The sequence below is a fragment of the Kribbella sp. CA-294648 genome (genome assembly GCF_050943845.1).
Classification (GTDB): Bacteria; Actinomycetota; Actinomycetes; order Propionibacteriales; family Kribbellaceae; genus Kribbella.
The window spans coordinates 5,436,272-5,493,302 of the sequence record NZ_CP191981.1 but is presented as its reverse complement, the minus strand read 5'-3'; the positions used below and the strand labels follow the sequence as shown (position 1 = coordinate 5,493,302).

The window sequence follows — 57,031 nt, the reverse complement described above, 5'->3', positions numbered from 1 at the left end:
CGGCGTGCGGCGCGCGGGGCATCCCGGTGATGCCCCCGCGCGCCCAGTAACGCAAAGGTTGAATCTGACGTGGCAACGACGACGACATCCCGTCCCGGGAGGAAACTGATCGTCCTGGGCGTCGTCCTGGTCCTGCTGTTCGGGATCATGGCGCTGGGCAAGACCTGGGGACCGAAGCTCGGCCTGGACCTGCGCGGTGGCACCACCATCACGCTGACGGCCAAGTCCCTGGCCGGCGGCGGCAACGTCACTGCGGAGCAGTTGTCCGAGGCGAAGAACATCATCTCGCAGCGGGTGAACGGCGCCGGTGTCGGTGAGGCGGAGATCGCCACGTCCGGTTCCGACCACATCACCGTGGCCGTGCCGGGTGCCAACCAGGACAGCCTGGTCAAGCAGGTCGGCCAGACCGCGTTGCTGTACTTCCGGGTGGTGTACGACATGCAGGCCGGCGCTCCGGTGCCGACCACGCCGCCGTCCGCGACGCCGACCGGCAAGCCGTCGACCACGCCGAAGCCGAGTACGACGCCCAAGCCCAGCACCACCGTCAAGCCCAGCACCACGGCCAAGCCGACCCCGTCTGCCACGCCGAACGGCCGGGCCTGGTCCAGCGTTCTTGGTAACGCGACGCCCACCCCGACGCCGAAGCCGACCCCGTCGGCCAAGCCGAGCACTCCGGTGCCGTCGACCCCGGCCGCGACGCCGTCGACCCCGCCGGCCAACAACGGCGACCCGTTGAGCTACCAGCCGGACGCGGCCATCCAGGCGGCCTTCGCGGCCTTCACCTGCAACAAGGACGCTCCGACCGACGACCCGAACAAGCCGCTGTTCTCCTGCAGCCGCGACAAGGCCACGAAGTACCTGCTCGGTCCCGCGATCCTGCTGGGCACCGACCTGTCCGACGCCACCGCGCAGATCCCGCAGGGCGGCTTCCAGTGGCAGGTCAACCTCAAGTTCACCGGCGAGGGCGGCGAGAAGTTCCTCAAGGCCACCACGACGATCTCGCAGCGTCCGCAGGGCTCGAACCTGTTCGCGATCGTGCTGGACGGCGAGACCATCTCGAGCCCGAGCGTGAGCGCCCCGATTCCGGGCGGTCAGGCCGAGATCACCGGTTCGTTCAGCGAGAGCGAGGCGCGCGACCTGGCCAACGTGCTGAAGTACGGCGCGCTGCCGGTCTCGTTCGACGTCTCCGAGGTCAACACGATCTCCCCGCAGCTCGGTGGCGACCAGCTGTCGGCCGGGATCACCGCGGGCCTGATCGGGCTCGGCCTGGTCATCATCTTCTCGTTCCTGTACTACCGCGGCCTCGGCCTGGTCGTGGTGCTGTCACTGGCGGTCGCCGCGGCGCTCACGTACGCCGCCGTCGTCCTGCTCGGCAAGACGATGGGCTTCACCCTGACGCTGGCCGGTATCGCCGGTCTGATCGTCGCCATCGGTATCACCGCGGACTCGTTCGTCATCTACTTCGAGCGACTGCGGGACGAGGTCAGGGAGGGCCGCAGCCTGCGCTCCTCGGTGGAGACCGGCTGGGCCCGCGCCAAGCACACCATCATCGCGGCCGACTCGATCTCGCTGCTCGCCGCGCTGGTGCTGTACGTGCTCGCGGTCGGCAGCGTGAAGGGCTTCGCGTTCACCCTCGGCCTGACCACGCTGATCGACCTGCTGGTCGTCTTCGTCTTCACCAAGCCGCTGGTGAGCCTGCTGGCCCGCACCGACTTCTTCGGTCACGGCCACAAGCTGTCCGGCCTCGACCCGGAGCACCTCGGCGTCGAGCGGCTGCCCGGCCAGCAGAAACCGTCCGTCCGCCCCGCGAAGCCGACGCGCAAGCCCGTGGGAGGCGAGGCCTGATGTCGAAGCTCGGAACCATCGGTGCCCAGCTGCACCGCGGTGAGGTCTCCTACAACTTCATCGGCAAGCGCAAGATCTGGTTCGCCGTCTCGATCGTGCTGGTGGTCGTCTCGCTCGGCGCGCTGTTCGTCAAGGGACTGGCGCTCGGCATCGAGTTCAAGGGCGGCGTCGAGTACCAGGCGAAGGTCAGGGTCACCGACAACACGGTCACCGACGTCAGCGATGCGGTCAAGGCGACCAACGCGAAGGATCTCGGCGACCCGGTCGTCACCACCATCGGCCAGGACCAGGTCCGGGTCCAGACCAAGCCGCTGAGCCAGGACGACATCACCAAGGTACGGACCGCGATCGCCCAGGAGGTGGGCGTCACGCCGGACCAGGTGAGCAACTCGCAGATCGGCGCCTCCTGGGGATCACAGATCGCGAACAAGGCGATCCTCGCGCTGATCGTCTTCCTGGTCGCCGTGTTCGGCGTGATCTGGGCCTACTTCCGCGAACCCAAAGCGTCGATGGCCGCGATCATCGCGCTGATCCACGACGTCCTGATCACGGTCGGCATCTACGCGCTGATCGGCTTCGACGTCACGCCCGCCACCGTGATCGGCGTCCTGACCATCCTCGGTTACTCGCTCTACGACACGGTCGTGGTGTTCGACAAGATCCGCGAGAACACCCGCGGCATCACCGGCTCGAACCGCTACACCTACAGCGACGCGACGAACCTGGCCGTGAACCAGACCGTCGTCCGGTCGGTCAACACCACGCTGATCGCCCTGATGCCGGTCGGCTCGATCCTGGTCGTCGGCACCGTCGTACTGGGCACCGGTCCGCTGAAGGACCTGTCGCTCGCGCTGTTCGTCGGTATCGCCGTCGGTGCGTACTCGTCGGTCTTCGTCGCACCAGCCCTGCTGGCCATGTTCAAGGAGCGCGAGCCGGGCATGCAGGCGCTCAGCCGCCGGGTCCTGGCCAAGCGCGCCCAGGCAGCCACGGCCGGCAAGCTGGTTCCGGCCGCCGCGACCGCTGGTGTTGCTGCTGGAGGTGGCGGGTCCGAGCCGGCTCGCAAGCAGGAGCGCCCCAAGGCAGGCAAAGCCACAGCCGGTACGCCGGTGGCCTCCAACCGGCCGGTCAAGTCGACCAGCGGGGCCGGACGGCCGCAGCCGAAGCGCAAGCCGCGCTCCAAGCGCGGTAAGTGAGAGCGTGCTGATGCGTTCGCTGGACGAGGTACTGAAAGACGGCATCCGCGACATCCCGGACTACCCGCAGGCGGGGGTGGTGTTCAAGGACATCACCCCGCTGCTGGCCGACCACGCCGGCTTCAGCCAGGTGGTGGAGGCGCTGGCCGCCTCCGGCCGGGATGCCGACGGCAACGTCGTGGTCGACAAGGTGGTCGGGATCGAGGCACGTGGCTTCATCCTGGCCGCTCCGGTCGCGCTGGCGCTGGGCGCGGGATTCGTCCCGGTCCGCAAGAAGGGCAAGCTGCCCTCGGCGACGTACGAGGAGTCCTACGCGCTCGAGTACGGCGAGGCGACCATCGAGGTGCACCAGGACGCGTTCGAGCCGGGTGACCGGGTGCTGGTGATCGACGACGTGCTCGCCACCGGCGGCACCGTCGAGGCCTGCCTGCGCCTGGTACGCCGCTGCGGTGCCGAAGTCACCGGTACTACGGTGCTGCTCGAGTTGTCGTTCCTGCCGGGCCGGGAGCGGCTTGCGGGGGAGCGCGTCGACGCTCTCGTCACTGTCTGAAGTCATCCGGCCACGCCCTTTCGGCGTGTTGTCCACAGGCCGTGTCCGCCGCGTTGACTGCTTCCCCCTAGACTGGTGGTCTGTCAGCGGAGGGATACGACGTGGGCGAAGACCCGGCGATGACTTCAGCGGTTCCTGACGTGGTACCGCACGAGCCTCCACGCGCGCCCGCGGGCCGCCCGGTGGCCAGTCCTTCGCCGTCTCCAGCCGCCGCACCGCCTTCGGCGCAGCCGCCAAGGATCGCGCCGGCCCGGGTTCGCGCCCGGCTGGCCCGCCTCGGTGGCACCCGCCACCCAAACCGGGCGCCGATGCTCGAGCCGCTCTTCCGGGTGGTCCGGGCGACCCACCCCAAGGCCGACCTGGCGATCATCGAGCGCGCCTACCGGACGGCCGAGAAGCACCACACCGGCCAGCTGCGCAAGAGCGGTGACGCCTACATCACCCACCCGCTCGCGGTGGCGACGATCCTGGCCGAGCTCGGTATGACCGCCCCGACGCTGTGTGCGGCGCTGCTGCACGACACCGTCGAGGACACCGACTACACGATCGAAGAGCTGACCAAGGACTTCAGCGAAGAGATCGCCATGCTGGTCGACGGCGTCACCAAGCTGGACAAGGTCAAGTACGGCGAGTCCGCGCAGGCCGAGACGATCCGCAAGATGGTCGTCGCGATGGCCAAGGACATCCGGGTGCTGGTGATCAAGCTCGCCGACCGGCTGCACAACATGCGCACGCTGGGCTTCCTGCGGCAGGAGAAGCAGGAGCGGATCGCCCGCGAGACGCTGGAGATCTACGCTCCGCTGGCGCACCGGCTCGGTATGAACACGATCAAGTGGGAGCTCGAGGACCTGTCCTTCTCGACCCTGCACCCGAAGGTGTACGACGAGATCGTCCGGCTGGTCGCCGAGCGCGCGCCGTCCCGCGACGAGTACCTCGCCTCGGTGATCGACCAGGTGCACGAGGACCTGCGCGCCGCCAAGGTGAAGGCGACCGTCACCGGCCGGCCGAAGCACTACTACTCGATCTACCAGAAGATGATCGTCCGCGGCCGCGAGTTCGGCGACATCTACGACCTGGTCGGCATCCGGGTCCTGGTCGAGTCGGTCCGCGACTGTTACGCCGCGCTGGGCGTCCTGCACGCGCGGTGGAACCCGGTGCCCGGCCGGTTCAAGGACTACATCGCGATGCCGAAGTTCAACATGTACCAGTCGCTGCACACCACCGTGATCGGCCCGCAGGGCAAGCCGGTGGAGCTGCAGATCCGGTCCTTCTCGATGCACCGGCGCGCGGAGTACGGCATCGCCGCGCACTGGAAGTACAAGGAGGACCCGAACGCGCCGGCTCCGGAGGTGGGCGCGCCGCCGACCACCGAGATCGGCGCCCCGAACGACATGCCCTGGGTCCGGCAGCTGGTCGACTGGCAGCGGGAGACCTCCGACCCGTCGGAGTTCCTCGACTCGCTGCGATTCGAGATCAACAACTCCGAGGTCTACGTCTTCACTCCGCGCGGTGACGTGATGTCGCTGCCGACCGGTTCGTCGCCGGTCGACTTCGCCTACGCGATCCACACCGAGGTCGGGCATCGCTGTATCGGCGCCCGGGTCAACGGGCGGCTGGTGCCGTTGGAGAGCACGCTCGAGAACGGCGACGTGGTCGAGGTGTTCACCTCGAAGGCGCAGGGTGCCGGGCCGTCGCGCGACTGGCTGATGTTCGTCAAGAGCCCGCGCGCACGGAACAAGATCAAGCACTGGTTCTCCAAGGAGCGCCGCGACGAGGCGATCGAGCACGGCAAGGACGCGATCGCCAAGCAGCTGCGCAAGGAGGGCCTGCCGCTGCAGCGCCTGCTCTCGCACGAAACGCTGACCGCGGTCGCCAACTCGCTGCGCTACCCCGACGTGACCGGCCTGTACGCCGCGGTCGGGGAGAGCCACGTGAGCGCGCAAGCCGTCGTACGGCGGCTGATCGAGACGTATGGCGGCGAAGAGGGTGCGGCGGAGGATCTCGCCGAGGGCCTGCGGTTGCCGGCCACGCGGGAGCGCCGCAAGCGGACCGCTCGTGGTGACGCCGGTGTCATCGTGAAGGGCGCGACGGACGTGCTCTCGAAGCTGGCCCGGTGCTGTACGCCGGTGCCGGGCGACGAGATCATCGGCTGGGTCACCCGCGGTGCGGGCGTCTCGGTGCACCGCGCCGACTGCGCCAACGTGGAGAACCTGCAGACCCAACCGGAACGCATCGTCGAGGTCGAGTGGGCGCCCACCGCGCAGTCCGTCTTCTTGGTCGCCATCCAAGTCGAGGCGCTCGACCGGGCTCGCCTGCTCTCGGACATCACGCGAGTCCTCTCGGACTACCACGTGAACATCCTGTCGGCGGCGCTGACGACGACACGCGACCGGATCGCCAAGTCCCGCTTCACCTTCGAGATGGGCGACCCGACCCACCTGGGTCACGTCCTGAAGGCCGTCCGCTCAGTAGAAGGCGTCTTCGACGTCTACCGAGTCACCCAGTAACGGGTCCCACAACAACAGGCCGCAGCTAACCCGCCGCGGCCTGCTACTACTCGGCGCAGGAGCCCTAACAGCCTGCAGCTCACCCGAGAGCACGTCGCCCACTACCCCAGGCTCTCCCGGCAGCCTGGGCACACCCGGTGGGCCCGGCGGCTCCGGCACGCCAGGCGGCCCCAGCACTCCGGGCGGGCCCGGCACCGCCACCCCGGGTGGTCCGGCGTCGGTGGGGCCGACGCCGGGGGCTTCGCCGCCAACCTCGGCGTCGCCGGCTCCGGTTCTACCGGCGGTCCGGCCGTGGCGGCCTGGCCGTGGTCAGATCCAGCCGCAGGCGAAGCTCGTGGCTGTCCTAGCGGTCGAGAAGCTGCTGAGTCGGCCCAACTCGGTCGTTGAGGTGATCGACGCGCAGTACGGCGGACTGCTGGCTTCAACCGCGAGTGTGCTCGTGCCGTGCCGTCAGCACACCGTTGCCAACGGCAAGCTAATCACCGGCGGCACCACCGTCGACGTACGACTCGCCAGATCAGCCAACACCTGGCGAGTGACGGCCATGTATCCCGCGAAGCCAGGCAAGGCGACGACTCAGCTTTCCGCCGCCGCGCGGCAGGTGCTGGCCAGCGAGCGCATCATTCTCCCGCCCGCCTCAGCTGCCGACATCCGCTCGGGAACCATCGAAGACACCGTCCTGACCGCGATGCTCACCCTCTCCGAGACCTACCGCCTGGGCATCAGCGTGATCCGCTCCGGTCACCCGCTGAACGTCTTCGGTACCAACCGCCCCAGCGACCACCCCCGCGGCCGCGCGTTCGACACCTGGCAGATCAACGGCCGCGCCGTCGTCGACCCGTCCACCCCTCGCACCCTCATTACCAACTACATGCGAGCCACCGCCGCCACCGGCTCCCACAACGTAGGCGGCCCGTACCAACTCCCCGGAGCCACCTACTTCTCCGACCAAACCCACCACGACCACATCCACGCCGGCTACCGCCCTTAGGGGCGAGGGAATGGACCGACCTGACCAGCCAACCACCGTTGTCCTGGACGCGATGGGAGTGCTGTACCGCCACGGCAACGTCGTGAAGAACCTCCTCGCGCCATACCTGAGAAGCAAAGGCTGCCAAGAGTCTCCAGCCACCATCCTCGCGACGTACCACGCCTGCACCCGCGGCGAGATCAAGACCGCCGAGCTGTGGGACATCCTCGGAGTACCGGACACCGCGAGCGACGCGGAGTACTGCACAGCGCACGAAACCACCCCCGGCCTCATCCCGCTCCTCGACCACCTCACGTCAGCCGGCCTGACGCTGGCCTGCCTCACCAACGACACCGCAGAGTGGTCCGCCATCCTCCGCCGCCGCTTCGGCCTCGACCGCTACATCAAGCACTGGTACGTCAGCGCAGACCTAGGTGTCCGCAAACCCGATCCCCAGGCGTACAACGCCGTTCTCCACGACCTGAACGCCGACCCATCGACAATCCTTTTCATCGACGACCGCGGCCCCAACCTCCTCCCAGCGCAAGCCTTAGGCCTCCAAACCGCCCTCTTCACCAGCGACGACACCGACAAACACCCCATCCCACCCAACACCCCAGTCCTCCACACCATGCCCGACCTAGCCCGCCTAGCCACCCCACCCTCACCACCGCCGAGGTAACCGAGGCCACTGACACAAGAACTCACCCACCGCGAGCTCCAACGCCGGGTAGGACCCCCAGACGTCGGTGCGCTGTACCGAGATGATGTGCCAACCGGCGTCCGCCAAGTCGGCGCGGCGCTCTCCGTCTCGTGCTTTCTGGCGATCCCGTGAATGCCAGCGATCGGAGTCGTACTCCAACCCAAGCCGCCGCCCGTCCACCGGCTCCGGATAGCCCAGATCGACCCGGCACTCCCGCTTCGCCGTCTTGATCCGTACTTGCAACTCCGGTCGCCCGAAGCCGGCATCGATCAACCGCAAACGTAGCCAGGACTCGCCAGGGGACTCGGCGCGGCCGTCGGCGTACTTGAAGATCTGGCGGGCCTGCAGTTCACCCCGGTGGCCCGCGTAGTCGTCCAGGACGGCTTCCAGAGCGGCGCGGTCGGCTCGGCCGGAGCGGAGGAGCGCGTCGACCGCCGACAGCGCGAACGGTCGGGGCAAATGCAGGGCCAGTTCGACGCCCGTCGCGATCGGACTGACGACCTTCACCCCAGCGAGCTCCACGACATCGGTCGGCGTGTTCTTCCAGCGGAGAGGGACGGTGTCGGCCGGACTGAGCGCCGTGGTGGGGATGCCGTGGAGCCAGGCGGCCGTCTCACCGCAGGCGACTGCATTTGGCGGAATCACCAGAGCGGCCGCGGCGGCCCGGAGTTCGCTCGTGTCGGGCATGTCGACGGCGACGTACACGCCGGTCAGCAACTGGCGGATCTCACCGGCGGCGAGCAGCCAGTTCAGCTTCTTCCCGGCCTGGCGCCCAGTGAAAGGCAACCCGCCGAAGAACGGTGGGAAAGACATCGGCACAGGATGTCCGATGAGGGACACCCTGTGCTTTCAGTTGTCCACAGGACTGGGTCAGCTGAAATCGTTCAGCGCGTCTGGGCCTGGGTCAGCTGAAGTCGTTCAGGGCGTTTTGGGCTTGGGTTAGCCATTCTCGGCGGGCGGCTATGGCCTCGCGGGCTTCGGTTGCTTTGCGGGTGTTGCCCTGGGCCTCGTGTTTGGCGGCTTGTTTTTCCAGGTCGGAGATCAGGGACTGGAGTTGCTTGACGGTGGCTTCGGCGCGGGCTCGGGCCTCGGGGTTGCTGCGGTTCCAGACCTCGTCCTCGGCTGACTTGACCGCCTGCTCGACCGCGCGCAGGCGGGCGTCGATGGAGCGCATCGAGTCGCGCGGGACCTTGCCGATCGCGTCCCAGCGGTCCAGCAGGACGCGTAGCTGCTCGCGGGCGGCCTTCGGGTCCTCGACCGGGAGGATGCCTTCGATCTCGACCAGCAGCGCTTCCTTGGCGGCCAGGTTCGCGACCTGCTCCTCGTTCTCCTCGGCCTGTACTGCGTCGCGCGCGCCGAAGAACGCGTCCTGGGCGCTGCGGAACCGCGCCCACAGCTTGTCGTCGACCTCGCGCGGAGCCGGCCCGGCGGCCTTCCACTGCCGCATCAAGTCGCGGAAGCGGCCCGAGGTCGGGCCCCAGTCGGTCGACGTCGACAGCGCCTCGGCCTCGGCGGCCAGACGCTCCTTCACCACGGCGGCCTCGTCCCGCTTGGAGGACAGCTCGGCGAAGTGCTGCTTGCGGTGCCGCGTGTACGTAGTACGGGCGGACGAGAAACGATGCCACAACTCGTCGTCGCTCGACTTGTCCAGCCGGGGGAGGGCCTTCCACTCGTCCAGCAGTTCGCGCAGCCGGGTGACGCCGTGCCGCCAGTCGGTGCCGGCGGCGATCGTCTCGGCCTCGGTGGCGATCTTGGTCTTGGCCTCGCGGGCCTCCTCGACCTTCGCCGCGCGTTCGGCCTTCTTCTTCTCGCGCTGCTGGGCGACCAGCGGGGTGAGCGCCTCCAGCCGGGTCCGCAGGCCGTCCAGGTCGCCGACGGCCTGGGCCTCGTCGATCGCGGTGGACACCTTCTTCACCGCGGCCCGCGCGTCGTCGGGCGAGACGGTGCCCGCCTGGACCCGCTTCTCCAGCAGGTCCACCTCGAACGCCAGGGCGTCGTACCGGCGGGTGTAGAAGGCGAGTGCCTCCTCAGGGTTCGCGTCCGGCCACTGGCCGACCGCTCTCTCCCCGTCCTTGGTCCGAACGAAGACCGTTCCGTCCTCGGCTACCCGGCCCCAGCTTTCCTCGGCCACAACTCGCCCCTTCCGGCGGTATGTACTGCGCTCGTGCCCATTCTGGTCAGTTCCCGGTTCATCCGGGCGAACAGGGTCCGTCTGGGCGCGTCGGGAACTGTCCCCACGCGTATCACTGAACAATCACAAACTCCCGGCCACTACGCAACGGGGTTGCCATCACAATCGGGCAGAGAAAGAGCAACCGGCGATCGGCGGGTTCATCCGGTTCGTACTCCGTACACCGTCACCGGTAGCCTTGACTGGTCCCTAACCGCTCCAGGAAGGTCTGCCGTGCTCATCGCCGGGTTCCCCGCGGGTCCGTGGGGTACGAACTGCTACGTCGTCGCCACCGGCCAGGGCGCGGAATGCATCGTCATCGACCCCGGAATGGACGCCACCGGCGGAGTCGAGCAGGTGGTCGCGGAAAACAAGCTGAAGCCGGTCGCCGTGCTGCTCACGCACGGGCACATCGACCACATGTTCTCCGTACTCCCGGTCTGCGGAGCCTACGACAGCACCGCCTGGATCCACCCCGACGACCGGCACCTGCTGGCCGACCCGATGGCCGGGATCAGCCCGGAGAGCGCGCGGATGCTGCTCGGCGGTGACCACTCCTTCGCCGAGCCGGACGACGTCCAGGAGCTCAAGGACGGTCAGCAGCTCGAGCTCGCGGGGCTGAAGTTCACGGTCGACCACACGCCGGGTCACACCCGCGGCTCGGTCACCTTCACCACGCCGTACCTGGGTCCTGAAGAGGTGCCCGCGGTGCTGTTCTCCGGTGACGTCCTGTTCGCCGGGTCGATCGGCCGGACGGATCTGCCCGGCGGCGACCATCCCACCATGCTGCATACGTTGGCCACCAAGATCCTGCCGATGCGCGACGAGATCGTCGTCCTGCCGGGTCATGGCGGCCAGACCACGATCGGCCGGGAAAAGGCGACCAACCCTTACTTGCAGGACCTGGAGACATAAGAAAATGAGCAAGGTAACCCCTATCAGTGGGTTTCCCGAGTTCCTCCCGTCGGACCGGATCGTCGAGCAGCAGTTTCTCGACGTGATCCGGGAGACGTTCGAGCTGCACGGCTTCGCCTCGATCGAGACGCGCGCCGTCGAGCCGGTCGAGCGGCTGTCGAACCAGGGGGAGGACGCGGACAAGGAGATCTACGCCGTACGCCGGCTCGGTGCTCCGGCCGAGGAGAAGTCGGATCTCGGCCTGCACTTCGACCTGACGGTGCCGTTCGCCCGGTACGTGCTGGAGAACTCGGGCAAGCTGGCGTTCCCGTTCCGGCGCTACCAGATCCAGAAGGTCTGGCGGGGCGAGCGCCCGCAGGAGGGCCGGTACCGCGAGTTCACCCAGGCCGACATCGACATCGTCGGCGACGGCACGCTGCCGTTCCACTACGAGGTGGAGTTGCCGCTCGTCATCGCGGACGCGTTCAGCAAACTGCCGATCCCGCCGTTCCGGATCCAGGTCAACAACCGGCAGATCCCGGAGGGCTTCTACCGCGGCCTGGGCATCGAGGACGTCGCCGCCGTACTGCGGATCGTCGACAAGCTGGACAAGATCGGCCCGGACAAGGTGACCCAGCTGCTGACCGCTGAGAGTGGCCCGGCGCTGTCGGCCGAGACCGCGAAGCAGGTGCTCCGGCTGGCCGAGATCTCCGCCACCGACGCGTCGTTCGTCGAGCAGGTGCGTGCGCTCGGCGTCCAGCACGAGATCCTCGACGAGGGCCTCGAGCGGCTGGCCGCCATCATGACCGCCGCCAACGAGCACGCCCCGGGTCTGCTGGTCGCGGATCTGAAGATCGCCCGCGGCCTCGACTACTACACCGGCACCGTCTACGAGACCCAGTTGATCGGTCACGAGTCGTACGGATCGATCTGCTCGGGCGGCCGCTACGACTCGCTGGCCAGCGACGGCAAGACGACGTACCCCGGTGTCGGCATCTCGATCGGGGTGTCCCGGCTCATCACCCGGCTGTTCAGCCACGGGCTGGTGAAGGGCTCCCGCAGTACGCCGACCGCCGTACTGGTTGCCTTGAACAACGAAGACGAGCGGTCCGAGGCGATGCGCACCGCGGCCGCGCTGCGTGGCCGGGGGATCCCGGTCGAGGTGGCGCCCGCGGCGGCGAAGTTCGGCAAGCAGATCAAGTACGCCGATCGCCGCGGCATCCCGTTCGTGTGGTTCAGCACCGACAGTGGCGCTGAAGTGAAGGACATCCGCAGTGGCGAGCAGGTGGCGGCTGACCCGGCCACCTGGACGCCGCCCGCGCAAGACGTACGACCCAGCATCGAAACACCGCAGCTCGAAACACCGCAGCTCGAAACCCCTCAGGAGAACTCGTGATCCGTACCCATTCCGCCGGCTCCCTGCGGGCCGAGCACACCGGACAGACCGTCACGTTGGCGGGCTGGGTGGCGCGGCGGCGCGATCACGGCGGCGTGGCGTTCATCGACCTGCGCGACTCCAGCGGCACCGTCCAGGTGGTCATCCGGGACGAGGCCGCCGCGCACGGGCTGCGCTCGGAGTACTGCCTGAAGATCGTCGGCACCGTCGCGGCGCGCCCCGAGGGCAACGCGAACCCGGACCTGCCGACCGGTGAGATCGAGATCATCACCGAGGAGATCGAGGTGCTGAGCGAAGCAGCGCCGCTGCCGTTCCCGGTCGAGGAGCACCACGCGACGCCGGTGAACGAAGAGGTCCGGCTGAAGTACCGGTACCTCGACCTGCGCAGGCAGGGCCCGGGCGCGGCGCTTCGGCTGCGCAGCAAGGTCAACAAGGCTGCCCGCGATGTGCTGGCCAAGCACGACTTCGTGGAGATCGAGACGCCGACGCTGACGAAGTCGACGCCGGAAGGTGCGCGGGACTTCCTGGTCCCGGCCCGTCTGCAGCCGGGCTCGTGGTACGCGCTGCCGCAGTCGCCGCAGCTGTTCAAGCAGTTGCTGATGGTGGCCGGGATGGAGCGGTACTACCAGATCGCGCGCTGCTACCGCGACGAGGACTTCCGCGCCGACCGGCAGCCGGAGTTCACCCAGCTCGACGTCGAGATGAGCTTCGTCGACCAGGACGACATCATCGCGCTGTCCGAGGAGATCCTGGTCGAGCTGTGGAAGCTCGCCGGGCACGAGGTGCAGACGCCGATCCGGCGGATGACGTACGCCGAGGCGATGGCCCGGTTCGGCAGCGACAAGCCCGACCTGCGGATGGGGCTCGAGCTGGTCGAGTGCACGGAGTACTTCAAGAACACGCCGTTCCGGGTCTTCCAGGCGCAGTACGTCGGTGCCGTGGTGATGCCGGGTGGCGCCGACCAGCCGCGCAAGCAGCTGGACGCGTGGCAGGAGTGGGCCAAGCAGCGCGGTGCTCGCGGGCTGGCGTACGTGCTGGTCGGCCAGGACGGCGAGCTGGGCGGACCGGTCGCCAAGAACCTGTCCGAGGAGGAGCGCGCCGGGCTGGCCGACCACGTCGGTGCGAAGCCGGGCGACTGCATCTTCTTCGCCGCCGGTGCAGTCAAGTCGTCGCGGGCGCTGCTGGGTGCGGCGCGGCTGGAGATCGGCCGTCGCGGTGGGCTGATCGACGAGTCGGCCTGGTCGTTCGTGTGGGTCGTCGACGCGCCGCTGTTCGAGCCGGCCGACGACGCGACCGCTGCTGGTGATGTCGCGGTCGGGTCGGGTGCGTGGACGGCGGTGCACCACGCGTTCACCTCGCCGAAGCCGGACTCGCTGGAGACGTTCGACACCGATCCTGGGTCGGCGCTGGCGTACGCGTACGACATCGTCTGCAACGGCAACGAGATCGGTGGTGGGTCGATCCGTATCCACCGCGAGGACGTGCAGAAGCGCGTGTTCAAGGTGATGGGGCTGAGCGACGAGGAGGCGACCGAGAAGTTCGGCTTCCTGCTCGACGCGTTCAAGTTCGGCGCCCCGCCGCACGGCGGCATCGCGTTCGGCTGGGACCGGATCACCGCCCTGCTGGCCGGCGCGGACTCGATCCGCGACGTGATCGCCTTCCCGAAGTCCGGCGGCGGCTTCGACCCGCTGACGTCGGCGCCCGCCCCCATCACCCCCGCCCAACGCAAGGAAGCCGGCGTAGACGCCAAGCCTGAACCGAAGGAGTAGGTTCCAGAAACTCCACCAACGCCCCGCGGCCCCTCAGGGTCGCGGGCGTTGTGTACTTGAGCAACTGTCGTGGAGCGGTGGGAAAGTGACGATGTGGTGACTGTTTGTTGGTAGAAAGTCGCCGCTTCGCATTCTCCTACCGCCCCAGGAGTTGTCATGGTCAAGCGCGTTCTTTCCTCTGTGCTGGCGTTGGCCGTCGTGGTCGCGGGCAGTGTGCTCGCAACCGCTCCGGCGCACGCCGCCACTTTCCGGACCACCGCCACCAACCTGAACATCCGCTCCGACGCCTACCTGTCCGCCTCGGTGATCAAGGTCCTCGCCGGTCCCACCTCCGTCGAGGTCGACTGTCAGCGTTCCGGCGACTCGGTCACCGTGCCGGGCCGGGCTGCGACCACCTGGTGGGCTCACCTCCCGGCCCACGGCGGCTACGCGACCGTCGGCTACATCGACACGACGGCCACCAAGCTCCCCGGCGTACCGGACTGTCCGCCCAATCCCAACCCGCCCGCCGACATCAAACTGGCCGACGTCCAGGCGATGTTCGGCAGCCGGATCGCCAACCCGTCGCTGGTCCAGACCGGGCTCCCGTCGCTCAACCAGGCGATGCGTGACGCGAACATCAACACGGCGTACCGCAAGGCAGCCTTCCTGGCGACGCTGGTGCACGAGTCGCGCTTGGAGTACAACATCCGCGAGATCGGAGACACGAGGCTGTACGGCGGTCGCGGCTACATCCAGCTCACCGGCGACTTCAACTACGGACCAGCAGGCCGGTACTTCGGTATCGACCTGCTCGGCAACCCCGAACTGGCCCGGTCGCTGCAGTGGAGCGCGCCGATCGCCCGCTGGTACTGGACGGTTGCCCGCAGCATCAACCCGTACGCGGACGCCCTGCACATGGGCAAAGTCAACGCAGCTATCGGCTACCCGGCCGGTACTGAAGACCAGCGCCGTTGCGACTCCTTCAAGAACGCGATCCGCTACCTCACCGGTTCGGTCCCAGGCGGCATCATCTGCACCCGTCCGACCGCCCTCAACGGCGACACCAGCAAGCTCAGCAAGCAGCAGTTCGACGCCCTCGCCAAGGAAGGCGGCGGCCTCGGCTGACCCCTCCTCAACCGAGGCAAGCCGGCCGGACGCCCCCGAGGTGTCCGGCCGGCTCCGCGCCTACCCGTACTCGATATCGCTGAAGATCTGCCGGCCGCTCTTGTCGAACGCCCGGATGTCGATCTCCGTTTCCCGCTTCTTGTTGACCGCCCCGGCCTGCGACGCCACGGCGTACCCGGTGCCGCCGGCCACCGGTACGCCGTACCAGGGCGAGGCTCCGCCGGTCCACCGGATCCGGACCTCGAGGCTGACCACCGACGGCATGGCAGAGAAGCGGTAGCTGGCGAAGAGCAGCGTCGGGGCGCCGTCGGGCAGCTCTTTGTACCGCCACTGCCCGATGACCGCATCCGCGGCATTGATCGACGCACTCTTCTCGAACGGGATGCCCGCCAGCGCGGGATCGAACACCTCGTAGAGCTCCGAGTCGATGCACTGCGCCCAGACTCCCTTCACGGTGGTCAGCGACTGCACGAGGACCCGGTCCTTGGTGGGCTGCACCTTTCCGCCTTCCCCAGGAAGGGTCTTCATCCACCGCGCCTGGTGCACCGTCGCCGTGTCGCCGTCCGCAGCGGCCGCCGTGTTGGGCGGCCCGTTGCCGCCCGTCGGCTGGCTGAGGCATCTTCGCGCGTTCTGCCTCGCCTCCTCAGGCGAGGCAGGGCCGAGATCGAGCGACACCCGCGGCGACTTCCCCGGCGACACCTTCTGCGCCTCCCGCGGGCTCGGCGAGGAGGTCGGCGAGGAGGTCGGCGTCGAAACGCCGGCGGCCGGCGGCCCGCCTCCCGGCTCGGCCAGTACTACGACCGCGGTGGTGATCAGGGCAATCCCGCAGGCCGCCGCGACCACGGGAACCCAAGGGGACCACCTGCGCTGACTCTGCTGCGCCGTCTTCACCAAGTGGGTGCGGAGCTGTTCGGCGTACTCCGGGTCGAGGTCCTCGACCGGCGGTGGGGTGGTGATATTCATCCGGTCTCCTCCATTCCGGTTTCCTCGAGCAGGGCGGGCAGCCGGCGCCGGGCGCGGGAGAGCCGGGCTTTCACGGTCCCCTCGGCCACCCCCAGTACTACGGCCGCCTCGGCGAGCGGCAGTTCCGCCCAGTAGACGAGTTCGACGGTTTCGCGCTCGTGGGCCGGCAGCCGTTTCAGTGCGGCCCGTACGGCCAGGATCCGCCGCTCCGAATCCAGCCGCGCGGCGACTGCCTCCGCGTGGTCCGGGTGGTGCGGCGGCGTCGGCTGACGACTGACGAACTGCGCCAGTCTCCGTTTGGCTCGCGTGGTGTTGCGGAGCTCGTTGCGCGCGATGGCGAGCAGCCAGGCCCGCGCGCTGTCGTGCTGCAGTGGTCCCGGATCGGATCGGCTGAACTGCCGCCACGCGGTGATGAAGGTCGCCTGCACCGCGTCGTCGGCCAGCGCATAGGAGCCGGTATGACGAACCGCGTAGGCGTGGACGACACCGGAGTACCTGCTGAACAGCTCACCGAGCGCCGACGGTTCGCAGCGGCGCAAGGCGTCCCACAACTCCTGGTCGGGCGACTCAGGCGCCGGGGCAGGAGGCGGCTTGTCCGGCCGGCTCGAGATCACACTCATACCTAACAGGGTCCGGACCGCCCTGCCGGGTTGCCACCGAGCGCGCCCTGTCGCCCGGGACGTCGGGACGGTGCTCGCTCCTCACTCGGTCGCTTGCTCCCAGGATTCGGCTCTTGCCGAAAGTTGCTCGCCGTGGCACGCTCTTCTTCATAAACTATACAGCAGTGTTCAGTTTAAGGAAGTGGAGAGATGCGGCGAAGCAAATGGCTGGTGCTCGGGCTGCTCGCGTTCGTGCAGTTCATGCTGGTGGTCGACATCACCGTCGTGCAGATCGCGTTGCCGAGTATCGGGAGCGACCTCGGGCTCGGGCGGGAGGCGCTCACCTGGGTGGTGACGACGTACACGCTGGTGTTCGGCGGGCTGATGATCCTCGGCGGGCGGCTGGCCGATCTGTTCGGTGCGCGGCGGACGTTGCTGATCGGTCTGGTGATCTTCACGGCGGCGTCGGCTGCGGCCGGCCTGGCGGGATCTGGTGCGCTCCTGATCGGAGGCCGGGCCGCTCAAGGGCTGGGCGCTGCGCTGCTCTCGCCGGCGGCGCTGTCGATCATCACGACGACCTTTCACGATAAAGATCGCAGTCGCGCGCTAGGGGTCTGGGCAGCCATCGGTGGGGCGGGGGCCGCGGCCGGCGTGCTGCTGGGTGGGCTGCTGACGGCCGGGCCCGGCTGGCAGTGGGTGTTCTTCGTCAACGTGCCGATCGGTGTGGCAGGGCTGGTGTTGCTGCCTCGTCTGGTCCCGGATCAGTACGGTGCGGGGCAGAGGTCGATCGACGTACCGGGGGCGCTGCTGGTGACCGCGGCGACGGGTCTGCTGATCTATGGGCTGGTCAACGCGGGTGAGGCCGGCTGGGGGAGTGCCAGCACTGTGGGCACCCTGCTGGCGGCAGCGGCGGCGTACGGGCTGTTCCTGGTGGTTGAGGCCAAGACGGCCCTGCCGTTGATGGATCTGCGCACTATGAGCCGTCGGCCGGTGGTGTCGGGGATGTTCCTGATGCTGGTGGCGACAGGGCTGCTGCTTGGCCTGTTCTTCCTGACCTCGCCGCTCCTGCAGGAGGTCCGTGGCTACAGCGCGCTCGAGACGGGGCTGGTGTTCCTGCCGGTGGCTCTGGCGATCACTGCGGGCGCACAGGTCGGGGGACACCTCATGGGGCGCTTCGGTGGGCGTGCTGTCGCTGCAGGGAGCTTCGTGGTGACAGCGATCGGCGCGGCCCTGCTGACTCAACTGGGGGAGAGCATCTGGACCGGAGTACTGCCTGGGTTCCTGCTGGCGGCGTTCGGGATCGGGCCAGTCTTCGTAACCGCTACGAGTACGACGTTGGCCAACGTGCCCAGCGCTGAGGCCGGGGTGGCGTCGGGTGTCGTCACTACCTTCCATGAGCTCGGCGGCAGCATCGGAGTCGCGGTGATGTCGACTGTGGCGGCTGCCAGCCTGGCTGGTCCGGTAGTGAGCGGTACGGACGGCTTTGCTGCCGGGTACGCCGCCTGCGCTGTTGCCGCGGCTGTGTCCGGAGCCGTCGCGCTGGTACTCGTCCCGGGTGGCAAGGCTGTCGCGGTAGCCGGGCATGGGCACGGCCATGGACACGGACATGGGCACTGAAGGCTCGTAGGGTGTAGCTGTGCCGACCTCCACTCCGAAGCGCAGGGCCGACGCCGAGCGGAACATCGAGACGATCCTGCGCAGTACCCACGAGCTGATGGCGCAAGGCGCGCTGCCGTCGATGAGCGAGGTGGCCAGTGCGTCCGGTATCGGCCGGGTCACCCTCTACTCGCACTTCCCCTCGCGTGAGGTGTTGCTGGAGGAGGTACTGCGGCGGGCCATCGCGCACACGGACGAAGTACTGACGGCCCTCGCGCTCGACGAGCAGCCGCCGCCGGAAGCGCTGGCACGGCTGGTCCGGGAGTCGTGGCCGATCCTGGACCGGCATCGGCGGGTGCGGACCATCGCACTCGCCGAGATCGGCCCGGAGGCGTTGCGGCGGCAGCACGACGCCGCCTTCCAGCACGTCGGCCGGTTGATCGAGCGGGGGCGTGCGACGGGTGACTTCCGCACCGACCAGCCGGTGGACTGGCTGGCGGCAGCCTTCTACGCGATCCTGCACGCGGCCGCCGACGAGGTCGACGCCGGCCGCCTCGTCTCTGAAGACGCCCCCGCCCTCCTCACCACCACCCTCCTCTCAACCCTCCGGCCATGACCAAGGCGGCCGTGCCGGTTGACCTCTTGCCTGGGTTGCGGCAGGCCCGGGATCTCGCCGATCGCGCCTATGCCGAGCCGCTCGACCTGACCGCGCTGGCCGCGGCGGCGGGTCTTTCGAAGTACCACTTCCTGCGCTGTTTCGCCGCGGAGTACGGCGAGACTCCGATGCAGTACGTCGCCCGCCGGCGGATCGAGCGAGCCACCGACCTCTTACGCGCCACCAACCTGACCGTCACCGAGGTCTGCCAACTGGTCGGCTACAGCAGCCTCGGGTCGTTCTCCCAGCGGTTCACCGAGCTGGTCGGGATGAGCCCGTCGGAGTACCAGCGGACCCAGCCGGGCGCCCGCATCCCGGGCTGCTTCGTCTTCATGCTCGGGCTGAACTCGGCAATCCCGGAGAAGCCAGCGGGTCCGTCCTCGCCGTAGCGTCGAAGCCAGCGATCCGCGCCGATCGCGACCGCTGCGACGAGGAGGAACCGTGATCAAGAACGTCAGCCTGGTCACCGTCTATGTGAACGACATCGACGAGGCCAAGGCCTTCTACACCGACAAGCTGGGCTTCGTGGTGGGTGAGGACATCACCCTGAGCCCGGACTTCCGCTGGTGCACCGTGCACCAGGCCGACCATCCGGAGCTCGAGTTGGCCCTGATGCTGCCCGGCCCGCCGATGGACGAGGAGTCGGCCGAGTCGATCCGCCGGATCATGGCGAAGGGCTCGATGCACGGCTTCGGCGTCAACACCGACGACTGCCACAAGACCTTCGCCGAGTTGGTTGCCAAGGGCGTCGAGTACATCCAGGAGCCGTCCGACCGCCCGTACGGCGTCGAGGCGGTACTCCGCGACAACTCCGGCAACTGGCTCGTCCTGGTCGAACAGAAGCCCTACACCCACGCCGACTTCCAGTAGCCCTCCTTGACATCACTCTTTGTATCAATACAATTGGCACAAAGAGTCGACGAGGGGAGCGGGTCCGGATGGTGATCTTCACGGGGGTGGCGATCGGCCTCACGATCGGAGCGGTGCTGGTCTGGCGGCGACGGGCGGAGGCGGGGCTGGCGGAGGCCTATGACCTGGTCCAAGCAGGGCTGCCGAACGAGACCGAGCTGGTCCAGGCGGCCGCACGGCGGTTCGAGCAGCGACAGGCGGGGGCCGTCATCGGCGCGTGGCTGGGTGGCATCCTCGCTCTCGGCGCGTTCGCGTCGCAGGGTTCGCCGATCATCGGGCTGCTCTGGAGTGGGCTGATCGGGACCTTCGGAGTGGCGGTCGCGACCTGCGTGTTCCACTTCCGCGCGGTCCGTGCCGCTCGCCGCGAAGGCCCCCGGCTGGCCAGGCTGGGACCACGCCGGCTCCGGGACTATCTGCTCTGGCCCGAGATCGTCGCGCAGTACGGCGAACTGGTGCTGCCGCTCGCCACCGCGGCAGTCGGCGTCCTGGTGCTGACCGGACAGGACGAACCGAGGATCGGCTGGGCCCTGGTCGGCGCCGGGGTGGCGGGTCTGCTGATCTGTGGGATCGCCCATGTCCTGCAGCGGAAGGTGCTTGCGCTCAGCCAGTCGGCGAGCGGAGAATCCGAGCTGCGCTGGGCGGAGGCGCTGCGGGCGGCTACGCTGCGGGAGCTGAGCCAGACGATGATGTGGGCCTGCTGGTTCCTCGGCGGCGCCACCATCGTGGCGGCCGACCTGCCGTCCGGTCTGCCGTCGTTCGTCGAGCCGCTCAGCTACGGCTTGTTCTGTGGGGGGATCGCGGTGCTGGTAGGAGCGCAGTTGTCAGGGTCGGGCAAGTGGGGGCTGCGGCGGTCGCAGCGGGCGATCGGATGATCATCTCGGTGGACCCGGCCGCATCCCGGCCGCCGTACGAGCAGGTCAAGCAGCAGATCGAACAGCTGATCCGCCGAGGCGAACTGGCGCAAGGAACGCGCCTGCCGACCGTGCGTCAACTGGCCGGCGACCTCGGGCTGGCGGTCAACACGGTGGCCCGGGCCTACAAGGAACTGGAAGCCGATCGCCTGATCGAAACCAGAGGCCGCAACGGCACCTTCGTGCTCGCCTCCCGCAGCCAGGTCGACGACGAAGAAACCCGAGCCGCGGCAACGATGCTTGCTCGTGCTGCCCGCCGAGCCGGCCTGAGCCTCTCCGAGGCGAGCAGGATCCTCTCCGAAGCCTGGTGAGACGGAAACGATTCCAAGCAATTTGCGGACAACGTTGTCTGAGGTCTCGACACGGCCTGCGATGGTGGCTAATCTCCCGGTGATTTGACAGCGATGTCAGCGACAGGGGAGTGGTCACGATGGTGTCGAGACGGACGTTCCTGGCGGGTAGCGGAGTCATGGCGGCGGGTGGGTTCGGGCTACTGCCCGGGCTGCCGGCGGCCGCCGCGCGGAGTACCACCGAAGGCCGGAGGTTGTTGCCGGCATTCGGAAGACCGAAACATCTGCACTACGGCGATGTGAGCAAGCTCAGCGGTGGTGATCAGACCCTGCTGACCACCTTGCAGGGCATCGTCAATCGCAGTACGCCGGAGCTCTATTTCCTGTACGCCGATGGCGGTCCGCAAGGCGTCGACGCTCGCTGGCTTGCCGACATGAAGCTGCCGACCACCCGGTACGCCGATCCGTTGGCGCTGGTCGCGAAGTACCGGCATCGGATTCGCGGGGCGATCATCCACGACCCGGAGGTGCCGGACTCGCTCAACGTCGCCACGACGCTGGCCGGGCTGGAGAACGCGGTGGTCGCGGACGCCGCGCAGGCCAAGGCACACGGACTCCGCGTAGTACAGGACCTGCGGGGCAAGTTCGACGACGATCGGTTGAAGACCTACCGCTGGCAGCTGGAGCATCTCTTCCCGCGCTGCAGCCGGCAACTGCTCGCCGGGCTGCCGCCGACGATGGTCGTGCAGGCCGAAGGTCTTACCTGGAAGGAGATCGCGCGGGAGACCCGGCAGATCCGCGACTCCTCGAACCGGGCCAGCTACCCGCTCGACGTCTCCGCGGGGCTCGGGAAGGAGTCGGTCTACGTCCGCTTCCAGGACTCCTTCGGCGACGACGGCTGGGGTCCGTCGGTGGTCTCGGTGTCGGTCAAGGCCAACGGTGCCGAGATCGCCAACTTCCGGCCCGGGACGGCGGCCGAGGAGCCGTACCTGTTCGACGGTCTCAACTCCTCGATCGGCGGTGAGGGCAACCGGTTCAGCGACGGTGGCGGGTACTTCATCTACAAGTTCACCCCGCCGGCCGGGACGACCTCGCTCGTCGTGACCGTGGAGATGTGGAACCAGTACCTCGTCACCGTCACCGACACCGCGCCTACCCGGGTGGAGCCGTTCCCCTACTTCCGTGACTACGTCGTGGCGACGAAGGCGCTGGTCAGCTGGCTCCCGCCGAACGGCCCGACTGGTGAGCTGCTCCGCGAGCACTTCGACAAGGTGGGACCGACCACGCCGTACGCCGGGTGGTTCTCGAACGACGTCGCGGGGGAGTGGAGTGGGGTCGACCTCGCCGCGCAGGGCGGTTCCGAAGTACTGCCCGCGGACTTCTACATGAACGGCACCGTGCACTCCGGTGTGGCGGCGCCGATCTCGGATCGCATCAGGAAGTTCACCAAGGTTCAGCCGAAGAACAAGGTCTACCTGACCCTGACCTTCGGTGAGGGCGACAACGTGCAGTACTGCCAGCGGCACATGCGCGACCTGTGGGACGACCCGCGCCGCGGTGAGGCGCCGGTCAACTGGACCGTCAGCCCGCTGCTGGCAGACATCGGACCCGCTCTGCTGAGCCACTACCAACGCACCGCGACCAAGAACGACCTGCTGATCTGCGGACCGTCCGGCGCGGGCTACACCTACCCCGGCGCCTGGCCGGCCGACCAGCTTGACGCGTACTTCAAATTGTCGGGCCGCTACATGCGCAGTACCGGGATGGATCTCGTCTACGCCTACAACCACCGCGAGAACGACAAGTGGGTCCCGTTCTCCGAGGCGATCGGTCGTGGGTATGCGAAACACACCCCGGTGAAAGGCATCATCCAGTCCTGGGAAGCCGGCGATCTGCTAGTACGCCGCGGCGGCATCCCCGTCATCGGCAACTTCTCGCCACCCGGCAAGGCCGCGGAGTACAAGGCGGCTCTCGATGCCCACATCGCGGCGTGGGACGGCAAGACGCCGCTCTTCATCGCGGGTGCCATCAACGCCTGGTCCTGGACGCCGACCGATGTCGCCGAACTCGCCAAGCTGCTGACCGAGCCGTACGAACTCCTGCTGGGCAACGCGTTCTTCGATCTGCTCAACCGCGTTCTCTGACTGGAAAGCTGGACCTGCCGCCACGCCGCGGCAGGTCCAGCTGTTCTCACCAGGTATGCGCGACGTCGACCACGATCCGGCCGGTACCCGATCCGGTGAGGGTGAAGACGCGGAACGGCAGCCGGGCGCGGACGCCGACACCGATGACGGTCTCGCCTTCGAAGCTTCCCGCGCTCACGACCTGCCGGAAGGTCCGGTAGCCACTGACGTTCGTCAGCTCGTCGTAGTCGGCCGGCTTGTAGGTGGGGCGACCATCGTCGTCGTAGGACGGTGCCAGCAGGACGATCTGCAGCTTGGCGCCACCGCGCAGCGGGATCAGCTTGCCCTCGCCGACGGTGTAGACGTTCGGCACGTAGTTCACGCGGTACCAGGACGGCTTTCCCTTGACGTCGAAGACGATCCGGTCGAAACACGGGTGCCGGCCGGTCCGGACGTTCGTCAGCTGTCCCGGTCCTTGCCAGGTGCTTGCCTCAGGCAATGATCCCCAGCCGGTGGCGCACCCGGCGGCAGCGGTGGTGGTCGTGGTCGGGGCGGCGTACGTCGGGACAGCGACGGCTCCCGCCGGTACTGCGGCGAGTGCGAACACTGCGACTGCGGTGCGGATCGGTTTGCGGATGTGGATGGTGTGAATACATTTCACGATGCCCCCCTTAGGACATCTAGTTAGATGCACCAAGGGGGGCCGAAGTTGTCAATTCACCAGTGGTGCGCCACGTCGACGACGAGGCGGGTCGTGTTGCCGGGACCGGCGAGGGTGAAAGCCCGGAACGGCAGCCGGGCCCGGACGCCGAGCGCCACAGTCGTCTGGCCTTCGAAGCTGCCGCCCCAGGCGACCTGGCGGAAGGTGTCGTACCCACCGACGGACGACAGTTCCCGCTGGCTCGCCATCCGGTACGTCGGCCGCCCGGCCGCGTCGTACGCCGCTGCGTGCACGACGATCTGGAGAACGGCTCCGCCGCGAGTGCGGACCGGCAAGCCGGAGCCGTCCATCGTGGCGACCTTGACGTACCCGATCTGGTAGCCGGTTCGCCGGCCGGTCAGGTCGACGACGAGGCGGTCGTAGCAGCCATGCCTGCCGGTACGGACGTTCTTGACCGTGGCCGCGCTCCACCTGCTGCTTGCCTCGGGCAACGAACCCCAGGTGGTCGCGCAGCTGGCGGTCCGTTCGGCGGCCTGTGTCCGCGCCTGCGCCGGTACGGCGACCGCGGCGCCGGTAGCGAGGGTAGCGATCGCCGCGGCAGCGAGCATGCCGCGGACGGGATGACGACTGACGCTGAACCTACTCATGACGCTCTTCCCTTCCGTGACTGGTGGGGCGCTCTGGTTGGTAGACGCGGTAAAGGGGATGACGGTTGACGTCGCAGCGGCGAAGATGGGCAGCGATGATGAAACCTGAAGAACTTCTCGACGTCTTCCACCGCCGCATCCGGCTACCGGACGCCGACACCATTCCCGGCTGGAAGCAGGAGGTGGACGGCCCGGTCCACCGCTCGTACTTCGAGGGCGAGGGCGGCGGCGGGTTCGTCGAGGCGCCGCGCGGCCTCGGTGACGACCCGGACGCGGTGATCGCCCGGCAGCTCGACTTCTTCCGCGACCGCGGGCTGGAGTTCGAGTGGAAGACCTACGCGTACGACGAGCCGGCGGATCTCGGCGAGCGGCTGACCCGGGCGGGGTTCGTCAAACAGGACCCCGAGACGCTGATCCTCGGTGAGGTCGACGCGATCCTGGCCCGGCCGGCGGCGCTGCCGTCGAAGGTGCGGATGCGCGACGTGGAGGAGCCGGCCGACTTCCACCGGATCGCCGTCCTGATGGACTCGCTGTGGAACAACGGGCTGGAGCGGATCGAGGAGCGGCTGCTGGCGGAGTACCGGATGTTTCCTGATCGGCTGGTGGTCACGCTGATCGAGGACGCGCTGCGCGGGCCCGAGGGACCGGCGCTGACGGCGGCGTGGATCCGGTTCCACCCGGGGACGGGATTCGCCAGCCTCTGGGGTGGCGGGACGCTGCCGGAGTGGCGGCGGCAGGGGCTGTACAGCGCGATCCTGGTGCACCGGGCGAAGATGGCGAAGGAGCGCGGGTACGAGTTCCTCCGGGTGGACGCGTCGGAGGACTCCCGGCCGATCCTGCAGAAACTCGGCCTGCACGCGGTCACCACCACCACGCCGTACGAGTGGAAGCCCTGACCCCAGGCTGCCCAACACGCCCGGGCCGGTGAGCGGAACGACCTGCGCAGGCTGTACGTTGCGGAGATCATGGCCATGAAACTCACCTCGCGCTTTCGCCGGCTGCTGCAGCGCCCCGGCTCGATCGACCTCGGCCCGTACGAGAAGCTGACCACCGCGGTCGGCGACGCGGAGGAGTCGCTCCAGGAACTCACCGACGACGAGCTCACCGAGGTCGTCACCGAGATGCGGACCACCGGCGGGCTGGACGAGGGCGACCAGATCGAGTTCCTCGCCCTGGCCCGGGAGGCCGGCAAGCGGGCGATCGGCGAGCGGGCCTTCGACGGCCAGATCGTCGGCGCGCTCGCGCTGCTGCAGGGCCGGATCGTCGAGATGGCGACCGGTGAGGGCAAGACGCTGGCCGGTGCGTTCGCCGCCGCCGGGTACGCGATCGGCGGCCGGCGGGTCCAGGTGATGGCCGTCAACGACTACCTGGCCCGTCGCGACGCGGAGTGGATGGGCCCGGTCTACAAGCTGCTCGGCGTCTCGGTCAGCTACATCGGCCAGGCGTCCAGCCCGGCCGAGCGCCGCGAGGCGTACCAGGCCGACGTCTGCTACGCCCCGGTCAGCGAGCTCGGTTTCGACGTACTGCGCGACCGGCTGGTCGACGACGTCGCCGACCGGGTCACCGTCAAGCCCGACGTGGCGCTGGTCGACGAGGCCGACTCGGTGCTGATCGACGAGGCTCGGGTGCCGCTCGTGCTGGCCGGCGCGACCCGGACCGAGGAACTCGACGACGACGTGATCACGCTGGTCCGCACGCTGCGGGCCGGGATCGACTACGAGATCGACGGCGACGGCCGGACCGTCGCGCTGACCGACAAGGGCACCGACAAGGTCGAGGAGCACCTCGGCGGCATCAACCTGTACGACGACGAGCACCTCGACCGGCTGACCCAGATCAACGTCGCCCTGCACGCCGAGGTGCTGCTGCGCCGCGACGTCGACTACCTGGTCCGCGACGGCAAGGTCAGCCTGATCAACAACAACCGCGGCCGGATCGCCAAGCTGCAGCGCTGGCCCGACGGTCTGCAGGCCGCGGTCGAGGCCAAGGAAGCAGTCCCGGTCAGCGACTCCGGTGAGGTGCTGGACAGCATCACCGTGCAGGCACTGGTCAGCAGCTACCCGACCCTGTGCGGCATGACCGGTACGGCGGTTGTCGTCGGCGAGCAGTTGCAGGAGTTCTACAAGGTCGAGGTGGCGGTCGTCCCGCCCAACAAGCCGAACATTCGCGTCGACGAGCCGGAACGGCTCTACCTGACCGCGGCGCAGAAGAACAAGGCGCTGGTCGAGCACATCGCCGAGGTGCACGAGACGGGCCGGCCGATTCTGATCGGTACGCACAGCGTCGAGGAGTCCGAGCAGCTGAGCGACATGCTCGAGGCGGCCGAGGTGCCGCACGTCGTACTGAACGCGAAGAACGACGCCGAGGAAGCCGCGATCATCGCCGAAGCGGGTGTGCCGGGGACGGTGACCGTGTCGACGCAGATGGCCGGTCGCGGTACCGACATCCGGCTCGGTGGGCGGGACGAGTCGCACGACAAGGACCGCGCGATCGAGCTCGGCGGGCTCTACGTGATCGGCACCGGACTGCACGCGTCCAGCCGGCTCGACGACCAGCTGCGCGGCCGCGCCGGCCGTCAGGGCGACCCCGGCGGTTCGCTGTTCTTCGCCAGCCTCGAGGACGAACTCGTCACCCGGTACTCCGTGACGTCGGGCCTGCGACCGTCGCCGGACGCCGAGGGACGGCTGACCGACCGCAAGGCGCTCGCGATGCTGGAGCACGCCCAGCGAGTGGCCGACGGCGCGAACGCGGAACTGCACCGGACTACCTGGTCGTACCACCGGCTCACCGGGCAGCAGCGGGCGATCCTGCTCGACACCCGCGAGAAGGTGCTGACCGAGGATCTGGCCGCCGAGGAGCTGGCGGAGCGGGCCAAGGAGCGGTACGACGAACTGGTCGAGGAGTACGGCGAGGAGACGGTCAAGGCGGCGGCTCGCAAGATCGCGCTGCACCACCTGGACCGCAAGTGGACCGACCACCTCGCCTACCTGGCCGACCTGCGCGAGGGCATCCACCTGCGCTCGCTGGCCGGTGGCATCGTGCATCTCAAGCCGATCGACGAGTTCAACAAGTCGGCGATCGCCTCCTTCGACACGCTGATCACGGACTCCTGGAAGGAAGCCGCCGAGACGTTCAAGGACGCCGAGATCACCGCGGACGGCCTGGACGAGGAAGCCTCCGGCGTACCCCGCCCGACGGCGACCTGGACCTACCTGGTCAACGACAACCCCTTCGGCACCGAGGCCGACCGCATCCTCGGCCGCCTCCGCAACGCCATCAAGCCGGAGTCCGCCGCCCAGCCCGAAGAGATCCCCGCCGAAACCTTCGAGGACCTCCCCGAAGAACTCCGAGACCTCGACGACGAAGACCTCCCCGAAGAACTCCGCGAGGCGGACGACCCGGAAGACCAGAAGAACCCCAAGGCCTGAAGCGCCCACCCCCTCCGCTCCACTCCTGGTGGACGGCGGCCGTCTCCCGGGACGGCGGGTGTCCGTGGGGGCGGTTAGGGTCGGGTTGTGAGTGATGGGTTGTTCGAGTTGCCGGGTGCGCCTGCTTCCAGTCGTGGGGGTGGGAGTTTGGCTGATGCCGACCACACCTCGGCGCCGCTGGCGGTGCGGATGCGGCCGCGGAGTCTGGACGAGCTGGTCGGGCAGCAGCATCTGCTGGCTCCTGGTTCGCCGTTGCGGCGGCTGGTCGAGGGGGACCAGCCGATGTCGCTGCTCCTGTGGGGTCCGCCCGGCACCGGGAAGACGACCATCGCGGCCGTCGTCTCGCATGCGACCAATCGCAAGTTCGTGGAGTTGTCCGCGGTCACCGCTGGGGTGAAGGAAGTCCGGCAGGTGATCGACGGGGCCCGGCGTGACCTGGCCCGGCCGGGCAACACCGTCGAGACCGTGCTGTTCATCGACGAGGTCCACCGATTCACCAAGGCGCAGCAGGACGCGCTCCTACCAGGTGTGGAGAACCGCTGGGTGACGCTGGTCGCCGCGACCACCGAGAACCCGTTCTTCTCCGTCATCTCCCCGCTGCTGTCCCGCTCGCTGCTCCTCACGCTGGAGTCGCTGACCGACGACGACATCGCAGTACTGCTTGACCGTGCGTTGACCGACGAGCGTGGGCTGAACGGCGCGTACCGGCTCGAGGACGACGCCAGGGATCACCTGCTGCGGATGGCCGGCGGTGACGCGCGCCGAGCTCTCACGTACCTCGAGGCTGCCGCCGGTGGCGCGCGGGCCAAGGATCCCGGCGCCGAGATCGCGGTGATCGATCTCGCGACGCTGGAGACCGCCGTCGACCGGGCCGCCGTCCGCTACGACCGGGCCGGCGACCAGCACTACGACGTCGCGTCCGCGCTGATCAAGTCGATCCGGGGTTCCGATGTCGACGCCGCGATGCACTACCTGGCCCGGATGGTCGAGGCCGGTGAGGATCCGCGGTTCATCGCCCGCCGGCTGGTGATCTCGGCCAGTGAGGACATCGGGATGGGTGACCCGACCGCCCTGGGCGTCGCGGTCGCAGCCGCCGACGCGGTTCAGCTGATCGGCATGCCCGAGGCGAGGATCAACCTCGCGCAGGCCGTCGTCGCCCTCGCGCTGGCACCCAAGTCCAACGCGGTGATCATGGCCATCGACGCCGCGATCGCCGACGTCCGGGCCGGCAAGGTCGGCCCGGTCCCGTCCCATCTGCGCGACGCGCACTACTCCGGCGCGAAGAAACTCGGCCACGGCAAGTCGTACCAGTACTCGCACAACGATCCGCGCGGCGTGGTCGCCCAGCAGTACGCGCCGGACGTCGTCGACAAGGTGGACTACTACCAGCCGACCCGGCGCGGCGGCGAAGCGGCATACGCCGAGGCGCTGACCAAGATCCGCGAGATCCTCCGGAAGCGTTGAGACACGCGCAGTACGCCGGTAGGTCACTGTCGGTGGCCGAGGGCTGGACCGCTGAGCAGGAACCTGCCAAGAGACGGTGACGGCGCTTGGGTGCGGTGTGACGATGGGGGTAGGGGAGAGTCTCCTCCGCGGTAGCCGGGCAAACCCCCGTAGCCCGGCCTATTCCCGTCCGCGGAGTGAGCCGCATCATTCCGGTGGACCCGGCCGAGGTCACTCGACCTGATCGGTGCTTTCACCGGGATGGTGCCGGCTACGCCGTCGCCGATGGCCGGGTAGCTGACACCGCAGCGAGGGTGTCCCTGTGACGGGGACTGTGCTACCCGCGCGATAAGGTCCCTGGGTACCCGGGGCCACGGGACGGGCAGTCGAACGGAAGGTGGATCGTAACCATGAGCGTCGGTGAAGTCGCGGGGCTGATAGCGGCCTGCGCACTGCTCATCCTGGTGGGCCTGCTGGCCTATCCGATCCTGAAGCTGGGCAAGGTGTTCGACGAGACCCGGATCATGGTGAAGGGCGTGTCCGACTCCAGCGTGCCGTTGCTGGGCGAGGTGACCACCACTGTCGCCACCACCAATGCGCAACTGGCGAAGGTCGACACGATCACCGACAACGCGACCACCGTGACGACCAACGCGGCCGCGCTCGCGTCCTTGTTCGCGGCGACCGCGGGTGGTCCGTTGGTGAAGGCGGCCGCGTTCACCTACGGCGTCCGCCGGGCACTGGGAGAGAACCAGCGCCGGGACGTGTCCCGCCGGGTGAAGGACGAGATGAAGGCCGAACGCAAGGCGAAGAAGCGCGGTGACGCACTGTGAAGCGGATCCTGTGGTTCATCATCGGCACCGCGGTCGGCGTCTACGCGGTGACCCGGTTGAAGAAGCGGGCCCAGGTGCTCGCGCCGGAGAGCCTGCAGCAGTCGGCCGAGAAGGTGGCCAGCGCGATCCGGCACTTCGGCGACGAGGTACGGGCCGGCATGGCCGAGCGGGAAACCGAGCTGCGCGACGCGCTCGGGATAGACACAGCAGCAAACGAACGTGAGGACTACCGGTAACACCCATGGAAACCAGTGAAGTTCGCCGGCGGTTCCTGAAGTACTTCGAAGACCGCGAGCACACCGTGGTGCCGAGCGCGCCGTTGCCGTCGCCGGACCCGAACCTGTTGTTCAACGTCGCCGGGATGGCCCAGTTCGTCCCGTACTTCGTCGGCCAGCAGACGCCGCCGTACGCGCGCGCCACCAGCGTGCAGAAGTGTGTCCGGACCCTCGACATCGAGGAGGTCGGCAAGACCACCCGGCACGGCACGTTCTTCCAGATGAACGGCAACTTCTCCTTCGGCGACTACTTCAAGGAAGAAGCCGTCCAGTACGCCTGGGAGCTGGTCACCAAGCCGCAGAGCGAGGGCGGCTACGGTTTCGACGAGTCGGTCCTGTACGCCTCGGTGTACTACGAGGACGACGAGGCGATCGACATCTGGAAGCGGGTCGCCGGGCTGCCCGACGACCGGATCGTCCGGCTCGGGATGAAGGACAACTTCTGGTCGATGGGCATCCCGGGTCCGTGCGGCCCGTGCTCGGAGATCCTGATCGACCGCGGCGCGGAGTTCGGCGCCGACCGGGACTGGGAGGCCGGCGACCGGTACCTGGAGTTCTGGAACCTGGTCTTCATGCAGAACATCCGCGGTGAGGGTGGCGGCAAGGAGGGCTACCCGATCCTCGGCGAGCTGCCGAAGAAGAACATCGACACCGGGCTGGGCCTGGAGCGGGTCGCGTACCTGCTGCAGGGCGTCGACAACATGTACGAGATCGACGAGATCTACCCGGTGATCGAGAAGGCGTCCGAGCTGAGCGGCCGCAAGTACGGCGCCGACCAGGTCGACGACGTCCGTTTCCGGGTGATCGCGGACCACGTCCGCAGCGCGCTGATGCTGATCGGCGACGGCGTCACCCCGGGCAACGAGCAGGGCGGCTACGTCCTGCGCCGGCTGCTGCGCCGCTCGATCCGCTCGATGCGTCTGCTCGGCTACGAGGACCCGAGCCTGGTCGAGCTGCTGCCGACCAGCCTGGAGCAGATGAAGAAGTCGTACCCCGAGCTGGAAGCGGACTTCCCGCGGATCAGCCAGATCGCGTACGCCGAGGAGGACGCCTTCCGGCGGACCCTCACCGCCGGCACGAGCATCTTCGACCTGGCGGTGAAGAACCTGAAGGCCGACGGCGGCGCTCAGCTGGCCGGCAACCAGGCCTTCCAGTTGCACGACACGTACGGTTTCCCGATCGACCTGACCGTCGAGATGGCCGCCGAGCAGGGCCTGCAGGTCGACACCGAGGGCTTCCGCTCGCTGATGAAGGAACAGCGCGAGCGGGCCAAGGCGGACGCCCGGGCCAAGAAGGCCGGTCACGCGGACACCTCGGGGTATCGGGAGCTGCGCGAGAAGGGCGTCACCGAGTTCACCGGGTACGACGAACTGGCGACCGACTCGCAGATCCGCGGCGTACTGCGTGAAGGCGTGGTGGCGCCCGCCGCCGAGCAGGGCGAGACCGTCGAGGTCGTGCTCGAGAAGACCCCGTTCTACGCGGAGTCGGGTGGCCAGATCGCCGACGAGGGCCTGATCGTCGGCGACGGCTTCAAGCTGAAGGTGCTCGACGTCCAGCGGCCGGTCAAGGGCCTGATCGTGCACCGGGTCGAGGTCGTCGAGGGTGTGCTCCAGCCTGGTCTGGACGTGCACGCCGAGGTCGACAAGGAGTGGCGCATCTCGGCTTGCCAGGCGCACTCCGGCACGCACGTCGTGCATGCCGCGCTGCGGCAGGTGCTCGGCCCGACCGCGTTGCAGAGCGGTTCGTACAACAAGCCCGGCTACCTGCGGCTCGACTTCGCGTGGTCGTCGTCGCTGGACCAGGCGACCCGCAGCGAGATCGAGGAAGTGGCGAACCTCGCCGTCCGGCAGGACCTGCCCGTCTCGGCGCAGTACATGTCGCTGCCGGAGGCGCGGGAGTGGGGTGCGCTGGCGCTGTTCGGCGAGACGTACGACGACTCGGTCCGCGTGGTCGAGATCGGCGGGCCGTGGTCGCGTGAGCTCTGCGGTGGGACGCACGTCAAGCACTCCTCGCAGGTCGGTGCGCTGACCGTGACGGGCGAGTCGTCGGTCGGCGCCGGTGTTCGCCGGCTGGAGGCGTTCGTCGGGATGGAGGCGCTGCACTACCTGGGTCGCGAGCGGGCCCTGGTGCGGCTGCTGTCGGAGAACCTGAAGACGCGTCCGGAGGAGCTGCCCGCGAAGGTGGCTGACCTGGCCGAGCGGCTGCGGGTGGCGGAGAAGGAGCTGGAGCGGATCCGCGCGGGTCAGGTGCTGGCTGCCGGGGCGGAGCTGGCCAAGAACCCGAAGGACGTGTTCGGCGTCGCGTACGTCGGTCACCGGGCGCCGGACGGCGTGAACGGTGGTGACCTGCGCAAGCTGGCGCTCGACGTCCGCGGCCGGATGCCGGCCGACAAGCCGGCCGTCGTCGCGGTACTGAGCGTCAACGACGGCAAGCCCGGCGTGGTCGTCGCGCTGAACGACACGGCGCGCGAGTGGCGCCTGAAGGCCGGCGACCTGGTCCGCGTCGCCGCCGAGCAGCTCGGCGGCCGAGGCGGCGGCAAGGACGACGTAGCCCAGGGCGGCGGCACCGACCCCGCCGGAGCCCCCCAAGCCCTCAGCGCGGTCGAACACGCCATCGGCCAACTAGTAACCGGGTAGCCATGTCCCGCCCTCACACCCCCACGCCGCGCGGAAGCGCGGAGGCGCCGGGCGCAGCGGCTGCTTCTTTTCAGCACAGTGCGCGGCGCAGCCGCGTGCGGTGCTCCTGTGGTGGGGCACACTAGTGCGCCGGGGCGTGCGGGTGGCGTTGGATGTCGGGGATGCCCGGATCGGGGTCGCCAGTTCGGATCCGCACGGGATTCTTGCTACTCCGGTGGAGACTGTCCGGGTCGGACCCGGTGCGCTGGAGCGCGTTGTCGGGCTGGTCGTCGAGTTGGAGGCGTTCGAGGTGGTGGTCGGGTTGCCTCGGTCGTTGTCCGGTGGGGAAGGGCCCGCCGCGGCCAAGATCCGGGCGACCTGCGCCCAGCTCACCGAGCTGCTGGCGAAGGCGGACGTGCCGGCTCAGTTACGGCTGGTGGACGAGCGGTTCACCACGGTCACCGCCGAACGGATGCTGCGCGAACGGGGTAAGAAGGGTTCCAAGCGGCGGGCCGTGGTCGACCAGGCCGCGGCGGTCGTGATTCTGCAACACGCGCTCGAAGTCGAGCGTGAGACCGGCAACCCACCCGGGAGGCCCCTGTGAACGGAACATCGGTGAACCAAGACCGTGATGACTTGAGCGACGACCTGGACGAAGATCTCGGCCTGCGCCCGGAGGGCAGGGCCGAGCGCCGGGCGCACCGGCGCAAGACCCGGGCCAAGCGCGGGTTCGGCTGCTTCGCCGGTCTGATCTCGCTGATGGTCGTCGGCGCCCTGGTCGCGGGCCTGGTGATCGGCTTCGGCAAGGGCCGCGACGCGCTGGAGAAGGTGTTCGCCGCCCCGGACTACGAGGGCACCGGCACCAGCACCGTCACCGTCGAGATCAGCAGCGGGCAGAGCTCCCAGGCGATCGCGGACACGCTGGAGAAGAAGGGCGTGGTGAAGAGCGCCAAGGCGTTCGAGCGGGTCGCCCGCGACGATCCCCGGTCCAAGAAGATCCAGGCCAACACCTACACGCTGAAGAAGGAGATGTCGGCCAAGGCTGCTCTCGAGCTGCTGCTGGACACGGCGAAGTCGGTGCTGGTCACCCGGTTCACCATCCCGCCGGCCCGGACCAAGGCGGAGATCGTCGACCTGCTGCAGAAGTCGAAGGCGGTCAAGCTGCCGGCCGGTGCCGCCAAGGCCGCGATGGACCGGCCGCAGACGCTGCGGCTGCCCACCTTCGCGAAGGGCAACCCGGAGGGCTTCCTGTTCCCGGGCACCTACGACATCCCCAAGGACGCGAACGCGAACCTGATCCTGCGGATGGCCACCGCCCGGTTCAGCAAGACCGCGGGTGAGTTGCAGCTGGCCCAGACCGCCAGCCGCAAGAAGCTCGATCCCTACCAGGCCGTCATCGTCGCGAGCATCATCGGCGCCGAGACGAACCGCAAGGAGGACTACGCCAAGGTCGCCCGGGTGATCTACAACCGGCTGCAGGCGGGCAAGAAGCTGCAGATGGACTCGACCATCCACTACGTGGTCGGCCGCAGCGGTGGCGTCTTCACGTCGAAGGAGCAGCGCGACACGGATTCGCCGTACAACACCTACAAGTACGCCGGGCTGCCGCCGACGCCGATCAACTCGCCCGACAAGGACACCCTGCGGGCGGCGCTGAACCCGGCGGCGGGTGGCTGGATGTACTTCACCCTGGTCAACCTCGACACCGGTGAGACCGTGTTCGCGAACACCGGCGAAGAGCACCAGAACAACGTGAAGAAGCTGCAGACCTGGTGCGCGGCCCACCCCGGCAGGTGTGGATGACCCGGTGTGCCGTGCTCGGTAGCCCGATCGCGCACTCCCTCTCGCCGGCCATGCACCGGGCGGCGTACGCCGAGCTCGGCCTCGACTGGCGGTACGACGCCTTCGAGGTCGGCGAGGACGAGTTGCGGACCTTCCTGAGCACGTTGGGTGATGACGTCCGGGGCCTGTCCCTCACGATGCCGCTGAAACGGGTCGCGCTCGACCTGGTCGACGCCGTCGATCCGGTTGCCGAGCTGATCGGTGCGGCGAACACGATGCTGTTCGAACCCGACGGCTCCCGGTCGGCGCACAACACCGACGTACCGGGTCTGGTGGCGGCCTTCGCCGAGCGGGGGATCACCGGCGCGGACACGGCCGTCGTACTGGGTGGGGGAGCGACGGCGGCGTCGACGCTCGCCGCGTTGCGGGGGCTGAAGGTCAGTGAGGTCACGCTGGTCGTGCGCGACCCGGCGAAGGCCGAGCGGCTTCGCGATCTCGCGGCCGAGCTGGGGCTGACCACCTCGGTGGCGGACTTCGCGCAGGTCGAGCAGATCGGTGGCTTCGACCTGTGCGTCTCCACGCTGCCGGGTGGAGCGGTCGATCCGTGGGCCGAGCACTTCGCCCAGGTGGCTCCGGTGGTTTTCGACGTGGCGTACCACCCGTGGCCGACGCAGCTGGCGATCGCGGCGCACCGGATCGGTACAGAGCTGTTGAACGGCCTTGACCTGCTCGTGCACCAGGCGACCCTCCAAGTCGAGATGATGACGGGGAGGTCGCCGGCTCCGTTGGCTGCCATGAGAGCCGCCGCGCGTGAGGAGCTGGACGAGCGTGAGCCACATTGACCGCCGAACCCTGCTGAAAGCCGGTGGAGCGCTGGCCGCCGCCACGCTGACCACCACCGGTAGCACCCCGGCCCACGCCGGCTCCGCCCACACGACCGGTACGACGGCCGGGCCGGACTGGACCGCGTTCCAGCGTAGCCTCAAGGGCAGGGTGTACCGGCCAGGTCAGCCCGGCTATCCGACCGTGCGACAGCTCTTCAACCCGCGCTGGGACTCCGTCCAGCCGGCCGCCGTCGTCCGGGCCGCCGGGGGTAACGACGTCCGCGCCGCGATCCTGTTCGCGCGGAAGAACCGGCTCGTCTCGGTACCGAAGAGCGGCGGGCACTCCTACGTCGGTGCCTCGACGGTCAGCAACGGCCTGGTCGTCGACGTCAGCGCGATGCGGAGCATGAGCTACGCGGGCAACGTGCTCACCGTCGGCGCTGGTGCCAAGTTGTACGACGTGCACGCGTTCCTCGACAAGCACGGCAAGTCCCTGCCGACCGGGACCTGCCCGACCGTCGGGATCGCCGGGCTCACCCTCGGCGGCGGGCTGGGCGTGCACACCCGCGCCTTCGGTCTGACCTGCGACCGGATCCAGTCGCTGGGCGTGATCACCGCCGACGGCGTGGCCCGCAACGTCAGCGCGACCTCCGACCCCGACCTGTTCTGGGCGCTGCGCGGCGGTGGCGGCGGCAACCTCGGCATCGTGACCTCGTTCAAGCTGATCACGATCCCGGCGACGAAGCTCGGCTTCTTCCGGCTGACCTGGCCGGAGTCCCGGGCGGCCGACGTCGTCCGCGGCTGGCAGAAGTTCGCCGTGGCCGCGCCGATCACCGCCTGGGCCAACCTGCGCATCGTTGCGCAGAGCAACGGAACGCTCGGGGTCACCGTGCTCGGCGTCTCGACCACCGGCAACGGCGCGGCCGCCGCGGCGCAGTTGGAGTCCTACGTCAAGGTCAAGGCGACCACCCGCAGCTTCGCGGTCCGCACCCATATGGAGGCGGTGAAGTACCTCGGTGGCGGGACGACCAGCGCGCGGCAGGGCTTCCTGGCCGGCTCCGACGTACTGAAGCCGCTGACCGAGCCGACCATCGCCGCTTTGGTGGGCGCGGTGAAGGCGGCGGCCAGGGCGAAGCTCCCCGCCGTGGCGATCATGGACCCGCTCGGCGGCCAGGCAGCGAAGGTGCCTTCGGGTGGATCGTCGTGGGGCTGGCGTTCCGCGGTCGGCGTTGTCCAGTGGTACTCCGGACTGGCCGCGCACCCGACCTCGGCTCAGCTCAGGGCGGCCCAGACCTTCATCACCAACGGGCATCGCGCAGTACGCCCGTCGACCGCCGGCGGCTACGTGAACTACCTGGAGACCGGCCGATCCGTCACCAGCTACTACGGCGCCAACTACGCCCGGCTGCAGGCGGTCAAGAAGAAGTACGACCCGACCAACTTCTTCCGCACTGCCTACACGATCGTCTGATCCGGCGCACCGCTAGCCTTCGGCCATGAAGCTGTGGCGGTTGGTCGCTGGTGTGCTGGTGTTCGTCTTCGTGAGTGCGGGCATCTCACCTGCCTGGGCCTGTGCCTGCGGCGGCTATCTGCCGGACAAGGAGTCCCGGGCCCGGGTGTACGGCGAGAACGCACTGGTCCGCTACGACAACGGCCAGGAGGAGATCGTGTTGTCGATGTCCGTCCAGGGCCAGTCGCAGAAGGCGGCCTGGATCATGCCGGTGCCGGCCGCGGCGAAGGTCCAGCTAGGCGACGAGACGCTGTTCTGGCGGTTGCAGTCGATGACCCGGCCGAAGGTCGTGACCCGCAAGACCTATTGGCCGTTCCGCGATGTCGGTTTCGGCGGCCGGGGCGACGGTGCCGGTGCTCCCACGGCAGGCGCCGGCGTCAACGTGCGCGAGCAGATGCGGCTCGGGCCGTTCGAGGTCGCGCGGCTGGGTGGCTCGAGTGCGACAGCGGTGACCGGCTGGCTGCGCACCAACGGGTACGTCGTACCGGACAGTCTGGCCGGCAACCTGACGCCGTACCTGACCGAGAAGTGGGAGATCGTCGCGGTCAAGCTCGCGCCGAAGGACGACGGCACTCCGATGACCGGCTCGACCCCGCCGCTGCGGCTGACCTTCGCCTCGCCGCGGATCGTCTACCCGATGCGGTTGAGCAAAGGCGCGACGACCGCCCAGACGGTGACCGTGTACGTCGTGGCGCCGTACCGGGTCGACACCTCGAAGCTGCCCGACCCGGCGGTCAAACCCGAGCTCCTGTACGCCGGCCGGGTCGGGAACGAGAGCCAGCCGCAACTGGCCGGGCCGAAGTCGTTCCTGACCGCGTACTCGGCGACGTACGACGAGCCGGGCCGGATCACCGGCGACTTCGAGTTCACCCAGGCCGCCACCGACGACGAGTTCCAGCGGGTCACCTACGTGACCGTGAACGAAGGCCGCTGGACCACGCTCGCGGTGGTCTTCACCGGTCTGCTGCTGCTCGGCATCATCGCCGCGCTGATCGCCCGCCGCGTCGTGAAGACTTCCTGACAGGTTCGTCCACAGGCCGGCCCGACCAGGAAGCCGTGCGGTGGTCCGATCGTCTAGGCTCCTGGATCGTGCCGGGTGACAACGCAGTGCTCGCCGCAGGGGCCGGGGTGGTGCTCTGCGGACCAGTCGCGTTCGCGCTCGGTCCCTGGCTGATGCGCCGGATTCCCGAGCCCGTGCTGGAAGAGGGCGACACCAAGACCCCGTACGCCGAGCTCGCGGGGCAAGGCGTCGCCACCAGGGCGGCGTACTGGTGTGGCGGCCTGGCTGCTGTGGCCGGCGGGTTGCTCGGCTGGACGTTGGGGACTTCGGCAGGGCTGGCCGCTTGGTTGATCCTCGCCGTCGTCGGGTCTGTCCTCGGCTACATCGACATGCGGACGAGATACCTGCCGTCGGCGATCATCTGGCCGTCGTACGCGATCGTCGGCCTCGCTCTGGTGGCCGGCGCCTCGGTGTCGGGGGAGTGGGGATCGCTGCGCCGGGCGGCGATCGCGGGTGTGATCGGCTTCGGGGCGTTCTACCTGCTCTGGTACGTGTTTCCCCGCGGGGTCGGCTTCGGCGACGTCCGGCTGTCCGGGCTGCTCAGCATCGCGCTGGGCTGGCTCGGCTGGGGCGAACTGATTCTCGGCCTGTACGGCGGGTTCTTCCTCGGCGCGGTGATCGGGGTCGCGCTGACCGCGGCGAAGGTGCTCAAACGCAAGCAGTTGTTCCCGTTCGGGCCGTTCATGCTGGTCGGCGCGCTGATCGGCGTACTGGCAGGTCAGCCGCTGGAGAACCTGTACCTCGGCTGATCGGGGGACTTCGGTAGTCCGTCTCCAGGGTGATGCCGCAGGGGCAACCGCTTACCTAGGGTTCTGGCCATGTCACCAGTCAGCCGAAGGGGCCTGCTGTCCGGAGGAATCGCCGCCGGAGCCGCCCTCAGCATTCCCGCCGCCACCGCCACTGCGTCCACTGCCTCTGCGTCCACTGCCGCTGCCACCGCAGGGGGAGTCAGCAGCGCCAAGATCCGTCCGACCGATGCCCGCTACCAGGATCTGGTGCAGCGCGGCACCAACCGTCGCTTCGTCGCCCAGCCGGACTACGTACGAGTGATCCGCTCCGCCGACGATGCCGTCCAGGCCGTCCAGGAGGCGGTGCGCACCAACAAGCGGATCGCCGTCCGTGGTGGCGGGCACTGTTTCGAGGACTTCGTCGACCACAGCGAGGTCGAGGTGCTGCTCGACATGTCGCAGTACGACGAAGTCAGCTTCGACGAGCGCTACAACGCCTTCTCCATCGGCGCCGGCGCGACGCTCGAGACCGTCTACAAGGCACTCTTCTACGGCTGGGGCGTCACCGTTCCCGGCGGCGGCTGCCTCGGTGTCGGCGTCGGCGGCCACTTCAGCGGTGGCGGGTACGGCCCGCTGTCGCGCAAGTACGGGTCGGTCGTCGACCACCTGTACGGCGTGGAGGTGGTGGTCGTGGACGCGAAGGGCCGGGCCCGCTCCGTGGTCGCCACCATGGACAACCAGTACAAGGACCTGTGGTGGGCCCACACCGGCGGTGGTGGCGGCAACTTCGGCGTGATCGTCCGGTACCTGATGCGCACGGCCGGTGCGCGCGGCACCGACCCCTCACGTTTGTTGCCCAAGGCACCTGCTTCGCTGCTGTCCAGCATCCTGATCTACGACTGGAAGACGATCACCTCCGACGGCTTCGTCCGGACGCTGCGCAACTGGTTCGACTTCTTCGAGCGGAACAACACCGCCGACTCGCCGTACGCGACGCTCTACAGCCCCTTCATCCTGACGACGGCCGCCGCGGGCAGCTTCCTGCTCTCCACCCAGCTGGACGCGTCGGTGCCGAACGCGGCCGGCCTGCTGAAGGCGTTCAACGCCGCGATGCTCGAGGGGGTGAGCCCGGCGCCGCAGGTGATCGACGTCCCGGAGGGCCCGTTCCTGCACCTGACCATGCAGCGCTCGATCGCCGAGGACATCGCGCCGAAGCGGAGCAAGTTCAAGGCGGGCTACCTGCGCAAGGGCTACACCGACGCGCAGCTGAAGCTGCTCTACGACAACCTCAGCGACCCGAAGTCGGTCGCCGCACCCGGCTCGTCGGTCCTGTTCATCCCATACGGCGGGAAGGTGAACACCGTGCCGCCCGCCGCGACGGCGACCGTGCAGCGCGACGTGATGGCGAAGATGGTGCTCACTGCGACCTGGGACGATCCGGGCCAGGACGAGGTACAGATCGGCTGGGCGCGGAAGCTGTACGAGGACCTGTACGCCGCGACCGGCGGGGTGCCGGTGCCGAACGAGACCAACGCCGGGTCCTACATCAACTACCCGGACGTGGATCTGGCCGATCCGCGCTACAACAAGTCCGGCGTGCCGTGGAGTGAGCTGTATTACCAAGGCAACTACGCCCGGCTGCAGCGGGTGAAAGCGACCTGGGACCCGCGTAATGTGTTCCGGCACAAGCTTTCGATCGAGCCGGCCGGGTAGCCGGCCACGTACTGGCCGGGACGCCGGGCCTGATCCTCGGGGGACGGGCTGGGCGTCCCGGCTTGCTGTTCACCAGCCCGGGTAGCGGTCGCGCCACGCGGTGTGCGGGCCGTAGTCGCCGTGCAGCCGGTGAGCCTGGGTGAACTCCAGAGCGAGGTCGTCGGCGAGTTGCAGGATCGCGCCGCGGCCTTCGACGCCGAAGACCAGCTCTGCGGGGAGGGCGGTCTCTCCGTGGCGTACGCCGAGGATGTTGCCGCAGATCGCTCCGGTGGAGTCGCTGTCACCTGAGTGGGTGACCGCAAGCGCGAGGGCGTCGAGGAACTGGTCGGGCTCGGGATACTTCAGTGCGCAGTACACGCCGATGGCCAGTGCCTCCTCGGCGATCCAGCCGCCGCCGAGTAGTTCGACCGTGACCGGCCCGGCGCCGAGGTCGCCCGCAGCCAGCTCACGTGCGGCAGCGAGCGCAGTACTGGTCTCTTCATGGCCTGGTTTGGTTGCCAGGAGGGCTTGTGTCGAGTCGAGGGCGGTTTCGAGCTCAGCGCCCTGGTTGAGCTCGTAGACGATCGCGGCGAGGGCGCCCGAGGCGAGCTTGCCGGTGACGTGGCCGTGCGTGTAGCCGGCGGCCTCTGCAGCCGAGTCGAAGACCCACTCCACGTTCCTGCTGGGCAGCAGGCCGAACGGGGCGACCCGCATCACGCCGCCGCATCCCTTGGAGTCGTTGGCGGCCTGGGCACCGAATTGCGGGATGCTGTTGCCGCCCTTGCGCGCATCGGTCAACGCCGACAGACATGTGTTGCCGGGAGCGCGCCGGGCATACAGCCACTGCTCCGCCTGCAACCACCCGTCGCGCTCGCCACTGGGCGCCGGCAGCAACTGCGTGTCCAGCCACCGGTCGTAGGCATGATGCACGACCGCCACGGTGAACCCGATCCCACGATCGGTCCGTACGCCGGCCCGGATCAGCCCTTCGACGGTGAACAACGTCATCTGGGTGTCGTCGGTGACCGTTCCGGCAGGCCACCCGGGGCCACCGGCAACGAACTCCCGGACGCCATCGGGGTGCGCGGCAACGATCGTCCGCCCGTCGTTGAACTCCACCGGTCCACCCAGCGCGTCGCCGATCGCCCCACCCAGCAGGCATCCCCGCACCCGCGACCGGTACGCCTCCTGAGCTGTCCGCGTCATTGGTCTCTCCACGCGTCGACTTTAGTCGGGGTAGCGCCAGCACCATCCCAAGTACGGTCTCAAAGCCAGTTCGCCTCGCTGCCGCAGTACCGCTTGCTAGTGCGCCAGGAGCCCGCCAGCCGAGACCACCGAAGGCGGGCCGGTGGCGGCGTGGGAGGATTGCGGCATGCTGCGCTGGCTCACCGCCGGCGAGTCGCACGGACAAGCGCTCGTCGCCGTACTCGAAGGTCTCCCCGCAGGCGTCCAGGTCACCACGGATGATGTGGCCGACGCCCTGGCTCGTCGTCGTCTCGGCTATGGCCGCGGCGCCCGGATGAAGTTCGAGCGGGACGAGGTGACGTTTCTCGGCGGCTTCCGGCACGGGCTCTCGCTCGGCAGCCCGGTCGCCATCCAGGTCGGCAACACCGAGTGGCCCAAGTGGCAGCAGGTGATGGCTGCTGACCCGGTCGACCCCGCAGTACTGGCCGATCTGGCCCGGAACGCGCCGCTGACCCGGCCGCGTCCCGGCCACGCCGACCTCGCGGGGATGCAGAAGTACGGCTTCGACGAGGCCCGTCCGGTGCTGGAGCGAGCGAGTGCGCGGGAGACCGCGGCGCGAGTGGCGCTCGGTGAGGTCGCGGCCCGGTTCCTGAAGCAGGTGTACGGCGTGACGATCGTCAGTCACGTCGTCGAGCTCGGCACGGTCAAGGCGCCGTACGGCGTGATCCCGTCGGCCGCGGACGTCGCCCGGCTGGACGAGGACCCGGTGCGCTGCCTGGACCCGAACGCGAGCAAGCAGATGGTGGCCGAGATCGACCAGGCGCAGAAGGCCGGTGACACTCTCGGCGGCGTCGTCGAGGTGATCGTCGACGGCCTGCCGCCGGGCCTCGGCAGCTACGTGCACTGGGACCGCCGGCTGGACTCCAAGCTGGCCGGTGCTCTGATGGGCATCCAGGCGATCAAGGGTGTGGAGCTCGGCGACGGCTTCGAGCTGGCCCGGACGCCGGGGTCGAAGGCGCACGACGAGATCGTCGCGGACAACGGTGAGGTACGCCGGACCAGCGGTCGCTCGGGTGGCACCGAGGGCGGGATGAGCACCGGCGAGACGTTGCGGGTCCGCGCGGCGATGAAGCCGATCGCGACCGTCCCGCGGGCGTTGCGGACGATCGACACCCAGACGGGTGAGGCCGCGGCCGCGCATCACCAGCGCTCCGACGTGTGCGCCGTACCGGCCGCGGGGATCGTCGCCGAGGCGATGGTCGCGCTGGTGCTCGCCGACGTGTCGATCGAGAAGTTCGGCGGCGACTCGGTGGCGGAGACGGCCCGCAACCACCAGTCCTACCTGGCGAACCTGCCCAGCACGATCACCCCGCGCGAGTGGGGCACCGAGTGACCGGGCCCGTTGTCGTCCTGGTGGGGCCGCCGGGTTCGGGGAAGTCGACGGTCGCGAAACTGCTGGCGGCGAAGCTCGGCAAGACCCACCGCGACACCGACACCGATATCGAGCAGCAGGCCGGCAAGCCGATCTCCGACATCTTCGTCGACTCCGGTGAGCCCGCCTTCCGCGCGCTCGAGCGGGCCGCGATCGTCGCGGCGCTCTCGGCCGACGACATCCTGCTCTCGCTCGGCGGCGGCGCGATCCTCGATCCGGACACCCGCGCCGACCTGGCCGGCCACACCGTGGTCTTCCTCGACGTGTCGGTCGGCGAGGCTGCCAAGCGGGTCGGTCTCGGCGTCGCCCGGCCGCTGCTGCTCGGCAACGTCCGGACCCAGTTGAAGAATCTGATGGACGCCCGCCGGCCGCTGTACGCCGAGGTCGCCAAGCACACGGTGAGCACCGACGGCCGGGCGCCCGAGGAGATCGCCGACGAGATCCTGGAGCAGCTCGCATGACGGACCAGCCCGGCACCCGCCGGATCCCGGTCGCGGCGGCGGCGCCGTACGACGTTGTCATCGGCAACAATCTGCTCGGTGAACTGCCCGGCCTGCTGGGCGAGAGCGTGCGCCGGGTGGCGGTCATCCACCCACGGGCCCTGCGGACCAGCGGTGACGCGATCCGCGACGACCTGACCGCGGACGGCTTCACCGCGCACGCGATCGAGATCCCCGACGCCGAGGAGGCCAAGTCCGCCGAGGTGCTCGCGTACTGCTGGTCGGTGCTCGGCCAGGCCGGCTTCACCCGGTCGGACGCGATCGTCTCGATCGGCGGCGGTACCACCACCGACCTGGCCGGCTTGGTCGCGGCGACCTGGTTGCGGGGCGTCAAGGTGGTGCACATCCCGACCACGCTGCTCGGCATGGTCGACGCGGCCGTCGGCGGCAAGACCGGGATCAACACGGCCGAGGGCAAGAACCTGGTCGGCGCGTTCTGGGAGCCGGCCGGCGTGCTGTGCGACCTCGCCGCGCTGGAAACCCTGCCCCGCAACGACTATGTGAGCGGGCTGGCCGAGGTGGTGAAGTGCGGCTTCATCGCCGATCCGGCCATCCTCGACCTGGTGGAGGCCGACCCCGAGGGCGCGTCGTCACCGGCGTACAAGCACACCGAGGAGCTGATCGCCCGCGCGATCCAGGTCAAGGCCGACTCGGTCGGGGCGGATCTGCGCGAGAAGACCACCACGGCCGGCGGGCGGGTCGGGCGGGAAGCGCTGAACTACGGGCACACGCTCGGGCACGCGATCGAGCGGGTCGAGCGGTACAAGTGGCGGCACGGTGCCGCGATCAGCATCGGGATGGTGTTCGTCGCCGAGCTCGCCCGCGCGGCGAGCAAACTCGACGACGCCACGGCCGACCGGCACCGCGCAGTACTGGAGTCGCTCGGACTGCCGGTCAAGTACCGCGCGGACGCCTGGCCACACTTGCAGGACGCGATGAAGCTGGACAAGAAGACCCGGGCCGACCGCCTCCGCTTCGTCATCCTCGACGCCCTGGCCAGCCCCACCATCCTCGAAGCCCCCGACCCCAGCCTCCTCATCGCCGCCTACGCCGAAGTCAGCTGACCTGCGCTTCAGCGGTTCTTGAAGTCGATTCTGATCGGTGGGTACTTGGGGTCGTCCGTGACGTGGCCGATGTCCACCCGGGTGGTGCCAGGGCTGGGGGTGAGCCCGCCGCCGCCCATCTGGTCCGCGGGAGCGTCGAGCAGTTTGCCGTCGGCGGCCAGGACCTGAGTCTCGATCCGGACCTCGTCGCCGCGCTGGAGCGCCGTCGACTCGTCCCACGAGCGCAGGAAGACGTAGCCGTCCACCGCGTCGCCGACGAACCACGGGCCCGGCTTGCCCTTCACCACGAACCGCTGCCGCATCTTGGCGACCCGCTCGTCCACCCGGTACCAGGCCTCCGTCGCCAACTTGTCCCGCAGCTTGTCGAACTCCACGAAGTACCGGCTGCTACCACTGTCGGTCGGTGCGGCGGGGTGGGTCGCGTCCGTCGGGTTGATCACCGTCTTGGTCTTGCGCGCCTCGACCGGATCGCCGCCGATCAGCCCGGCCTCGAACCCCTGGACGGTCTCGCCGGTGACCGACTTGGCGGTCGGGAAGCCGACACAGCCATAAATCAAGCGTTTCGACTTGTCGAGTACGACCACCGAGTTCTCGGTCTTGCGCGGGTCCGACCACTTCCGCACCTTGAACGCGTGGCTCACCTGACCGACCTGGCCGGGTGGGTGGCCCTCCTGCCGGACGCAGGCCTCGGCCAGCGCGTTCGCCTCGGCCGCACTGAGCGGCCCTGCATTGACCTGTACGTCGGTCGGTTTCGGCTTGGGCTTCGCGGTAGCCGGCTTCGTCGGAGTGGTCCGAGCGGCCGGAGCCGGTACGGGTTCGCCCTCCGGGCCGGAGGTCGCGAAGACGAGACCGCCCGCGACGACCGCGACCGACGCGGCGGCAGCGACCGGGACGAGCCAGGGCCGGCGGTGCCGGGTGTCGTCGGCGAGAACGTGGTCGAGGATGTCCTGCTTGCGGGGGAGCGGTCGCTCCGCCGGGAGTTGCTTGATCATCTGAGGCCCTCCTGGTCACCAAGGTCGAGAAGTCCGGCCAGGCTGGTCCGGGCCCGGGCGAGCCGGGACTTGACCGTGCCTTCGGGGATGCCGAGCACGCGGGCCGCGTCGGCCATCGAGCACTCCGACCAGACGACGAGCTCGACCACCTCGCGCTGCTTGGCCGGGATCCGGTCGAGGATGCGGCGGATGTCGCTCATCGCGCGTTCGTCGTCGATCCGCGCCGCCGCCGCGATCGAGTGGTCGGGGACCGGCCCGGTCGGGTCGATCAGCTCGATCCGGTCCCGCAGCGCCGACTGCCGCCGGAAGGCGCGCAGTACGTTGCCGCACTCGTGCCCGGCCATCACCAGCAGCAGTGGGCGGGCTGTGTCCAGGGTCAGTTGGTCGATCCGGCGAGCCCGCGCCCGTCGCCACAGCGCGAGGAAGGTTGCCTGGACGACGTCTTCGGCGGCCGGCCAGGACGACGTACGGCGGAACGCGAAGTTGTAGACGGCGTCGCTGTGCCGCTGGAAGAGTTCGGTCAGGGCCGACTCGTCACCGGTCCGTAGTTGCTCCCAGAGTTCGCGGTCGCTCCCGGCCAGCTGGACCCGTCTGGCTTCCGTTCCCACCCGCGGCACCCCCAGCGTGGCTGTTCGTGTGCTCATACCCATAAGAGTCCGGCAGTCACGCGGCGGTTCGATTAGGGTGGGGGTGTGACTGATGTTGCTGGTGGGCGGCGGGTGCTGGTGCTGAACGGGCCGAATCTGGGTCGGCTCGGGTCGCGGGAGCCTGATGTGTACGGCGCGACGACGTTCGCCGATCTGGTCGCCGACTGTGAGAAGACCGGTGCCGAGCTCGGGCTGGCCGTCGAGGTGCGGCAGACCGACGACGAGGCGGAGTTGGTCGGCTGGCTGCACGAGGCCGCCGACGCGAAGACACCCGTCGTCCTGAACCCGGCGGCCTTCACCCACTACTCGTACGCCCTCCGCGACGCCTGCGCCCAGCGCACCGCCCCGCTGATCGAGATCCACATCAGCAACCCGGCCGCGCGCGAGGAGTTCCGCCACACCAGCGTCGTCGCGGCCGTCGCCGACGGCACCATCGCCGGCTTCGGCCTGAACTCCTACCGCCTCGCCCTTCGCGCCATCACAACCCTCCCCTAAGCGGGTTTTAAGGCTGGCTGAAGGTTGGCCCGGACCATCGAGGTAGCTGACATTGGGAGGCTGCCGTGGCTGCGTATTCGATGAGTTCGGTCCGACAAGGCTCTGGGGGAGTGGCGTCTGTGGCGCAACAACGCGTACCTGTCTGGGTGAAGGTCGAGATCCGTTCAGGCAAGGCACACACCGCCCCGCCCGTGGTGGCCCACATCGCGGTCGACACGCTGGACGCGAGGGCAGTAGGCCGGATCGTGCAACTGATTCAGAAGGTCGCGGCCGGCGACGGCAGCCCGCGGACGCCACCCTCCCGGTCCCGTTCACCTCTGTCGGACCGGGAGACGCACGTCCTGCGATTGGTTGCTGACGGCAAGGATACCCAGCAGATCGCCCGCGAGCTGTCCTACTCGGAGCGGACCGTGAAGAACGTCCTGCACGACGTGACGACCCGCCTGCAACTCAGGAACCGCTCGCACGCCGTCGCCTACGCCCTCCGCGAAGGCCTGATCTAGTCCTCGACGAGGCCGGCCGGGGCGATCCGTACCGGCGTACCGGTCTCGAGGCTGCGGTTGACGGCTACGCCGACGGCCGCGCTCCTCAGACCGTCGACGTAGCCTGCTTGTCGCCGCAACGGATCCTCACCCGCACCGCGAAAAACATCCCGCAGCATCAGGACGTCGCCACCGCCATGAGCGCCAATCCCCTCGGCGATCGGCACCTCCTGCGCAACCTCCCAATGCTGCTGCACCGTCAGCCGGTGCCCCTGCGGCCGTACGCCGTCCTGCTCGCCCGGGCCGCTCTTGCCCCCAGGACCCAGCAGCCGTGCCGCCTGCGCGCCGCCCGCCACATGACTGCGCTCCACCACCTCGAGCTCAGCCCGCCCGCGCGTGCCGTTGACGCTGACCCGATACCCCTCCCAAGGGCTGTGGGCCGTGAGCGAGTACGCCATGCTCGCCCCACTCCGATACCCGACCAGCACGCTCAACGTGTCCTCGATGCTCACCCCGGGAGCGAACACGTCACGATCCCGGTGGTAGCCGTCCGCGTGCTCGGCCATCAGGAACAGCTGCCGCATCGTGTCGTTCTCGGCCATGTCGAGCCCGTACGGATCGCCGGGCACCGCATCCCGGGCCAGCGAAGGCCGCGACCCACCGGGATGCCCAGCGCCGTCACTTCCGTAGAAGTGCAGGCCTCCGAGCGCGTAAACCGTCGACGGGATGTCATCCAGCCACCAGTTCACCAGATCGAAGTGATGCGCGGCCTTGTGCACGGCCAGCCCACCGGAGTGGCTCTTGTCCCGATGCCACCGCCGGAAGTAATCGGCGCCATGCACGGTGTCCAGCATCCACTCGAAGTTCACGGAAACCACCCGGCCGACAGTGCCGGACGCGATCACCTCTCGCAGCGCGCTGTTGCGGGGCGAGTAGCGATAGTTGAAGGTCAGGATCAGCCGAGCCGACGATTCCCGGGCGGCCGCCTCGATCGCTCGCAACCCGGCGGCGTCGATGGTCAACGGCTTCTCGCAGATCACGTCGACCCCGGCCGCCAAGGCCTGAGTCACCATCGAAGCGTGCGTGTGGTCCGGTGACGTCACCACCAGTACGTCGACGTCCTGCTCGCTGAGCATCCGAGGCAGGTCGGCCGGGTCGTAGTGAGCCGGCGCATGACCCGCGGCCTTGACCTTCTCGTCGTACTGCGTCATCCGTACTTCGTTCGTGTCGCACCAGGCGACCGGCAGTGCGACGTCGGCGTGCTCGCCGAGCATGGCGTCGACGTACATGCCGGCGCGGGAGCCGGTGCCGGCCACCGCGTACCGCCGCCGTTTCGGGCCTGTCATCGGTCGCGCATCCATCGCTGATCTCCTCAGGAACCGGTTTCTGAGCTAGTGTAGCCTGCCATCGCACCGATCAGAGAAACCGGTTCCTGACTGAGACTGGAGACGACATGACCGTGCTCACTCGCGCCGCGCCGCCGGCTGACGCGCCGCCGGCTCGCGCGCCGCGGCAGAAGCGGCGCCGGCCACGGGAGCGGTGGACGCCGTACTTGCTGCTGGCCCCGGCAGGCATCCTGCTCACGGTGTTCCTGGTCTATCCGATCGGCAGCGTCGTCTACTACAGCCTGTACAAGTACAACGTCACCAAGCCCTGGGACAACGGCTTCGTCGGTCTCGACAACTACACGGCGATGCTGCGGGACGACCTGTTCTGGCAGTCCCTGCTCTTCACCGGCCAGTGGGTCGTGGTGGAGGTGTCGCTGCAACTCGTCTTCGGTCTCGCGCTGGCCCTGGTGATCAACGAGACCTTCGTCGGGCGCGCGATCTCCCGGGCGCTGGTGTTCTCGCCGTGGGCCGTCAGCGGCGTCCTGACCACCACCATCTGGCTGCTCATCTACAACCCCACCACCGGTTTCGGCCGCTATCTCGCCGACGCGGGCATCGGGGAGTACGGCACCAGCCTGCTGACCGAGCCCGGTACGGCGTTCTGGGCGGCCGTGCTGGCCGAGCTCTGGCGGGGCGTCCCGTTCTTCGCGATCCTCATCCTCGCCGACCTGCAGTCGATCTCCGGCGACCTGTACGAGGCGGCCGAGGTCGACGGCGCCGGCCGGTTCCGCCGCTTCGTGTCGATCACGCTGCCGCACCTGCGCAACGCGATCATCCTGTCCACCCTGCTGCGGGCGGTGTGGGAGTTCAACAACGTCGACCTGCTCTACACCCTCACCGGCGGCGGCCCGGGCAACTCCACCATGACCCTTCCCCTGTACGTCGCTCGCAAGGCGGTGGACGCCAAGGAGTTCGGTTACGGCTCCGCGCTGACGATGTCCGCGTTCCTGATCCTCGCCGTCTGTTCCGTCACCTACCTCTGGCTCGCCCGGGCCGGGAAGGAGACCCAATGACGACCCTGGCCCGATCCCGCCTGCGCCGGCCGACCGGGAGTGAAGCGGCCCGGCGGGTGCCGCGCTGGGCGATCTACCTACCGCTGGGCGGGTACCTGCTGTTCACGCTGGTGCCGTTCTACTGGATTCTGCTCTTCGCCTTCCGGAAGACGGGTTCCACCGCGCTGGTGCCCTGGCCGCTCACCTTCGAGCACTTCGACACCGTCTGGAACGGCGCCGGGTTCGGCGTGTTCTTCAAGAACTCGGTGGTCATCGCCGTACTGACGGTGCTGCTGACGACGGTGATCGCATTGGCCGGCGGCTACGGCCTTGCCCGGTTCAGTTTCAAGGGCAAGGGTGCCTGCATGGTGCTGATGCTCTGCACCCAGTTCGTACCCGGCGCGATGATGCTGATCCCGCTGTTCGACATCTTCCGGACCACGCACCTGATCAACACGCTGTGGAGCATCGTGGTGGCCGACGCGGTCTTCCACCTGCCGCTGTCGATCATCTTGATGGCGGGCTTCATCCGGAACATCCCGATCGAGCTCGAAGAGGCCTCCTGGGTCGACGGCTGCGGCCGGTTCCGCGGTTTCCGGATGACCGTGCTGCCGCTGCTGCGTCCCGGTGTGGTGGCGATCAGCTCGTTCGCGTTCATCTCGTCGTGGAACAACTTCCTGTTCGCGCTGATGTTCCTCAACTCCCAGGACCAGTTCACGATCCCGGTCGGCCTGAGCTACATGCTCGGTGAGTACAGCGTGGACTTCGGGGCACTCGCGGCCGGCGGTGTGGTCGCCGTCGTACCGGTGGTGCTGGTGTTCGCCTACGTGCAGCGCTTCCTGGTCCAAGGCCTGTCGGCCGGGGCGGTGAAGGGCTGAGTACGCCGCGCCCGTCCGCGATCGGCGGCTACGAGGATTGGCCCGGCGCCTGGCGCGCCGGGCCAGTCCTGTCCGGCGATGCCGTCACCACCGAACTCGCCGAAAAGCTGGGCGTTCTCGCCCCGGCAAAGGCTGAACCGATCGAAGTGGATCGCTGGCACCACGAAGGTCTGGTGACGACAGAGCTGTCGTGGCAGACGGCCTTCGGTCCGCCGACTCGCGGTTGGCTCGTGCGTCCGGACGATGACCGTTCTCTACCAGGCGTGCTGGCTCTGCACTGTCACGCAGGGGTCAAGCATTGCGGGGCTGAACGATTGGTCACGACCCGGTCGCCATCGCCTGGTGCACAGCGACTCCGAGCGGCCTGCTACGAGGAGCAGGCGATGGCGGATCGCTTGGCCCGCGAGGGGTTCGCCGTACTGGCTCATGATGCGTTCGGCTGGGGATCGCGTGGCTTCCGGCTGGACCAGCCGCCCTGGCGGTTGGAGTCGACGCTGGCGGCGTACCGGTCCCACTGGTCGCTGACCGGGCAGGACCCGAGTCCGGACGAGGTGTACGACGTCGCGGCGGCCGAGCATGAGGCGACGGTGGCTAAGTATGCCGGGGTGATGGGTACGTCGTTCGCCGGCGCGGTGGCTCATGACGATCTGACCGCGCTGGAGGTCCTCGCGGCGATGCCCGGTGTGGATCGCGGGCGGCTCGGTGCTGTCGGCTTCTCGGGTGGGGGAGGACGCGCGGTTCACCTGGCCGCGCTTGCTCCGGAGATCTCGGCCAGCGTGGTGGTTTGCATGATGAGCACCTTCGCGGCGATGTTCCCGGCGTACCTCGACGCGCACTCCTGGTTGCTCGCGACCCCTGGGATCGGGCGGGACAAGGAGTGGCCGGAGTACGCGGCCGCCCGCGGACTCCACCACCAGCTCGTCCTGTACGCCGAGGACGACGAACTCTTTCCCCGGCAGGGAATGCAGGATGCGGACGCCCTCTTGCGTCGCCGCTTCGAGGGCGCCCGCGGCTCCTATCGCGGGGTGATGCTTCCCGGCCCGCACCGGTTCGACCGGGCGATGCAGGACCTGGCGGCGGCCTTCCTCACCGACGCGCTCGCCAGGTGACGCATCGGCTACTTGCCGGCGTGCTCGAGGTACTCGGCCTGCGCCTTCTCGAACCGCTCGGCGTACTTGCCCAGGAAGGCTTCCGGGGTCATCTTGGTCTGCAGGACGGACTGGAAGTCGGGTTCCATCTCCGTCTTCAGGATCGAACCCCAGTCCGGCAGGTACGTCGGCAGCTGCAGATACTGCGTCTTCGGGTTCTTGCCGGCCTCGACGATCGCGGTCAGCGGCTGGGCCTTGGTGATCCACTCGGCCTTCTGCGCCTCCAGCGACGCCGGCACCTGGCCGACCGTCTCGGACCAGCTGGAGTTGCCCTGGGTGGACATGAACTCGGCGAACTTCCAGGCCGCGGCCTTGTTCTTGCTCTTGGCAAGGACTCCGAGACCGGACACCGCGGGCGCGGTCGCGGTGATCACCCCGTCCGCGTTGGGGAACGGCTGCACCCCGACCACGTTGCTGCCCAGTGCCTTGAGGTGGTCCTGGTACGAGCCGAGGTTGTGGTGGGTGGCCCAGGCCGAGCCGCCGTCGAAGGCGGCGACGATCTTGGCGTAGTCGTTGGACAGGTCGGCCTTCGCGCTGACCGTGCCGTAAAGCGAGATGTACTTCTTGAAGGCCGCGATGTTCTCCGGCTGGTCCAGCGTCGCCTGGCCGTCCTTGGTGATGAACTCGCCGACCCCGGACATGCCGTACGTCATCGCGAACATCGGCGGCATCGCGCCCGGACCGCCGCGGAAGGCGAAGCCGAACTGGTTCACCTCGGGCTTGGTGAGCGCCTTCGCGGTGGCGAAGAACTCGTCGTAGCTGGTGGGTTCCTTCAGCCCGGCCTTCTTCAACCAGTCGGTCCGGTACCAGATCACGTCGGACAGCGCGCTCAACGGCAGCTTGTACAGCTTCTTGTCGGCGGAGTTCCGGCGCTCGTTCTCGACCATCTTCGGGTCGAGCTTCGCGTCCAGGCCGGCCTCCTTGGCCGCGTCGTCGAGCGGCGCCAGCGCCTTCTGGGCGATCAGGTTGGCGACGTCGTTGCCGATCAGCAGCACATCGGGCACCTGGCCGGTGGCCAGCGCGTTGTTCACCTTCTGCAGGTACGACGAGTTGGGCAGCCCGACGTACTTGACGTCGATGTCGGGATTGGCCTGCTCGAACGCCTTGATCGACTTGTCCCACTCCGCGCTGAGCCGCGGGTTGGCATTGGTGTCCCAGAACTCGATGGTGCCCTTGGGCTCACCCCAGCCCTCGGTCCCGGCGCCCTGCTCCGAGTCGCCGGTGCTGCCCGGGCCGGCGCAGGCGCCGAGCGTCAGGGCCACTGCCGCCGCCACAGCGGCGAGACCGCTGACACGTCGCTGTTCCATGGTCCGCCTTCTCTCTCTCCGTACTAGTCCGGTGAGAAACCGGTTTACGAAGGGCGACCATAACAGCATGGGAACCGGTTTCCCATAGGTTACGATCTGGTTTATGACGCGACAGCTTGCGCCGCAGCGGTACCGCAACCCGGTCCTCGACGCGGACTGGCCGGACCCGGACGTCGTCCGGGTCGGTGCCGACTACTACCTGGTGGCCTCGAGCTTCAATCGGGCTCCTGGGCTGCCGATCCTGCACTCGCGGGATCTGGTCAGCTGGGAGGTCGTCGCGCGGGCGCTGCCGCAGGTGCCGCCGGTCGAGCACTACCGCATTCCGCGGCACGGCAGTGGCGTCTGGGCGCCGAGCCTCCGTCATCACGACGGCCTGTTCCAGTTGGTCTATCCGGATCCGGACCATGGAATCTTCGTCCTGACCGCCGAGGATCCCCGCGGGCCGTGGAGCGAGCCGCGCCTCCTGATCGCGGGCACCGGCCTCATCGACCCCTGCCCGCTGTGGGACGACGACGGCCGCGCGTACCTGGTGTTCGGCTGGGCCCACAGTCGCAGCGGCCTGATGAACCGGCTCAGCGTTGTCGAGGTGACCAAAGAACTCGATGGTGTCCTGACCCAGCCGCGCACGGTCGTCGACGGAGACGAGATCCCCGGCTGCCGGACGCTGGAAGGCCCGAAGTTCTATCGCCACGACGGCTGGTACTGGATCTTCGCCCCGGCGGGAGGAGTCAGTACCGGCTGGCAATCCGTCTTCCGCTCGCGGGACATCTACGGCCCGTACGAGCACCGGGTCGTCCTCGCGCAAGGCAGCACCGAGGTCAACGGGCCTCACCAGGGCGCCTGGGTCGACACACCTGAGGGCGAGCACTGGTTCCTGCACTTCCAGGACCGTGGAGTGTTCGGCCGGGTCGTCCACCTCCAACCGATGACCTGGGACGACGACGGCTGGCCGGTCATCGGCTCAGCAGGAGAGCCAGTCCCGTACTACGCCCGCCCGGCGCAGGCCGCAGTACCGGCTGAGCAGCGCGAGCCGGAGCGCAGCGACGACTTCAAGTCGACCGAGCTGGGACTCCAGTGGCACTGGCAGGCGAATCCGCGGCGCGACTGGCACGCTCTCCCAGGAGACGGCACGCTGCGCCTTCGCCTGATCCCTGATGACCTGGGCGATCTCCGCCGGATCGGTCACGTACTCGGCCAGCCGCTCCCCGGACAACCTTCGGAGTGGGTCACCTCCGTCCGACTCGGCCCAGCGCCTGACGGAGCCAGGGCAGGCGTGGTGGTCCTCGGTACGGCGTACGCGTGGATCGGGCTGATCCAGACGCCAGGCGGACTCCACTTGCTCTGCCGGCGATCCCTCGACGGTCCCGGTGAGCAGACCCTCGCCGGAGCGACCCTGCCGCCTGACCGCGATGAGGTCGAGCTGCGGGTGAAGTGCGATGTCGAAGGGCTGGTGACCTTCGCCTGGCGCCTGCCCGGTGAGGTGGAGTGGCAGAGTATTCCATCGTCGTTCGCGGCCCAGCCGGGACGGTGGATCGGGGCGGATATCGGCCTGTTCGCCGCAGCTCCCCTCGGCACGCCGGGTGGGAACCATGCGGACTGGCCTGCGGCAGGGGACGATACTGCGGCAGAGGGCTACGCCACGTTCCGCGCGGTGGGTGTGGACGTCGGATCAGGGGAGGGCAGGGCCTAGATGGCACGGCAGATCAAGAGCGGCACCACCATCGGCGAGGTCGCCCGGGCGGCGCAGGTCTCGCGTTCCACGGTGTCCCGGGTGATGAACGGCCAGGCCAATGTCGCGCCCGAGATCGCCGCCCGGGTGCACGCAGCGGCGGACCAGCTGCAGTACCGGCCGAGCAAGCTGGCCCGTGGTCTCTCGCTGGGCCGCACCAACACGGTTGCTCTGGTGGTGCCCGACCTGGGCAACCCGATGTTCCAGCAATTGCTGCGCGGGGCCATGGCCGCCGCCGACGAGACCGGCTACCGGATCCTCGTCGCGGAGACAGTGGAGAACCCTGCCCGTGAGGCCGAGGTGGCGCTGGAGGCACGCCTTCGCTGCGACGCAGTGATCCTTGCTGCTCCGAGGATGCCGGAGGAGGAGCTCCTCGCGCTGCTGCCGGACGTGAAGCCGGTAGTACTGCTGAACCGACTGGTCGAGGGAGTCCCTGCCCTGGCGGTCGACTACGCGCACGGGATCGCGCTGCTGGTGGATCACCTGGTGGAGAACGGCCACCGCGACCTGGCGTACGTCGCCGGGCCGCCGAGTGCCGCCTCGCACCACGTCCGCGCGAGAGCTCTGGAGGACGCGCGGGTCCGGCACCCGTTCCTGCGGGTGCGGACCATTGCCGGCGGCTCGACGGTGGATGCCGGCTATCGGGTCGCGGACGAGGTTCTCGACTCTCGGGCCACAGCAGTCCTGGCCTTCAACGATCTGGTGGCTTTCGGGCTGCTCGCCCGGCTGAACGAGACGGGCGTCGCCGTACCGGGGGACATCTCGGTGACCGGCTTCGACGACATAGAGCTGGCGCGGTTCGCCACGCCGTCGCTGACGACCGCGGTGGTGCCGCAGGCGGAGTTCGGCCGGCGGGCCTGGGCGCGGCTGATCGCCACCATCGAGTCGGCCGATGCCGAAGTGGGAGAGGTCGACGTGATCGAGCCGTCGCTGGTGGTGCGGTCGAGTAGCGGCCCGGTACCGCCGGCCCGCCGCTTGGGTGCGCCGTCGTCCGGCACTGCCGGTTTGATCCATCGCAGGCTGGGTGACGGCCTCACCGCCGAGTGGAAGCTCGAAGGCGACAGCGCGGTCTTCGAAGGTCTCGACGTTCCACTGACCCGCTACGTGAGTGGTGCCGCGATGCCTCGCGTCCACAGTCCGCGGCCGCATCTGCATCCCGTTCACTCGCTGTCCGGGACAGCTTTGACCGTGACCAGCCCGGTCGACCACCGTCACCACTACGGGCTCTCCCTGACAGTCGCCGATGTCGACGGTACGACGTACTGGGGTGGCCGGACCTTCCTGCCCGGGCAGGGGCCGACTTTGCTGTCGAACCATGGCCGGCAGATCAGTACGCGGATGACTGTCGAGGGCACGGCGACTCTGCTGGACCGGATCACCTGGGCCGACCAGAACGATCGCCAGCAACTGCTGGAGGAACGCCGGCTGACCGGAGTACTGATCTCTGAGTCGGAGGCCTGGGCGCTGGGATGGCACAGCGGCCTGACCGCGCCGTCCGGTGCGACGATCGCAAGTCCGGCGGTCAACGGCCGTCCGGGCGCCGGGTACGGCGGCATTTTCTGGCGCTTCCCCTTCGGCGATCGCACCGAACTCCTGACCGTGGATGGTGCGGGTGAGTCGGATGCGCACGGTTCGAAGTCGCCGTGGTTGGTGGTCAGCGCCTTGCACGGCGAGGCGTGGACTTCCGTAGTACTGGTTCAGGATGCGCAGGAGCCGCTGCCGTGGTTCGTGCGGTTGTCGGACTACGTGGGTGCCGGTCCTTCACTTGCCTGGGATTCGGCTCGCGTGCTGGCGCCGGGGGAGACCTACGAGACGTCCCTGATCTCGCTGGTCGTCGACCGGCGACTCAGCCGTGCCGACGCCTCGGACCTGGCCGACCTCGCCGTCGCCCGGGTGGACTCCGCTCGCCGGACCCGCTCCTGAAGCTGGCTGAGAAACCGGTCCCTCGCGAGATCTTGCCGTAGGTGTTATCCATCGTTAGCCTCTGAGAAACCGGTTCCCCAGTGTGGGAGCCCTCCGCTCATCAGAAGGGCCAAGGATGTACTTCACATCAGCTGAGCCGACACGTTCCAAACCCCGCCTGTTCCTTGCTGCCTGCGCCGCCGCGTCCCTGGTCGGCGCCTTCTTGGTCGCCGGACCCCAGC

Annotated in this window: 52 protein-coding genes (1 of these 52 only partly in view); 41 read left to right on the top strand and 11 right to left on the bottom strand. The window is 68.7% G+C overall.

The genetic code is table 11. The features are described from left to right. Positions 1-69 precede the first annotated feature (69 nt). The 6 genes from secD to ACQPYM_RS25915 all read left to right on the top strand — a co-directional run bounded on the left by secD (position 70) and on the right by ACQPYM_RS25915 (position 7,747). Entirely contained in the window at positions 70-1,845 is a 1,776-nt protein-coding gene (gene secD / locus ACQPYM_RS25940) for a protein translocase subunit SecD (RefSeq protein WP_433004944.1), read from the top strand. Continuing rightward, on the top strand, positions 1,845-3,038 hold the full coding sequence (gene secF, locus ACQPYM_RS25935) for a protein translocase subunit SecF (RefSeq protein WP_433004941.1): 1,194 nt from the start codon (positions 1,845-1,847) through the stop codon (positions 3,036-3,038). The genes secD and secF overlap by 1 nt, the downstream gene beginning before the upstream one ends. Before the next feature lie 10 nt (positions 3,039-3,048). Then, a complete protein-coding gene (locus ACQPYM_RS25930) occupies positions 3,049-3,588 on the top strand; it encodes an adenine phosphoribosyltransferase (RefSeq protein WP_433023387.1) in 540 nt (179 codons plus the stop codon). Positions 3,589-3,707: 119 nt separating this feature from the next. Beyond that, positions 3,708-6,095 (top strand): RelA/SpoT family protein, encoded by a 2,388-nt coding sequence (locus tag ACQPYM_RS25925; protein ID WP_433004938.1) that lies wholly within the window; start codon positions 3,708-3,710, stop codon positions 6,093-6,095. A 334-nt stretch (positions 6,096-6,429) separates the two neighbouring features. Continuing rightward, on the top strand, positions 6,430-7,086 hold the full coding sequence (locus ACQPYM_RS25920) for a hypothetical protein (protein WP_433004935.1): 657 nt from the start codon (positions 6,430-6,432) through the stop codon (positions 7,084-7,086). A gap of 10 nt (positions 7,087-7,096) precedes the next feature. Then, positions 7,097-7,747 carry an HAD family hydrolase gene (locus tag ACQPYM_RS25915; protein WP_433004932.1) on the top strand — a complete coding sequence of 217 codons (651 nt, stop codon included), beginning with the start codon at positions 7,097-7,099 and terminating at the stop codon, positions 7,745-7,747. Here ACQPYM_RS25915 and ACQPYM_RS25910 read toward each other — a convergent pair. Continuing rightward, positions 7,730-8,581: a hypothetical protein gene (locus tag ACQPYM_RS25910; RefSeq protein WP_433004929.1), complete on the bottom strand. Its 852-nt coding sequence runs from the start codon at positions 8,579-8,581 to the stop codon at positions 7,730-7,732. The genes ACQPYM_RS25915 and ACQPYM_RS25910 overlap by 18 nt on opposite strands. 91 nt (positions 8,582-8,672) lie before the next feature. After that, positions 8,673-9,899 (bottom strand): DUF349 domain-containing protein, encoded by a 1,227-nt coding sequence (locus ACQPYM_RS25905; protein WP_433004926.1) that lies wholly within the window; start codon positions 9,897-9,899, stop codon positions 8,673-8,675. Positions 9,900-10,172: 273 nt separating this feature from the next. Between ACQPYM_RS25905 and ACQPYM_RS25900 the strand changes: the two genes are divergently transcribed. From ACQPYM_RS25900 to ACQPYM_RS25885, 4 genes are all read left to right on the top strand, one after another. After that, on the top strand, positions 10,173-10,853 hold the full coding sequence (locus tag ACQPYM_RS25900) for an MBL fold metallo-hydrolase (RefSeq protein ID WP_433004923.1): 681 nt from the start codon (positions 10,173-10,175) through the stop codon (positions 10,851-10,853). Between the two features lie 4 nt (positions 10,854-10,857). After that, on the top strand, positions 10,858-12,228 hold the full coding sequence (hisS, locus tag ACQPYM_RS25895) for a histidine--tRNA ligase (RefSeq protein ID WP_433004920.1): 1,371 nt from the start codon (positions 10,858-10,860) through the stop codon (positions 12,226-12,228). Further along, positions 12,225-13,997 (top strand): aspartate--tRNA ligase, encoded by a 1,773-nt coding sequence (gene aspS / locus ACQPYM_RS25890; RefSeq protein ID WP_433004917.1) that lies wholly within the window; start codon positions 12,225-12,227, stop codon positions 13,995-13,997. The genes hisS and aspS overlap by 4 nt, the downstream gene beginning before the upstream one ends. A 156-nt stretch (positions 13,998-14,153) precedes the next feature. After that, entirely contained in the window at positions 14,154-15,104 is a 951-nt protein-coding gene (locus ACQPYM_RS25885) for a glycoside hydrolase family 19 protein (protein ID WP_433004914.1), read from the top strand. Between the two features lie 60 nt (positions 15,105-15,164). On the opposite strand, the gene ACQPYM_RS25880 is transcribed toward ACQPYM_RS25885, so the two are convergent. Next, positions 15,165-16,067, bottom strand: a complete 903-nt coding sequence (locus ACQPYM_RS25880) for a hypothetical protein (protein ID WP_433004911.1) — start codon at positions 16,065-16,067, stop codon at positions 15,165-15,167. Beyond that, the gene (locus ACQPYM_RS25875; protein ID WP_433004908.1) at positions 16,064-16,687 is read right to left on the bottom strand and encodes an RNA polymerase sigma factor; all 624 of its coding nucleotides are present in this window, start codon (positions 16,685-16,687) and stop codon (positions 16,064-16,066) included. The genes ACQPYM_RS25880 and ACQPYM_RS25875 overlap by 4 nt, the downstream gene beginning before the upstream one ends. Before the next feature lie 189 nt (positions 16,688-16,876). On the opposite strand from ACQPYM_RS25875, the gene ACQPYM_RS25870 reads away from it, so the two are divergent. The 7 genes from ACQPYM_RS25870 to ACQPYM_RS25840 all read left to right on the top strand — a co-directional run bounded on the left by ACQPYM_RS25870 (position 16,877) and on the right by ACQPYM_RS25840 (position 23,171). Beyond that, positions 16,877-18,283 carry an MFS transporter gene (locus ACQPYM_RS25870; protein ID WP_433004905.1) on the top strand — a complete coding sequence of 469 codons (1,407 nt, stop codon included), beginning with the start codon at positions 16,877-16,879 and terminating at the stop codon, positions 18,281-18,283. A gap of 19 nt (positions 18,284-18,302) precedes the next feature. Then, positions 18,303-18,878: a TetR/AcrR family transcriptional regulator gene (locus tag ACQPYM_RS25865; protein WP_433004902.1), complete on the top strand. Its 576-nt coding sequence runs from the start codon at positions 18,303-18,305 to the stop codon at positions 18,876-18,878. Further along, positions 18,875-19,306, top strand: a complete 432-nt coding sequence (locus ACQPYM_RS25860) for a helix-turn-helix transcriptional regulator (protein ID WP_433004899.1) — start codon at positions 18,875-18,877, stop codon at positions 19,304-19,306. The genes ACQPYM_RS25865 and ACQPYM_RS25860 overlap by 4 nt, the downstream gene beginning before the upstream one ends. 52 nt (positions 19,307-19,358) lie before the next feature. Next, on the top strand, positions 19,359-19,787 hold the full coding sequence (locus ACQPYM_RS25855; RefSeq protein ID WP_433004896.1) for a VOC family protein: 429 nt from the start codon (positions 19,359-19,361) through the stop codon (positions 19,785-19,787). 68 nt (positions 19,788-19,855) lie between these two features. Then, positions 19,856-20,698, top strand: a complete 843-nt coding sequence (locus ACQPYM_RS25850) for a hypothetical protein (RefSeq protein WP_433004893.1) — start codon at positions 19,856-19,858, stop codon at positions 20,696-20,698. Then, positions 20,695-21,048, top strand: coding sequence for a GntR family transcriptional regulator (locus ACQPYM_RS25845; protein WP_433004890.1), 354 nt, complete (start codon positions 20,695-20,697; stop codon positions 21,046-21,048). Before ACQPYM_RS25850 ends, ACQPYM_RS25845 begins: the two co-directional genes overlap by 4 nt. A 119-nt stretch (positions 21,049-21,167) precedes the next feature. Further along, positions 21,168-23,171, top strand: a complete 2,004-nt coding sequence (locus tag ACQPYM_RS25840; RefSeq protein WP_433004887.1) for a GxGYxYP domain-containing protein — start codon at positions 21,168-21,170, stop codon at positions 23,169-23,171. A gap of 46 nt (positions 23,172-23,217) precedes the next feature. On the opposite strand, the gene ACQPYM_RS25835 is transcribed toward ACQPYM_RS25840, so the two are convergent. Next, the gene (locus ACQPYM_RS25835) at positions 23,218-23,811 is read right to left on the bottom strand and encodes an AMIN-like domain-containing (lipo)protein (RefSeq protein ID WP_433004884.1); all 594 of its coding nucleotides are present in this window, start codon (positions 23,809-23,811) and stop codon (positions 23,218-23,220) included. 56 nt (positions 23,812-23,867) lie between these two features. After that, the gene (locus tag ACQPYM_RS25830) at positions 23,868-24,458 is read right to left on the bottom strand and encodes an AMIN-like domain-containing (lipo)protein (protein ID WP_433004881.1); all 591 of its coding nucleotides are present in this window, start codon (positions 24,456-24,458) and stop codon (positions 23,868-23,870) included. 95 nt (positions 24,459-24,553) lie between these two features. Here ACQPYM_RS25830 and ACQPYM_RS25825 point away from each other — a divergent pair, with 95 nt between their 5' ends. The 13 genes from ACQPYM_RS25825 (at position 24,554) to ACQPYM_RS25765 (ending at position 40,669) form a co-directional block, all read left to right on the top strand. Further along, entirely contained in the window at positions 24,554-25,354 is an 801-nt protein-coding gene (locus ACQPYM_RS25825) for a GNAT family N-acetyltransferase (RefSeq protein ID WP_433004878.1), read from the top strand. Positions 25,355-25,429: 75 nt separating this feature from the next. Further along, positions 25,430-27,886, top strand: coding sequence for an accessory Sec system translocase SecA2 (secA2, locus tag ACQPYM_RS25820; protein WP_433004875.1), 2,457 nt, complete (start codon positions 25,430-25,432; stop codon positions 27,884-27,886). An 87-nt stretch (positions 27,887-27,973) separates the two neighbouring features. Beyond that, entirely contained in the window at positions 27,974-29,350 is a 1,377-nt protein-coding gene (locus ACQPYM_RS25815; protein WP_433004872.1) for a replication-associated recombination protein A, read from the top strand. 389 nt (positions 29,351-29,739) lie between these two features. Further along, positions 29,740-30,162 (top strand): DUF948 domain-containing protein, encoded by a 423-nt coding sequence (locus tag ACQPYM_RS25810; RefSeq protein WP_433004869.1) that lies wholly within the window; start codon positions 29,740-29,742, stop codon positions 30,160-30,162. Continuing rightward, entirely contained in the window at positions 30,159-30,398 is a 240-nt protein-coding gene (locus ACQPYM_RS25805; RefSeq protein ID WP_433004866.1) for a DUF6167 family protein, read from the top strand. The genes ACQPYM_RS25810 and ACQPYM_RS25805 overlap by 4 nt, the downstream gene beginning before the upstream one ends. Positions 30,399-30,403: 5 nt before the next feature. Continuing rightward, positions 30,404-33,073, top strand: coding sequence for an alanine--tRNA ligase (gene alaS / locus ACQPYM_RS25800; protein ID WP_433004863.1), 2,670 nt, complete (start codon positions 30,404-30,406; stop codon positions 33,071-33,073). A 124-nt stretch (positions 33,074-33,197) separates the two neighbouring features. Continuing rightward, positions 33,198-33,656: a Holliday junction resolvase RuvX gene (gene ruvX / locus ACQPYM_RS25795; protein WP_433004860.1), complete on the top strand. Its 459-nt coding sequence runs from the start codon at positions 33,198-33,200 to the stop codon at positions 33,654-33,656. A gap of 32 nt (positions 33,657-33,688) precedes the next feature. After that, a complete protein-coding gene (mltG, locus tag ACQPYM_RS25790; protein WP_433004857.1) occupies positions 33,689-34,855 on the top strand; it encodes an endolytic transglycosylase MltG in 1,167 nt (388 codons plus the stop codon). Further along, entirely contained in the window at positions 34,852-35,676 is an 825-nt protein-coding gene (locus ACQPYM_RS25785; RefSeq protein ID WP_433004854.1) for a shikimate dehydrogenase, read from the top strand. Before mltG ends, ACQPYM_RS25785 begins: the two co-directional genes overlap by 4 nt. Further along, complete coding sequence (locus ACQPYM_RS25780; protein WP_433004851.1) at positions 35,663-37,129, top strand: FAD-binding oxidoreductase; 1,467 nt, start codon at positions 35,663-35,665, stop codon at positions 37,127-37,129. Before ACQPYM_RS25785 ends, ACQPYM_RS25780 begins: the two co-directional genes overlap by 14 nt. A 25-nt stretch (positions 37,130-37,154) precedes the next feature. After that, positions 37,155-38,189: a DUF2330 domain-containing protein gene (locus ACQPYM_RS25775; protein ID WP_433004848.1), complete on the top strand. Its 1,035-nt coding sequence runs from the start codon at positions 37,155-37,157 to the stop codon at positions 38,187-38,189. Positions 38,190-38,257: 68 nt separating this feature from the next. Next, entirely contained in the window at positions 38,258-38,977 is a 720-nt protein-coding gene (locus ACQPYM_RS25770; protein ID WP_433004845.1) for a prepilin peptidase, read from the top strand. 69 nt (positions 38,978-39,046) lie between these two features. Beyond that, positions 39,047-40,669 carry an FAD-binding protein gene (locus tag ACQPYM_RS25765; RefSeq protein WP_433004842.1) on the top strand — a complete coding sequence of 541 codons (1,623 nt, stop codon included), beginning with the start codon at positions 39,047-39,049 and terminating at the stop codon, positions 40,667-40,669. Positions 40,670-40,738: 69 nt separating this feature from the next. Here ACQPYM_RS25765 and ACQPYM_RS25760 read toward each other — a convergent pair whose 3' ends face one another. Next, positions 40,739-41,854, bottom strand: coding sequence for an ADP-ribosylglycohydrolase family protein (locus ACQPYM_RS25760; protein ID WP_433004839.1), 1,116 nt, complete (start codon positions 41,852-41,854; stop codon positions 40,739-40,741). A 166-nt stretch (positions 41,855-42,020) separates the two neighbouring features. Here ACQPYM_RS25760 and aroC point away from each other — a divergent pair, with 166 nt between their 5' ends. From aroC to aroB, 3 genes are read left to right on the top strand one after another with little or no spacing between them, the layout of a single operon-like run. Further along, on the top strand, positions 42,021-43,226 hold the full coding sequence (aroC, locus tag ACQPYM_RS25755) for a chorismate synthase (RefSeq protein WP_433004836.1): 1,206 nt from the start codon (positions 42,021-42,023) through the stop codon (positions 43,224-43,226). Further along, positions 43,223-43,726 carry a shikimate kinase gene (locus ACQPYM_RS25750; protein ID WP_433004834.1) on the top strand — a complete coding sequence of 168 codons (504 nt, stop codon included), beginning with the start codon at positions 43,223-43,225 and terminating at the stop codon, positions 43,724-43,726. The genes aroC and ACQPYM_RS25750 overlap by 4 nt, the downstream gene beginning before the upstream one ends. Continuing rightward, positions 43,723-44,829: a 3-dehydroquinate synthase gene (gene aroB / locus ACQPYM_RS25745; RefSeq protein ID WP_433004831.1), complete on the top strand. Its 1,107-nt coding sequence runs from the start codon at positions 43,723-43,725 to the stop codon at positions 44,827-44,829. Before ACQPYM_RS25750 ends, aroB begins: the two co-directional genes overlap by 4 nt. Before the next feature lie 8 nt (positions 44,830-44,837). On the opposite strand, the gene ACQPYM_RS25740 is transcribed toward aroB, so the two are convergent. Both ACQPYM_RS25740 and ACQPYM_RS25735 read right to left on the bottom strand, forming a co-directional pair. After that, positions 44,838-45,821, bottom strand: a complete 984-nt coding sequence (locus ACQPYM_RS25740; protein ID WP_433004829.1) for a hypothetical protein — start codon at positions 45,819-45,821, stop codon at positions 44,838-44,840. Then, positions 45,818-46,465 carry an RNA polymerase sigma factor gene (locus ACQPYM_RS25735; RefSeq protein WP_433004826.1) on the bottom strand — a complete coding sequence of 216 codons (648 nt, stop codon included), beginning with the start codon at positions 46,463-46,465 and terminating at the stop codon, positions 45,818-45,820. Before ACQPYM_RS25735 ends, ACQPYM_RS25740 begins: the two co-directional genes overlap by 4 nt. 48 nt (positions 46,466-46,513) lie before the next feature. Here ACQPYM_RS25735 and aroQ point away from each other — a divergent pair, with 48 nt between their 5' ends. Together aroQ and ACQPYM_RS25725 are read left to right on the top strand one after the other, a co-directional pair. Beyond that, the gene (gene aroQ / locus ACQPYM_RS25730) at positions 46,514-46,963 is read left to right on the top strand and encodes a type II 3-dehydroquinate dehydratase (protein WP_433004823.1); all 450 of its coding nucleotides are present in this window, start codon (positions 46,514-46,516) and stop codon (positions 46,961-46,963) included. Positions 46,964-47,082: 119 nt separating this feature from the next. Then, complete coding sequence (locus ACQPYM_RS25725; RefSeq protein WP_433004820.1) at positions 47,083-47,466, top strand: LuxR C-terminal-related transcriptional regulator; 384 nt, start codon at positions 47,083-47,085, stop codon at positions 47,464-47,466. Here ACQPYM_RS25725 and ACQPYM_RS25720 read toward each other — a convergent pair. After that, positions 47,463-48,806, bottom strand: a complete 1,344-nt coding sequence (locus ACQPYM_RS25720; RefSeq protein ID WP_433004817.1) for a Gfo/Idh/MocA family protein — start codon at positions 48,804-48,806, stop codon at positions 47,463-47,465. The two genes, ACQPYM_RS25725 and ACQPYM_RS25720, sit on opposite strands and share 4 nt — an antisense overlap. A gap of 92 nt (positions 48,807-48,898) precedes the next feature. Here ACQPYM_RS25720 and ACQPYM_RS25715 point away from each other — a divergent pair, with 92 nt between their 5' ends. The 3 genes from ACQPYM_RS25715 (at position 48,899) to ACQPYM_RS25705 (ending at position 51,812) form a co-directional block, all read left to right on the top strand. Further along, positions 48,899-49,846, top strand: coding sequence for a carbohydrate ABC transporter permease (locus tag ACQPYM_RS25715; RefSeq protein WP_433004814.1), 948 nt, complete (start codon positions 48,899-48,901; stop codon positions 49,844-49,846). Next, complete coding sequence (locus tag ACQPYM_RS25710) at positions 49,843-50,703, top strand: carbohydrate ABC transporter permease (protein WP_433004811.1); 861 nt, start codon at positions 49,843-49,845, stop codon at positions 50,701-50,703. Before ACQPYM_RS25715 ends, ACQPYM_RS25710 begins: the two co-directional genes overlap by 4 nt. 383 nt (positions 50,704-51,086) lie before the next feature. Next, entirely contained in the window at positions 51,087-51,812 is a 726-nt protein-coding gene (locus tag ACQPYM_RS25705; RefSeq protein WP_433004808.1) for a dienelactone hydrolase family protein, read from the top strand. An 8-nt stretch (positions 51,813-51,820) separates the two neighbouring features. On the opposite strand, the gene ACQPYM_RS25700 is transcribed toward ACQPYM_RS25705, so the two are convergent. Next, positions 51,821-53,158 carry an ABC transporter substrate-binding protein gene (locus ACQPYM_RS25700; protein ID WP_433004805.1) on the bottom strand — a complete coding sequence of 446 codons (1,338 nt, stop codon included), beginning with the start codon at positions 53,156-53,158 and terminating at the stop codon, positions 51,821-51,823. Between the two features lie 103 nt (positions 53,159-53,261). Here ACQPYM_RS25700 and ACQPYM_RS25695 point away from each other — a divergent pair, with 103 nt between their 5' ends. From ACQPYM_RS25695 to ACQPYM_RS25685, 3 genes are all read left to right on the top strand, one after another. After that, positions 53,262-54,848, top strand: a complete 1,587-nt coding sequence (locus tag ACQPYM_RS25695; protein WP_433004802.1) for a glycoside hydrolase family 43 protein — start codon at positions 53,262-53,264, stop codon at positions 54,846-54,848. Continuing rightward, on the top strand, positions 54,849-56,810 hold the full coding sequence (locus ACQPYM_RS25690; protein ID WP_433004799.1) for a DUF6807 family protein: 1,962 nt from the start codon (positions 54,849-54,851) through the stop codon (positions 56,808-56,810). A 115-nt stretch (positions 56,811-56,925) separates the two neighbouring features. After that, a protein-coding gene (locus ACQPYM_RS25685; protein WP_433004796.1) for a pectinesterase family protein crosses the window boundary here: on the top strand, positions 56,926-57,031 show its beginning. It continues 3,182 nt past the right edge of the window; the window shows 106 of its 3,288 coding nt (coding positions 1-106); the start codon lies at positions 56,926-56,928; its stop codon lies off the right edge, out of view.

Excerpts from the sequence above, each read along its gene's own strand:
- secF (WP_433004941.1), top strand. The coding sequence starts at position 1,845 with ATGTCGAAGCTCGGAACCATCGGTGCCCAGCTGCACCGCGGTGAGGTC.
- ACQPYM_RS25930 (WP_433023387.1), top strand. The coding sequence starts at position 3,049 with ATGCGTTCGCTGGACGAGGTACTGAAAGACGGCATCCGCGACATCCCG.
- ACQPYM_RS25925 (WP_433004938.1), top strand. The coding sequence starts at position 3,708 with ATGACTTCAGCGGTTCCTGACGTGGTACCGCACGAGCCTCCACGCGCG.
- ACQPYM_RS25915 (WP_433004932.1), top strand. The coding sequence starts at position 7,097 with ATGGACCGACCTGACCAGCCAACCACCGTTGTCCTGGACGCGATGGGA.
- ACQPYM_RS25910 (WP_433004929.1), bottom strand. The coding sequence starts at position 8,581 with ATGTCTTTCCCACCGTTCTTCGGCGGGTTGCCTTTCACTGGGCGCCAG.
- hisS (WP_433004920.1), top strand. The coding sequence starts at position 10,858 with ATGAGCAAGGTAACCCCTATCAGTGGGTTTCCCGAGTTCCTCCCGTCG.
- ACQPYM_RS25885 (WP_433004914.1), top strand. The coding sequence starts at position 14,154 with ATGGTCAAGCGCGTTCTTTCCTCTGTGCTGGCGTTGGCCGTCGTGGTC.
- ACQPYM_RS25880 (WP_433004911.1), bottom strand. The coding sequence starts at position 16,067 with ATGAATATCACCACCCCACCGCCGGTCGAGGACCTCGACCCGGAGTAC.
- ACQPYM_RS25875 (WP_433004908.1), bottom strand. The coding sequence starts at position 16,687 with ATGAGTGTGATCTCGAGCCGGCCGGACAAGCCGCCTCCTGCCCCGGCG.
- ACQPYM_RS25870 (WP_433004905.1), top strand. The coding sequence starts at position 16,877 with ATGCGGCGAAGCAAATGGCTGGTGCTCGGGCTGCTCGCGTTCGTGCAG.
- ACQPYM_RS25860 (WP_433004899.1), top strand. The coding sequence starts at position 18,875 with ATGACCAAGGCGGCCGTGCCGGTTGACCTCTTGCCTGGGTTGCGGCAG.
- ACQPYM_RS25850 (WP_433004893.1), top strand. The coding sequence starts at position 19,856 with ATGGTGATCTTCACGGGGGTGGCGATCGGCCTCACGATCGGAGCGGTG.
- ACQPYM_RS25845 (WP_433004890.1), top strand. The coding sequence starts at position 20,695 with ATGATCATCTCGGTGGACCCGGCCGCATCCCGGCCGCCGTACGAGCAG.
- ACQPYM_RS25840 (WP_433004887.1), top strand. The coding sequence starts at position 21,168 with ATGGTGTCGAGACGGACGTTCCTGGCGGGTAGCGGAGTCATGGCGGCG.
- ACQPYM_RS25830 (WP_433004881.1), bottom strand. The coding sequence starts at position 24,458 with ATGAGTAGGTTCAGCGTCAGTCGTCATCCCGTCCGCGGCATGCTCGCT.
- ACQPYM_RS25825 (WP_433004878.1), top strand. The coding sequence starts at position 24,554 with ATGATGAAACCTGAAGAACTTCTCGACGTCTTCCACCGCCGCATCCGG.
- secA2 (WP_433004875.1), top strand. The coding sequence starts at position 25,430 with ATGAAACTCACCTCGCGCTTTCGCCGGCTGCTGCAGCGCCCCGGCTCG.
- ACQPYM_RS25810 (WP_433004869.1), top strand. The coding sequence starts at position 29,740 with ATGAGCGTCGGTGAAGTCGCGGGGCTGATAGCGGCCTGCGCACTGCTC.
- alaS (WP_433004863.1), top strand. The coding sequence starts at position 30,404 with ATGGAAACCAGTGAAGTTCGCCGGCGGTTCCTGAAGTACTTCGAAGAC.
- ACQPYM_RS25785 (WP_433004854.1), top strand. The coding sequence starts at position 34,852 with ATGACCCGGTGTGCCGTGCTCGGTAGCCCGATCGCGCACTCCCTCTCG.
- ACQPYM_RS25775 (WP_433004848.1), top strand. The coding sequence starts at position 37,155 with ATGAAGCTGTGGCGGTTGGTCGCTGGTGTGCTGGTGTTCGTCTTCGTG.
- ACQPYM_RS25765 (WP_433004842.1), top strand. The coding sequence starts at position 39,047 with ATGTCACCAGTCAGCCGAAGGGGCCTGCTGTCCGGAGGAATCGCCGCC.
- ACQPYM_RS25760 (WP_433004839.1), bottom strand. The coding sequence starts at position 41,854 with ATGACGCGGACAGCTCAGGAGGCGTACCGGTCGCGGGTGCGGGGATGC.
- aroC (WP_433004836.1), top strand. The coding sequence starts at position 42,021 with ATGCTGCGCTGGCTCACCGCCGGCGAGTCGCACGGACAAGCGCTCGTC.
- aroB (WP_433004831.1), top strand. The coding sequence starts at position 43,723 with ATGACGGACCAGCCCGGCACCCGCCGGATCCCGGTCGCGGCGGCGGCG.
- ACQPYM_RS25740 (WP_433004829.1), bottom strand. The coding sequence starts at position 45,821 with ATGATCAAGCAACTCCCGGCGGAGCGACCGCTCCCCCGCAAGCAGGAC.
- ACQPYM_RS25735 (WP_433004826.1), bottom strand. The coding sequence starts at position 46,465 with ATGAGCACACGAACAGCCACGCTGGGGGTGCCGCGGGTGGGAACGGAA.
- ACQPYM_RS25720 (WP_433004817.1), bottom strand. The coding sequence starts at position 48,806 with ATGGATGCGCGACCGATGACAGGCCCGAAACGGCGGCGGTACGCGGTG.
- ACQPYM_RS25715 (WP_433004814.1), top strand. The coding sequence starts at position 48,899 with ATGACCGTGCTCACTCGCGCCGCGCCGCCGGCTGACGCGCCGCCGGCT.
- ACQPYM_RS25710 (WP_433004811.1), top strand. The coding sequence starts at position 49,843 with ATGACGACCCTGGCCCGATCCCGCCTGCGCCGGCCGACCGGGAGTGAA.
- ACQPYM_RS25705 (WP_433004808.1), top strand. The coding sequence starts at position 51,087 with ATGGCGGATCGCTTGGCCCGCGAGGGGTTCGCCGTACTGGCTCATGAT.
- ACQPYM_RS25700 (WP_433004805.1), bottom strand. The coding sequence starts at position 53,158 with ATGGAACAGCGACGTGTCAGCGGTCTCGCCGCTGTGGCGGCGGCAGTG.
- ACQPYM_RS25695 (WP_433004802.1), top strand. The coding sequence starts at position 53,262 with ATGACGCGACAGCTTGCGCCGCAGCGGTACCGCAACCCGGTCCTCGAC.
- ACQPYM_RS25690 (WP_433004799.1), top strand. The coding sequence starts at position 54,849 with ATGGCACGGCAGATCAAGAGCGGCACCACCATCGGCGAGGTCGCCCGG.